This is a genomic window from Paenarthrobacter sp. CC6 (assembly GCF_040560085.1).
GTDB classification, from domain to species: domain Bacteria; phylum Actinomycetota; class Actinomycetes; order Actinomycetales; family Micrococcaceae; genus Arthrobacter; species Arthrobacter nicotinovorans.
This window is the reverse complement of the sequence record NZ_JARDAN010000016.1, coordinates 56944-111611: the sequence shown is the minus strand read 5'-3', so window position 1 is coordinate 111611 and position 54668 is coordinate 56944. Positions and strand designations below refer to the sequence as shown.

The 54668-nt window shown below is 63.2% G+C and carries 63 protein-coding genes (2 of these 63 only partly in view); 33 read left to right on the top strand and 30 right to left on the bottom strand.

What is annotated here, in order from left to right:
• Positions 1 to 937, bottom strand: partial view of a DUF6297 family protein gene (locus PV760_RS16020; RefSeq protein ID WP_354628235.1) — the 5' portion only. 653 nt of this gene lie to the left of the window's left edge; only the first 937 of its 1590 coding nucleotides appear in the window; its start codon is at positions 935 to 937; its stop codon lies off the left edge, out of view.
• Complete coding sequence (locus tag PV760_RS16015) at positions 882 to 1559, bottom strand: ABC transporter ATP-binding protein (protein ID WP_018779439.1); 678 nt, start codon at positions 1557 to 1559, stop codon at positions 882 to 884. Before PV760_RS16015 ends, PV760_RS16020 begins: the two co-directional genes overlap by 56 nt.
• 121 nt (positions 1560 to 1680) lie before the next feature.
• On the opposite strand from PV760_RS16015, the gene PV760_RS16010 reads away from it, so the two are divergent.
• Positions 1681 to 2460, top strand: coding sequence for a class I SAM-dependent methyltransferase (locus PV760_RS16010; RefSeq protein WP_354628234.1), 780 nt, complete (start codon positions 1681 to 1683; stop codon positions 2458 to 2460).
• Here the strand turns inward: PV760_RS16010 and PV760_RS16005 are convergent.
• A complete protein-coding gene (locus PV760_RS16005) occupies positions 2457 to 2663 on the bottom strand; it encodes a hypothetical protein (RefSeq protein ID WP_035734196.1) in 207 nt (68 codons plus the stop codon). The genes PV760_RS16010 and PV760_RS16005 overlap by 4 nt on opposite strands.
• A 173-nt stretch (positions 2664 to 2836) precedes the next feature.
• Here PV760_RS16005 and PV760_RS16000 point away from each other — a divergent pair, with 173 nt between their 5' ends.
• Entirely contained in the window at positions 2837 to 3754 is a 918-nt protein-coding gene (locus PV760_RS16000; protein WP_227453614.1) for a diacylglycerol/lipid kinase family protein, read from the top strand.
• A gap of 5 nt (positions 3755 to 3759) precedes the next feature.
• Here the strand turns inward: PV760_RS16000 and PV760_RS15995 are convergent, their stop codons facing one another.
• Positions 3760 to 4653 (bottom strand): hypothetical protein, encoded by an 894-nt coding sequence (locus PV760_RS15995; protein WP_354628233.1) that lies wholly within the window; start codon positions 4651 to 4653, stop codon positions 3760 to 3762.
• A 95-nt stretch (positions 4654 to 4748) separates the two neighbouring features.
• Here PV760_RS15995 and PV760_RS15990 point away from each other — a divergent pair, with 95 nt between their 5' ends.
• Positions 4749 to 5042 (top strand): DUF4287 domain-containing protein, encoded by a 294-nt coding sequence (locus PV760_RS15990; protein ID WP_018779434.1) that lies wholly within the window; start codon positions 4749 to 4751, stop codon positions 5040 to 5042.
• Positions 5043 to 5127: 85 nt separating this feature from the next.
• The gene (locus tag PV760_RS15985) at positions 5128 to 5577 is read left to right on the top strand and encodes an SRPBCC family protein (RefSeq protein ID WP_055974117.1); all 450 of its coding nucleotides are present in this window, start codon (positions 5128 to 5130) and stop codon (positions 5575 to 5577) included.
• Here PV760_RS15985 and PV760_RS15980 read toward each other — a convergent pair.
• Both PV760_RS15980 and PV760_RS15975 read right to left on the bottom strand, forming a co-directional pair.
• Positions 5574 to 6524 (bottom strand): hydroxymethylglutaryl-CoA lyase-like TIM-barrel protein, encoded by a 951-nt coding sequence (locus tag PV760_RS15980; protein ID WP_189076612.1) that lies wholly within the window; start codon positions 6522 to 6524, stop codon positions 5574 to 5576. The genes PV760_RS15985 and PV760_RS15980 overlap by 4 nt on opposite strands.
• A complete protein-coding gene (locus PV760_RS15975; RefSeq protein ID WP_354628232.1) occupies positions 6521 to 7771 on the bottom strand; it encodes a CaiB/BaiF CoA transferase family protein in 1251 nt (416 codons plus the stop codon). Before PV760_RS15975 ends, PV760_RS15980 begins: the two co-directional genes overlap by 4 nt.
• 128 nt (positions 7772 to 7899) lie before the next feature.
• On the opposite strand from PV760_RS15975, the gene PV760_RS15970 reads away from it, so the two are divergent.
• The 5 genes from PV760_RS15970 (at position 7900) to PV760_RS15950 (ending at position 11680) form a co-directional block, all read left to right on the top strand.
• Positions 7900 to 8412 (top strand): GNAT family N-acetyltransferase, encoded by a 513-nt coding sequence (locus PV760_RS15970; protein ID WP_018779430.1) that lies wholly within the window; start codon positions 7900 to 7902, stop codon positions 8410 to 8412.
• A 117-nt stretch (positions 8413 to 8529) separates the two neighbouring features.
• Positions 8530 to 9558: an alpha/beta hydrolase gene (locus PV760_RS15965; RefSeq protein ID WP_354628231.1), complete on the top strand. Its 1029-nt coding sequence runs from the start codon at positions 8530 to 8532 to the stop codon at positions 9556 to 9558.
• An 18-nt stretch (positions 9559 to 9576) separates the two neighbouring features.
• On the top strand, positions 9577 to 10536 hold the full coding sequence (locus tag PV760_RS15960) for an alpha/beta hydrolase (protein ID WP_354628230.1): 960 nt from the start codon (positions 9577 to 9579) through the stop codon (positions 10534 to 10536).
• A 90-nt stretch (positions 10537 to 10626) separates the two neighbouring features.
• On the top strand, positions 10627 to 11253 hold the full coding sequence (locus PV760_RS15955; protein WP_039243524.1) for an FMN reductase: 627 nt from the start codon (positions 10627 to 10629) through the stop codon (positions 11251 to 11253).
• Between the two features lie 49 nt (positions 11254 to 11302).
• Positions 11303 to 11680 carry a TFIIB-type zinc ribbon-containing protein gene (locus PV760_RS15950; RefSeq protein ID WP_018779426.1) on the top strand — a complete coding sequence of 126 codons (378 nt, stop codon included), beginning with the start codon at positions 11303 to 11305 and terminating at the stop codon, positions 11678 to 11680.
• Here the strand turns inward: PV760_RS15950 and PV760_RS15945 are convergent, their stop codons facing one another.
• Entirely contained in the window at positions 11681 to 12256 is a 576-nt protein-coding gene (locus PV760_RS15945) for a hypothetical protein (protein WP_039243491.1), read from the bottom strand.
• A gap of 7 nt (positions 12257 to 12263) precedes the next feature.
• Entirely contained in the window at positions 12264 to 12737 is a 474-nt protein-coding gene (locus tag PV760_RS15940) for a hypothetical protein (protein ID WP_039243490.1), read from the bottom strand.
• 592 nt (positions 12738 to 13329) lie between these two features.
• On the opposite strand from PV760_RS15940, the gene dnaB reads away from it, so the two are divergent.
• Positions 13330 to 14715 carry a replicative DNA helicase gene (gene dnaB / locus PV760_RS15935; protein ID WP_018779423.1) on the top strand — a complete coding sequence of 462 codons (1386 nt, stop codon included), beginning with the start codon at positions 13330 to 13332 and terminating at the stop codon, positions 14713 to 14715.
• Between the two features lie 94 nt (positions 14716 to 14809).
• Complete coding sequence (locus tag PV760_RS15930) at positions 14810 to 15541, top strand: hypothetical protein (protein ID WP_018779422.1); 732 nt, start codon at positions 14810 to 14812, stop codon at positions 15539 to 15541.
• A 73-nt stretch (positions 15542 to 15614) separates the two neighbouring features.
• Here PV760_RS15930 and PV760_RS15925 read toward each other — a convergent pair whose 3' ends face one another.
• From PV760_RS15925 to PV760_RS15905, 5 genes are all read right to left on the bottom strand, one after another.
• On the bottom strand, positions 15615 to 16076 hold the full coding sequence (locus PV760_RS15925) for a DUF8821 family protein (RefSeq protein ID WP_018779421.1): 462 nt from the start codon (positions 16074 to 16076) through the stop codon (positions 15615 to 15617).
• 79 nt (positions 16077 to 16155) lie between these two features.
• Positions 16156 to 16614, bottom strand: a complete 459-nt coding sequence (locus PV760_RS15920; protein WP_018779420.1) for a ribose-5-phosphate isomerase — start codon at positions 16612 to 16614, stop codon at positions 16156 to 16158.
• A 9-nt stretch (positions 16615 to 16623) separates the two neighbouring features.
• Positions 16624 to 18360 carry a dihydroxyacetone kinase family protein gene (locus PV760_RS15915; protein WP_354628229.1) on the bottom strand — a complete coding sequence of 579 codons (1737 nt, stop codon included), beginning with the start codon at positions 18358 to 18360 and terminating at the stop codon, positions 16624 to 16626.
• A 33-nt stretch (positions 18361 to 18393) separates the two neighbouring features.
• Complete coding sequence (locus PV760_RS15910) at positions 18394 to 19167, bottom strand: SDR family NAD(P)-dependent oxidoreductase (protein ID WP_055974092.1); 774 nt, start codon at positions 19165 to 19167, stop codon at positions 18394 to 18396.
• A 29-nt stretch (positions 19168 to 19196) separates the two neighbouring features.
• Positions 19197 to 20039 carry a sugar phosphate isomerase/epimerase family protein gene (locus PV760_RS15905; protein ID WP_354628228.1) on the bottom strand — a complete coding sequence of 281 codons (843 nt, stop codon included), beginning with the start codon at positions 20037 to 20039 and terminating at the stop codon, positions 19197 to 19199.
• A gap of 205 nt (positions 20040 to 20244) precedes the next feature.
• On the opposite strand from PV760_RS15905, the gene PV760_RS15900 reads away from it, so the two are divergent.
• The 5 genes from PV760_RS15900 to PV760_RS15880 all read left to right on the top strand — a co-directional run bounded on the left by PV760_RS15900 (position 20245) and on the right by PV760_RS15880 (position 25122).
• On the top strand, positions 20245 to 21582 hold the full coding sequence (locus tag PV760_RS15900; protein ID WP_018779416.1) for an MFS transporter: 1338 nt from the start codon (positions 20245 to 20247) through the stop codon (positions 21580 to 21582).
• A 62-nt stretch (positions 21583 to 21644) separates the two neighbouring features.
• Entirely contained in the window at positions 21645 to 22553 is a 909-nt protein-coding gene (locus PV760_RS15895) for a transketolase (RefSeq protein ID WP_110504770.1), read from the top strand.
• Complete coding sequence (locus tag PV760_RS15890) at positions 22550 to 23548, top strand: transketolase family protein (protein ID WP_018779414.1); 999 nt, start codon at positions 22550 to 22552, stop codon at positions 23546 to 23548. Before PV760_RS15895 ends, PV760_RS15890 begins: the two co-directional genes overlap by 4 nt.
• A gap of 110 nt (positions 23549 to 23658) precedes the next feature.
• A complete protein-coding gene (locus PV760_RS15885) occupies positions 23659 to 24315 on the top strand; it encodes a GntR family transcriptional regulator (RefSeq protein WP_018779413.1) in 657 nt (218 codons plus the stop codon).
• A gap of 69 nt (positions 24316 to 24384) precedes the next feature.
• Positions 24385 to 25122 carry a VOC family protein gene (locus PV760_RS15880; RefSeq protein ID WP_354628227.1) on the top strand — a complete coding sequence of 246 codons (738 nt, stop codon included), beginning with the start codon at positions 24385 to 24387 and terminating at the stop codon, positions 25120 to 25122.
• A 16-nt stretch (positions 25123 to 25138) separates the two neighbouring features.
• Here PV760_RS15880 and PV760_RS15875 read toward each other — a convergent pair whose 3' ends face one another.
• The 4 genes from PV760_RS15875 to PV760_RS15860 are packed head-to-tail and all read right to left on the bottom strand — an operon-like array spanning position 25139 to position 27456.
• Entirely contained in the window at positions 25139 to 26113 is a 975-nt protein-coding gene (locus tag PV760_RS15875; protein ID WP_039243479.1) for an acyl-CoA thioesterase, read from the bottom strand.
• A 37-nt stretch (positions 26114 to 26150) separates the two neighbouring features.
• Entirely contained in the window at positions 26151 to 26720 is a 570-nt protein-coding gene (locus PV760_RS15870; protein ID WP_354628226.1) for a hypothetical protein, read from the bottom strand.
• A complete protein-coding gene (locus tag PV760_RS15865; RefSeq protein WP_039243477.1) occupies positions 26717 to 27055 on the bottom strand; it encodes a PEP-utilizing enzyme in 339 nt (112 codons plus the stop codon). The genes PV760_RS15870 and PV760_RS15865 overlap by 4 nt, the downstream gene beginning before the upstream one ends.
• Positions 27052 to 27456, bottom strand: coding sequence for a hypothetical protein (locus PV760_RS15860; RefSeq protein WP_039243523.1), 405 nt, complete (start codon positions 27454 to 27456; stop codon positions 27052 to 27054). The genes PV760_RS15865 and PV760_RS15860 overlap by 4 nt, the downstream gene beginning before the upstream one ends.
• Positions 27457 to 27552: 96 nt before the next feature.
• Between PV760_RS15860 and aztD the strand changes: the two genes are divergently transcribed.
• Entirely contained in the window at positions 27553 to 28866 is a 1314-nt protein-coding gene (aztD, locus tag PV760_RS15855) for a zinc metallochaperone AztD (protein WP_354628225.1), read from the top strand.
• Between the two features lie 213 nt (positions 28867 to 29079).
• Here aztD and PV760_RS15850 read toward each other — a convergent pair whose 3' ends face one another.
• Together PV760_RS15850 and PV760_RS15845 are read right to left on the bottom strand one after the other, a co-directional pair.
• Entirely contained in the window at positions 29080 to 29514 is a 435-nt protein-coding gene (locus tag PV760_RS15850; RefSeq protein ID WP_018779406.1) for a DoxX family protein, read from the bottom strand.
• A 68-nt stretch (positions 29515 to 29582) separates the two neighbouring features.
• Positions 29583 to 30149: an antibiotic biosynthesis monooxygenase gene (locus tag PV760_RS15845; protein ID WP_018779405.1), complete on the bottom strand. Its 567-nt coding sequence runs from the start codon at positions 30147 to 30149 to the stop codon at positions 29583 to 29585.
• A 41-nt stretch (positions 30150 to 30190) separates the two neighbouring features.
• Here PV760_RS15845 and PV760_RS15840 point away from each other — a divergent pair, with 41 nt between their 5' ends.
• The 3 genes from PV760_RS15840 to PV760_RS15830 all read left to right on the top strand — a co-directional run bounded on the left by PV760_RS15840 (position 30191) and on the right by PV760_RS15830 (position 32535).
• Entirely contained in the window at positions 30191 to 31531 is a 1341-nt protein-coding gene (locus PV760_RS15840) for an MATE family efflux transporter (protein ID WP_354628224.1), read from the top strand.
• Between the two features lie 9 nt (positions 31532 to 31540).
• Positions 31541 to 32119, top strand: a complete 579-nt coding sequence (locus tag PV760_RS15835; protein ID WP_018779403.1) for a DUF308 domain-containing protein — start codon at positions 31541 to 31543, stop codon at positions 32117 to 32119.
• Between the two features lie 74 nt (positions 32120 to 32193).
• Complete coding sequence (locus PV760_RS15830; RefSeq protein WP_181423304.1) at positions 32194 to 32535, top strand: hypothetical protein; 342 nt, start codon at positions 32194 to 32196, stop codon at positions 32533 to 32535.
• Here the strand turns inward: PV760_RS15830 and PV760_RS15825 are convergent.
• The 3 genes from PV760_RS15825 to PV760_RS15815 all read right to left on the bottom strand — a co-directional run bounded on the left by PV760_RS15825 (position 32532) and on the right by PV760_RS15815 (position 34186).
• Positions 32532 to 33092 (bottom strand): hypothetical protein, encoded by a 561-nt coding sequence (locus PV760_RS15825; RefSeq protein ID WP_079582272.1) that lies wholly within the window; start codon positions 33090 to 33092, stop codon positions 32532 to 32534. The two genes, PV760_RS15830 and PV760_RS15825, sit on opposite strands and share 4 nt — an antisense overlap.
• Positions 33089 to 33523: a hypothetical protein gene (locus PV760_RS15820; protein ID WP_354628223.1), complete on the bottom strand. Its 435-nt coding sequence runs from the start codon at positions 33521 to 33523 to the stop codon at positions 33089 to 33091. The genes PV760_RS15825 and PV760_RS15820 overlap by 4 nt, the downstream gene beginning before the upstream one ends.
• A gap of 114 nt (positions 33524 to 33637) precedes the next feature.
• Complete coding sequence (locus PV760_RS15815) at positions 33638 to 34186, bottom strand: CGNR zinc finger domain-containing protein (protein ID WP_018779399.1); 549 nt, start codon at positions 34184 to 34186, stop codon at positions 33638 to 33640.
• A 71-nt stretch (positions 34187 to 34257) separates the two neighbouring features.
• On the opposite strand from PV760_RS15815, the gene PV760_RS15810 reads away from it, so the two are divergent.
• Complete coding sequence (locus tag PV760_RS15810) at positions 34258 to 35283, top strand: EamA family transporter (RefSeq protein ID WP_354628222.1); 1026 nt, start codon at positions 34258 to 34260, stop codon at positions 35281 to 35283.
• A 127-nt stretch (positions 35284 to 35410) separates the two neighbouring features.
• Here the strand turns inward: PV760_RS15810 and PV760_RS15805 are convergent, their stop codons facing one another.
• Positions 35411 to 35674, bottom strand: a complete 264-nt coding sequence (locus PV760_RS15805; RefSeq protein WP_018779397.1) for a WXG100 family type VII secretion target — start codon at positions 35672 to 35674, stop codon at positions 35411 to 35413.
• A 158-nt stretch (positions 35675 to 35832) separates the two neighbouring features.
• Between PV760_RS15805 and PV760_RS15800 the strand changes: the two genes are divergently transcribed.
• The gene (locus PV760_RS15800) at positions 35833 to 36105 is read left to right on the top strand and encodes a DUF2277 domain-containing protein (RefSeq protein WP_018779396.1); all 273 of its coding nucleotides are present in this window, start codon (positions 35833 to 35835) and stop codon (positions 36103 to 36105) included.
• Between the two features lie 18 nt (positions 36106 to 36123).
• Here the strand turns inward: PV760_RS15800 and PV760_RS15795 are convergent, their stop codons facing one another.
• Genes PV760_RS15795 through PV760_RS15785 form a run of 3 tightly spaced genes read right to left on the bottom strand, consistent with a single transcriptional unit; the run spans position 36124 to position 39133 of the window.
• Positions 36124 to 38475 carry a heavy metal translocating P-type ATPase gene (locus tag PV760_RS15795; RefSeq protein ID WP_354628221.1) on the bottom strand — a complete coding sequence of 784 codons (2352 nt, stop codon included), beginning with the start codon at positions 38473 to 38475 and terminating at the stop codon, positions 36124 to 36126.
• Between the two features lie 9 nt (positions 38476 to 38484).
• Positions 38485 to 38718, bottom strand: coding sequence for a heavy-metal-associated domain-containing protein (locus PV760_RS15790; protein WP_039243520.1), 234 nt, complete (start codon positions 38716 to 38718; stop codon positions 38485 to 38487).
• 49 nt (positions 38719 to 38767) lie between these two features.
• Entirely contained in the window at positions 38768 to 39133 is a 366-nt protein-coding gene (locus tag PV760_RS15785; protein ID WP_018779393.1) for a metal-sensitive transcriptional regulator, read from the bottom strand.
• A gap of 94 nt (positions 39134 to 39227) precedes the next feature.
• Here PV760_RS15785 and PV760_RS15780 point away from each other — a divergent pair, with 94 nt between their 5' ends.
• From PV760_RS15780 to PV760_RS15770, 3 genes are all read left to right on the top strand, one after another.
• The gene (locus tag PV760_RS15780; RefSeq protein ID WP_227453612.1) at positions 39228 to 39665 is read left to right on the top strand and encodes a rhodanese-like domain-containing protein; all 438 of its coding nucleotides are present in this window, start codon (positions 39228 to 39230) and stop codon (positions 39663 to 39665) included.
• Positions 39666 to 39678: 13 nt separating this feature from the next.
• Positions 39679 to 40326 (top strand): alpha/beta fold hydrolase, encoded by a 648-nt coding sequence (locus PV760_RS15775; protein ID WP_220034257.1) that lies wholly within the window; start codon positions 39679 to 39681, stop codon positions 40324 to 40326.
• Between the two features lie 75 nt (positions 40327 to 40401).
• A complete protein-coding gene (locus tag PV760_RS15770; protein ID WP_039243472.1) occupies positions 40402 to 41412 on the top strand; it encodes a YdcF family protein in 1011 nt (336 codons plus the stop codon).
• A gap of 6 nt (positions 41413 to 41418) precedes the next feature.
• Here PV760_RS15770 and PV760_RS15765 read toward each other — a convergent pair whose 3' ends face one another.
• Positions 41419 to 43422: a glycoside hydrolase family 3 protein gene (locus PV760_RS15765; RefSeq protein WP_354628220.1), complete on the bottom strand. Its 2004-nt coding sequence runs from the start codon at positions 43420 to 43422 to the stop codon at positions 41419 to 41421.
• A gap of 81 nt (positions 43423 to 43503) precedes the next feature.
• Complete coding sequence (locus PV760_RS15760) at positions 43504 to 44796, bottom strand: exo-beta-N-acetylmuramidase NamZ family protein (RefSeq protein WP_354628219.1); 1293 nt, start codon at positions 44794 to 44796, stop codon at positions 43504 to 43506.
• A gap of 184 nt (positions 44797 to 44980) precedes the next feature.
• Here PV760_RS15760 and PV760_RS15755 point away from each other — a divergent pair, with 184 nt between their 5' ends.
• From PV760_RS15755 to PV760_RS15735, 5 genes are all read left to right on the top strand, one after another.
• Positions 44981 to 45907, top strand: a complete 927-nt coding sequence (locus PV760_RS15755) for a MurR/RpiR family transcriptional regulator (protein WP_354628218.1) — start codon at positions 44981 to 44983, stop codon at positions 45905 to 45907.
• A complete protein-coding gene (locus tag PV760_RS15750) occupies positions 45907 to 46461 on the top strand; it encodes a GNAT family N-acetyltransferase (RefSeq protein WP_354628217.1) in 555 nt (184 codons plus the stop codon). The genes PV760_RS15755 and PV760_RS15750 overlap by 1 nt, the downstream gene beginning before the upstream one ends.
• A gap of 36 nt (positions 46462 to 46497) precedes the next feature.
• Positions 46498 to 47433, top strand: coding sequence for a polyphosphate kinase 2 (gene ppk2 / locus PV760_RS15745; RefSeq protein WP_018779385.1), 936 nt, complete (start codon positions 46498 to 46500; stop codon positions 47431 to 47433).
• A 147-nt stretch (positions 47434 to 47580) separates the two neighbouring features.
• Positions 47581 to 48078, top strand: a complete 498-nt coding sequence (locus tag PV760_RS15740; RefSeq protein ID WP_354628216.1) for an RNA polymerase sigma factor — start codon at positions 47581 to 47583, stop codon at positions 48076 to 48078.
• Positions 48075 to 48776 (top strand): hypothetical protein, encoded by a 702-nt coding sequence (locus tag PV760_RS15735; protein WP_354628215.1) that lies wholly within the window; start codon positions 48075 to 48077, stop codon positions 48774 to 48776. Before PV760_RS15740 ends, PV760_RS15735 begins: the two co-directional genes overlap by 4 nt.
• Before the next feature lie 76 nt (positions 48777 to 48852).
• Here PV760_RS15735 and treS read toward each other — a convergent pair whose 3' ends face one another.
• Positions 48853 to 51138, bottom strand: coding sequence for a maltose alpha-D-glucosyltransferase (gene treS / locus PV760_RS15730; RefSeq protein ID WP_018779382.1), 2286 nt, complete (start codon positions 51136 to 51138; stop codon positions 48853 to 48855).
• A 180-nt stretch (positions 51139 to 51318) separates the two neighbouring features.
• Positions 51319 to 52119: an IclR family transcriptional regulator gene (locus tag PV760_RS15725; RefSeq protein WP_079582282.1), complete on the bottom strand. Its 801-nt coding sequence runs from the start codon at positions 52117 to 52119 to the stop codon at positions 51319 to 51321.
• A 138-nt stretch (positions 52120 to 52257) separates the two neighbouring features.
• Between PV760_RS15725 and PV760_RS15720 the strand changes: the two genes are divergently transcribed.
• From PV760_RS15720 to PV760_RS15710, 3 genes are all read left to right on the top strand, one after another.
• On the top strand, positions 52258 to 52761 hold the full coding sequence (locus PV760_RS15720; protein ID WP_354628213.1) for a tripartite tricarboxylate transporter TctB family protein: 504 nt from the start codon (positions 52258 to 52260) through the stop codon (positions 52759 to 52761).
• Positions 52762 to 52763: 2 nt separating this feature from the next.
• On the top strand, positions 52764 to 54266 hold the full coding sequence (locus PV760_RS15715; protein ID WP_110504756.1) for a tripartite tricarboxylate transporter permease: 1503 nt from the start codon (positions 52764 to 52766) through the stop codon (positions 54264 to 54266).
• Between the two features lie 88 nt (positions 54267 to 54354).
• Positions 54355 to 54668, top strand: partial view of a tripartite tricarboxylate transporter substrate binding protein gene (locus PV760_RS15710; RefSeq protein WP_179128445.1) — the 5' portion only. It continues 643 nt past the right edge of the window; the window shows 314 of its 957 coding nt (coding positions 1-314); its start codon is at positions 54355 to 54357; the stop codon falls past the right edge of the window.

The window sequence follows — 54668 nt, the reverse complement described above, 5'->3', positions numbered from 1 at the left end:
GGCGGGCGAAGAAGCCCGCTGCCCTGCCGCCGTCGACCGTTTTCCGACCGGCGCCCAGCGCACGCAGTACCTCGTTGGAATCCATCATGAACAGGGAAGCTCCGGCATGCCCGGCCACCGCCCCGCCGCGGATCAGCTCCTCGCTGCGCACCTCACCCGTGCGCGGATCCGCAAGGACCAGAAGTACGACGGCGGTGGCTCCGGCCAGCGCTGCCGGCCAGGGAGATTCAGGGAGCGCAGGAAGGACCGCGCAGGCAAGGAGCACGACCATGGTCATCGCGCGGCCAAGCCGGGGTCCGAGCATGCCGAGCTGCTGGAAGGCCGCTAACGCCACGGCGATGACCCCGGCCGCTGCAAAGGTGACTGATGCAAGAAGATGCCCGATCGGCGTGCGGTCAACAGCGGTGACCATGCTGAACGGCAGGAAAACAATGGCCAGGCCGGCCGAAGTGAGAACCACTTTGCGCAGGAATGGGGGCAGGACCATGGGGCGGCGGTCGATGGGGAGGGACAGCCACCAGGTGCTCTCAGGTCCACCCACCGTGACAGGACCGAGCTTCCGGGCGAGGTTGGCCACGATCAGCAGGAAGGCGTACGTCACGGTCGTCCACAGCACGGACTCGGGGAGGACAAGCCACTGTTCCCCGATGATGCTGCTGCCCGCGGAGCTGCGGTCGGCGATCTCGTTGCGGAGGGCCAGTACGAACGAGGCCGCGATGGTCAGCGAAACGGCAATGCCAAGTCCCCAGCTGTACGCGTCGACGAAGCGTTCACTCAACGAAATCCGGCTGCGCTTGTAACGCCGGGTGGTGCTGCGGGTGAAACGGACGATCTCCGCGGCGAGGTGACGGTCCGCCGTCGAACCATCAACTGTCAGCAACTCAGGACCCGGCAATGATCGACGCTCCCCGCTCGGGCTCCAGCTCGCGGACTTCATGGTCGATGACCAGGCAGGAAGAGGCCGTGGCGAGCAACAGCTCCGGATCGTGGGTCACCAGCACCACGGCACCGCCGTTCCGGGCGTGTTCAGCGATGCGCACCCCGAGTGCCACCCGCATCATCGGATCGAGGCGCTGTTCCGGCTCGTCAAGGATCAGCAGCGAGGATGGACGGATCAGGCCTGCTGCGAGGAGGAGCCTGCGTCGTTGCCCGGAAGAGAGGGCATCCGGGATCGCGTCGGCTCTGCCAAGGAGTCCGAAGAACCCGAGTTCTTCTTCCACTCGCCCTTCAGGGTCGGCTACGGAATGGCCGCGGGCAACGAGGAGCAGGTGCTCCCTGACCGTGAGCGAGGGGAAGAACAGGTCGTCGTCGAAAACGGCCGCTACCTGCCGACGGAACGGCACCGCGTCGGGATCGATGAGGAGGCCGTGGACTCTCACGTCTCCGGCCAGGGGAGCCTGGCGACCTGCGATGGTCCTGGCTACCGTCGACTTCCCGGCACCGTTCACCCCCACGATTCCGAGGACTTCGCCGGCAGCCACCGAAGCGGATACCTCTCCACACACTGGAGCTCCGGCATATCCCACAAGCAAGCCTTCGGCTTCCAGTACTGACCCCATGGTGCAACCCTACCGGCGGAACGGGCGCCGGCTCCCGGTAGCGTTGGGCATGGGGCCCGCGGAACCCGGGCGAAATGGACGAATGCGGGAGTGCCGGCTTGCCGGCGGAGTTGGAGAAATGATGAGGGACTTCGAAACCCTGATTGCGGAGGCCACGGAAGCCGACGTGGATGGCTGGGGGTTCGGATGGCTGGATAAGCGCGCCACTGAAGAGCGCCCGCCCTGGGGGTTCGCCGCGTTGCAGGCAGACCGCCTGGCCCAGGTCCGAAGCGCCCTGGACCTGGACACCGGTGGCGGAGAAGTGTTGTCAGAGGCCCGCAGCTTTCCCGAAAGGATGACAGCCACAGAGGCATGGCCACCCAACGCCGCCCGCGCCCGGGCCTTGTTGGGACCGCGGGGCGTGCAGATCGTGGAGCCAACCGCCGGCGATGCGCTGCCTTTCCCTGACGGGTCGTTCGAACTGGTCACTGCCCGGCACCCCGTCAGCCCGGACTGGAATGAAATCCACCGCGTCCTGGTCCCCGGCGGCCACTATTTCGCCCAGCACGTTGGGCCGGCGTCAGCCTTTGAACTCATCGAATATTTCCTGGGACCGCTGCCCGAGCAGCGGAAGGGCCGCGACCCGCAGGCCGAGGTTGCAGCAGCAGAAGCCGCCGGGCTTACCGTGACGGACCTCAGGACGGCCCGGTGCCGCATGGAGTTCTTTGACGTGGGTGCGGTGGTGTGGATCCTGCGCAAATGCGTGTGGTGGATCCCCGGGTTCACGCCGGAACGGTACCTCGACCAGCTCAAGGAACTGGATGGCCGGATGAGATCCGGACATCCCTTTGTTGCGCACTCCACCCGGCACCTGATCGAAGCGCAGCGGAAAGCGGGAGCAACACAGTCTGAGGACAGTTAGAGGAGTGAGCGGGCTTCCAGGTCTTCCATGGCCCAGCTGAGGATTCTGAGGTCGAAGGGATCGCGTTCCAGGATCCCGAAAAGGTAGGCGTCAAAGTCCCAAAGCATGGCATTCCCGCCATTTGCCCAGTACCAAGCCCATAAATCGTCAAGGGTGATCTCATGCTCAAGGACGAGTAGTCGTGCTGTCTGGCGTGAGTCCATGGGATTTCCCCGCTGCTGCCGCAGCACCACGCCGCATCCAGCTGATCGACAAAGGTTCACATCTGGGAACCCATTTTCATGGTTTCACGTTCGCTGTATATCCGAAACCCCCACGGGTTGCGAATACTATGGGAACCTCCGAGGATACAACCGCCTGAATAAGGGACCTCGCAATGAATCAGGAGTACATCGTGGATTCTGCCCGGACCTTTGAGTCGATCGTTATCATTTTCAATCCCAACAGCACGGGGGATGCGCCGGAGCTCGCGCAGCAGTTGCAGAAGAAGCTGAAGGAACTCCTCACCTATCAGCCCGAGATCACCCTCCAGCCGACGGAGCACGCCGGCCACGCCGTGGATCTGGCGCGGGAAGCGGCAGCCAAGGGCGGGGACGTCCTTGTGGTCTCGGTGAGCGGCGACGGCGGCTACAACGAGGTCGTCAATGGCGTCATGCAGGCTGGTAACCCCAAGGCAGTATGTGCTGTCCGGGCGGCAGGCAACGCGAATGACCACAGCCGGATCATGGCCACCAAGCCCTTGGAAGAGGCCATTGCCGAGGGGCATGTCCACAACATCGACCTTCTCCGCATCCACACAGGGCAAAAAGGTGACGAACCGCTTGAATATGCGCATTCGTACATCGGCTTCGGTTTGACCCCGGTGGTTGCCACGGAACTGGAAAAGGGCAGCAAAGGCGCACTCAAGGAAATGGTCACTGTCATACAGACCTTCTCCAAATTCGAGCCGTTCGCCATCCGTTTGGCCGATGGAAAACGCCGCAAGTTCGACAGCCTGGTCTTTGCGAACATCCACGAGATGGCCAAATACGCCACGTTGAGTGAAGCCGACGGGCACCCGTCGGACGGCAAGTTCGAGGTCATCACCTTCCCGCACATGGCCAAGTGGCGCGTGCTCCTGACTGCCTTGAAGGCCACCACCCAGGGCCTGGGGGACCAGCCCAGCGTGAGCAACTACGAATTCACCACCCTCAAGCCGCTTCCTTACCAAATGGATGGCGAGGTGAAGAGCGTGGAGGCCAACGTCAAGGTCACGGTGGAGTGCGCTCCCCGCGCCCTCGCAACACTCGGATAAGGCTCTTAGCCTGCAGGCGCGCAGGCGGCGGTGACAAAGTCGTAGATGCGACCACGCAGGTCATTTGATGCCGGGACCTTTATCAGGCCCTGCCGTCCTCCGAGCCTGATCCTGAGTGGCAGGAGCGTGCCCACCTTGTCTTCGGCGACGGCATGGGGGTCGCAGCGTGCCGGGCGGATGGTCAGGGGCAGTTCCTGTTTGTCCGTGCCCACGGTGACGTTCGTGGGCCAGGGGTTACCGGGGGACTGCGCCAGCAACGTAGTCTCGTCGATCGATTCGATGGTGAGGCTTTGCGGCCCCCCGCCCTGCGTGGCCGGGGTGATGATGAGTCGCACGACGGCGGTCCGTCCGTCCGTTGCCACCTTCAGTTCGGGGTCCAGCGCCAGGGCGGCGACGGCGGCAGCTTCAGTTGCGATGCAGAGTTCGGTTGCGTTTCTGGTCAGCACCCCGAAGGGGTCGGTGGCCTCAGTGGTTTCCTTCGTGGCTTCCTTGCCGGGTTCGGAGTACTCCAAGGTTGCTCCGGTCGGCGGCTCGGAGGTGTCTTGTGCTGCTCCGCAGGCCGCCGCAGGCAGTGCTGTAGGCACAGCTTTGGGCTGTCCCGGGGGCAGTTCGAGGCCGCTTTCGGGTCGCTGCCAGAGAATCTCTTCCTCATAGAGGGGCGAACGAAGCCGGGCAGAGGTCACTGTCAGGGGCGTGGCCGTGGTGTTGGTGAACTGGATTTGGATGGCTTGCTTGCCGTATTGGTCACGGGACTGGTTGACTTCCACGGCGATGGCTCCGGCGCTGGTGCTCGCCGAGGGCTGCGGGGAGGCGGCACCGGAGTCGCAGGCGGACAGGGCAGGCATCATCGCCGCCAGGACCAGAAACCCGGCAAGGACACGCCCTTTTCGGCACACCATGCGATCAGTGTAGGTGTCGCTGGGGGCGCGGGTACGATGTCGCTGACGCACAGCTTTCAACTCCGCCCAAGGAGTTGCCATGAAAGGCGGTATCCATGTCATTCCAGGCTTACCTCGACGCCATTGAGGACAAAACAGGCCTCACGCCGCGGCAATTGGTCGAGATCGCGGAAACCAAAGGCTTCAGCGACCCCTCGGTGAAGGCGGGCACCATCCTTGAATGGCTTAAGGCGGACTACGGCCTCGGCCGCGGCCACGGAATGGCCTTGGTGCATGTCATCAAGAAGGGAGCGCAGATCGACAGCCGGCACGTGGGATCCGAGGGAAGCCACCGGGACGAGTCGGACATGCTCTGGTTGGACGGCAAGGCCAGCAAGCCGTCATCGTGACCGCTGGAGGTCACTGGCCATAAAACACTAAGCATGCTTAGCTTAGTGTCCACTGCACCATCCGTACGCGCGCAGAAAGGTTCACATGTCTACCGTGACGCAGCTGTTCAAAACCCCTGCCGCAGATGTTTGGAAGGTTGTCCAGGAGGGCTGGCTGTATTCCGGGTGGGTGGTTGGCGCCTCAAGAATCCGTTCCGTTGACGACCATTGGCCGGAGAAGGGGTCCGGGCTTCGTCACTCCGTGGGCTCCTGGCCGTTCCTCATCGACGACAGCACCCGCGTGACCGCCGTCGAACCCGGGCGGATGCTGGAGCTTCTCGCGAGGGGCTGGCCCCTGGGCGAAGCCACAGTGCGCATCACCTTGGAAGACGTTGGAGACTCGCAATGCAGGGTTTCCATTGCCGAGGATGCCGTGCGCGGACCGGGCAAGATGGTGCCCAAGAAGCTGCGTGATCCCGTTATCGCAGTTCGGAACCGCGAAACCCTCAGGCGGCTGGAACTCATGGCCCTGGGCGGGGCCGGGCGGCACAGCTAGGAGCGCACCACCCAGTCGAAAGCGTCGGCCTTGGATCGTGCCCCCTGCGCTGACTTGGAGCGGTTCGGCTCATCAAGCTCCGCCAGCAACGTCTCCGACAGCACCACGAGTTCGCCAAAGACCCCCGGGGTCAGCCAGTCCGGGCGGGTCGCGAACAGGATGTCCTCGCTGGAAGTGTTGCCGCTGGCACCCGGGGCAAAGGGGCAGCCGCCAAGACCCCCCAAAGCGCCGTCCACCATGGCAGCTCCTGCCTGGATGGCTGCGAGGGTATTTGCCACGCCCAAACCCCAGGTGTCATGGCCGTGATAGACGATCCGGCGGGCAGGGGATTCGTCCCGCACACGTGCCACCAGTCCGGCAACCTGGGCAGGAACCGCCTGGCCCAAGGTATCGCAGATGACAATGTCCGTGGTGCCCTCGGCGCGGGGATCATTGGCAATCGAGAGTATGCGTTCTTCGGAAATGTTGCCCTCAAACGGGCAGGTAAAAGATGTTGCAATGCACAGCTGGATCTGCCCGTTCACGGCGCGTGCGTATTCGACGGCCTCGGGCAGGGCCGCCAGGCTCTGATCCGTGGTGCGGCCGATGTTCGCCTTGTTGTGGGAATCTGAGGCGGACAGGCAGTACTGGAAGTTCCGCGCCCCCGCAGCCGCTGCCTTCGCCACGTGGCCGGGGGTGGCTACCCAGATCCAGCACTTCTCCAGTTCCTCCGGCGTAAGCGCCTGGACGACTTCCAAGGTGTTGGCCATGGTGGGAACCAGGTCGGCGCGGGCCATGGAGCCGAGTTCAATGGCGGGCACGCCCAGGCGCAGCAGCTCCCGGACGGTTTCGATCTTCTGCTCAGCCGTCAGGAGCTTGCCCGTGAGTTGCAGGCCGTCGCGCAGAGTGACGTCCCGAAGGATGGCTTGGCCCAGTGTTCCGGCCAGGGGGTTCTCAACGTGGTTCATGAGCGGACTGCTTCCTCACGGCCGGCCGCGGCATCGATTTCGTCGGCACTCATCCCCAGCAGGCCACCGAGGATCTCCTGGGTGTTCTCACCGAGGTCCGGCCCGAGGTTGCGGATAGGCAGGGATTGGCCGCCGATGACGGGCACAATCCCCGGGAACCCAACGCCGGGGATGGTCTCCTCGCCCGTGGAAACATCGAATTTCTGGATCATGTTCCGTGCCGCGTACTGGCTGTCGTCGCTGATGTCCGCCGCTGTGTAGATGGGTCCCGCGGGGACGCCGGCGGCTTCCAGCACGGCTAGGGCTTCGGCGGCAGGCAGCGTGGCCGTCCATTCGCCAATTGCCTGATCGAGCTCTTCACGCCGGGTCCAGCGCCCGGCATTGCCCTGCAAATCCGGGCGTTCGGCCAGGTCCGGGCGTCCGATGGTCTGCATGTACCGCTGGAAGATCGAATCACCGTTGCCGGCCACCACGATGCTCGCGCCGTCCCCGCACACGTACGCGTTGGAGGGGGCAATGCCTTCCATCCGCCCACCCACGCGCTGACGGTCCACACCGTAGGCCTGGTAATCCGGAATCAGTGATTCCATCATCGAAAACATGGCCTCATGCAGGGCAACGTCAATGACGCGTTCGGTGAGGGGAACGCCGGAACCCGGGTCCCGGCGTCGTGCTTCGCGTTGGAAGAGGCTCATGACGGAGCCGAAGGCGGCGTACAGTCCCGCGATCGAGTCTCCAATGGAGACGCCGACGCGCACCGGTGCGCGGTCCGGGTCGCCCACCAGGTTGCGGAACCCGCCGTAGGCTTCGGCGACGGCGGCAAAACCGGGCCGTCCGGACAGTGGCCCCGTCTGCCCGAAGGCGGAAATACGGGTGACGATGAGCTCGGGGTTGGCCTCATTCAGGACTTCCGGGCCGAGGCCCCACTTTTCCAAGGTGCCGGGACGGAAGTTTTCCAACAGGATGTCGCACTTCGCCACAAGCTCCAGGACCGCCTGTTTGCCGGCATCCGTGCGGAGATCGAGGACCACTGACTTCTTGTTCCGGTTCAGCGTCCGGTAGAGCATGGAGGTGGTGCCCTTGTGGAGCCGCCAGTTGCGCAATTCGTCACCGGTTCCCGGACGTTCCACCTTGATGACTTCGGCGCCGAAGTCGGCAAGGAGCCGGCCCGCGGTAGGAGCCGCGATGTAGTTGCCGAGCTCCAGGACCCGGACGCCGTCCAGCGGGGCGATTGTTTGCTCTGTCATGGTCTTCTTTCGTGCGTGGCTGGCGAGGGCAGCAGTGGGAACCCCTTACACTCTGGCACGGTATGGCCGGCTCCACCATCGTCACGGCCGTTGGCGGGCATTGTCGGTGGCGGAAGTAGACTCACGCTATGGGTTTCCTGATCCGGACCGCCACAGAGGTGGACGTTCCCGGCATCGTCGCGGTGGAGCTGGCCGCTGGCCGGACCGCGCCCGCCGCCGCCCGGGCGTTCGGGCTGAGGATCGGCAGCGCCATCGCTGATCCCGGGCGTTTGGTTCTTGTGGCCGGGATGCCTCCGGACGTACCGGCGGGCGGAGGCTCCGCCGTCGTGGGTTGGGCCAAAACGCACCAATGGGATTTCCCGGACGGATCGGCGCCCGCCGGTCATTATCTGGCCGGCATCACCGTGCTGCCGGATTTCCGACGACGAGGGCTGGCCCAGGAGCTTACCGAAGCAAGGCTCCAATGGATTTGGCAGCAGGCCGGCGACGCTTGGTACGTAGTGAACGCCCGCAACCAGGCCTCGTTGGCACTGCACCGGAAATGGGGGTTTCGGGAGGTCGCGCGTGGCCCGGGTTTTCATACGGTGACGTTCGACGGCGGTGAGGGCGTCCTGCTCTCGGCGGCACGGCCGCTGTCCTGATCCCATCCAACGGCTCCCCGCCTTAGCATGGGTCCAGGGATGCGCCGACTGGGGGAGTGTGTGATGGGGCCTTTGGATTCGATTCAAGCCAGTGCAGGGAAAGCCGAAACGGCTCAAGTGCCACCGCGACCGAAGGTTCCACGACGTCGCACCTCACGGCTGCGGAAGCTCGAGCTGGCCATCCTGGTGGTGTTGGTCCTGGCCCTGGCTCTTTCCGCTACCCCCTGGCCGTCCGCATTGCTCATCCGCAGTGTTTTTGAACGGGGAGCCCAGGCCACCATCGATGAGATGACGCCCTACGTTCCCGACACGCCCCTGGACACCCAGGCCGGTGTTGTCTACAAGCCAGGCTCCACGTTTGACGTTTTCAGCCCGCAAGGCACGGCGGCTCCCCTTCCTACGGTCGTGTGGATTCATGGGGGCGCCTGGATTTCCGGGGCGCAACGCGACGTCAATCCCTATCTGCAGATTCTGGCGGCCAAGGGCTACACCACGATTGGGATGAGCTATCCGATCGCGCCGGAGGCCACGTACCCGACCGCTGTGCGGGACATCAATGAAGCCCTGGCGTATATCAAGGCGCACGCCGCCGAGCTCAATGTGGACACCAGCCGCATCGTCCTCGCAGGGGACTCCGCCGGCGCCCAGCTGGCCAGCCAGATGACCACGCTCACGGTGAACCCGGAGTATGCCAATCTCATGGGAATCCAGCCGGCCCTCCGGAAATCGGAGCTTGCTGCCACCATCCTGCATTGCGGTGTCTACGATCTTCGCGCCATGGCTGACTTGAACGGCATCGTGGCGTGGGGTTTCAAGACTTCCCTTTGGGCCTACACCGGCACCAAGGATTGGTCTGCCACGTATGCCGGGGCCACCATGTCTACCATCGACTTTGTCACCCCCGGTTTCCCGCCGACGTTCATCAGCGGCGGCAACGGCGATGGCCTCACCTGGCTCCAATCTGTTCCGTACAGCAACCGACTGAAGGACGCCGGGGTGCCGGTGACGGAGCTGTTCTGGCCGGCCAATCATGAGCCCGAGCTGCCGCACGAATACCAGTTCCACTTGAATTTCAGCGAGGCACAGGAGGCCCGGGACAGGACGTTCGACTTCCTGGCGCGGTATACCGCCAAAGTATCTCCATGATGGAACTATTATGGGGGAATGGCTGATTCCCCTGAACGTCGGATAACCCGCACTCCCCTCCTCTTCTGGGCTTCTGTTGTCTGTGCCGCGGTACTGGTCCTGGTGCCGGCATGGATGCTTGCGGGGAACCCGGCCGTACTGCGGGGCCACCCCTTGCTTCCGTCGCTTTTGGTGACTGCCGCCGTCGTCGGGCTCTTGTGGGGCTTGCTGCTGTGGCGGCGTCGACGCGCACTACGGCCGCGTTCTGTCGTGCGGACGGTCGGGGCCTGGCTTGGGCGCGTGGCGGTGCTGGCGCTTGTGGCAATGCTCTTCTGGCTCAATCCATTCGCGTACCAGCCAGCTGCTGACCAGGCCTCAGGCCCGGCGTCCAGCTTTTCGATCACCGAGGACCCGACGTCGATCGTGCTGACTCCCGAGGCTAGTGAGGTCAGTACAGGCTTGGTGTTCTATCCGGGCGCCCGGGTTGAAGCCCGCGCCTATATGGACCTGCTCAAGCCCGCCGCCGATGCCGGGTTCCTGGTGATCATTCTGAAAGAGCCCCTGAACCTCAGCTTGCTGGACGGAGACCAGGCCCGCAGCGCCATGGCCGCCCACCCCGCCATCACCACGTGGGCAGTGGGAGGCCACTCGCTCGGCGGGGTGAGTGCCAGTTCCTTCGCGCTTGGCAACGCCGATGTGGACGGGCTGCTTCTGTACGCCTCCTACCCTTTGGAATCCCTCCGGGAGCGTGCGGGGCTGATGGTCGAGTCCATTTCCGGAACAGAAGATGGCCTCAGCACTCCGGCGAAGATCGAGGCCTCCCGCGACTTGCTGCCGGGTGACACCAGGTTTGTCGCGGTCCAAGGCGGGAACCATGCCTTCTTTGGAAATTACGGAGCGCAGCCCGGAGACGGTCAGCCGGGCGTGGACAGGTCCGTGGCGCAGGCGCAGATCGCCGCGGCTTCTGTGGAGTTCCTGCAGCAACTCAAGGCTCCGTAGGCCAGGGGGGAATACTTCCGGAAGGGCCCCTGTTCTTAGATTTAGATGCAAATGCATGTAAGCTGGATGAACAAGCAACAGGAGAATGCCATGGAAACCCGCCGCATCACCGTACTTTCCGCCGGACTCGGCGTACCGTCGTCGAGCCGCTTGCTGGCGGACCAGCTGGCAGCTTCTGCCGAGCGGCAGCTGCGCGGAGCCGGCTATGAGGCGAAGATCGACATCGTTGAGCTGCGCGACCTCGCGGTGGACATCGCCAACAACTTCGTTACCGGCTACGCCGCACCGCGCCTCGCGGAGGTGATTGCCGGCGTCGAGGATTCCGACGCCATCATCGCCGTCAGCCCCGTCTTCAGCGCCTCTTACAGCGGTCTGTTCAAGTCCTTCATCGACGTCCTCGATCCCAAGTCGCTGGACGGCAAGGCCGTACTGCTGGGCGCGACGGGCGGCACCGACCGCCACCAGATGGTCCTCGACTACGCCATGCGGCCCCTGTTCAGCTACCTGCGCACCAGGATCGCGGCTACGGGCGTCTTCGCGGGGCCGCAGGACTGGGGAAACACCGACGACGGCGCCTCGCCACTTTCGTCGCGGGTGGACCGGGCCGCGGGTGAACTCGTGCAACTGCTCAGCGGCCCGCAGCCGCACCGCAAGGACAACGCCCTCGAGTCGTTACCGTTCGAGCAGCTGCTGGCCGGAATCTCAGCCGGCAGGTAGGCCGAACTTTTAGCGCGTGCCGGTCGTTGGGGCAAGCATGAAGTGTCCTGTGGATTCCATTGACCTGGTGATGAGCGAACGAAGCGGCGTGGAGATCGACTACTGCCCACAATGCAGGGGAGTGTGGCTGGACCGCGGTGAGCTGGACAAGATTATTGACCGCGTAGCAGCTGAGACCGGCCCGGCCGTCAGTCGGCAGGCGCCACCACAACCGCCGATCGCCCCGCCGCCCCTCTACAACCCGTTTGAATCCCGTCCGCAGGAACCGCGGTACGACGACAGGGACCGCCGCGACCGGCACGATCATGACCGCGACCATCATGACCGTGACCGTCGGGACTACGACCGGCGGGATGGTGGCCGCGACCAGTACGGCCGCAAACGGAAGAAGAAGGAAGGCTTCCTGGGCGACCTCTTTGACTTCTAGCTAGTCGTCCAGAAGCTCGATGAATTCACGGGCCTGCTTGATGTTGATGTCCGAATGGCGGGTCAGGGCCAAGGCCGCGCCTTCCACGTCACCGCTCTTGGCCAACGTGCGGATCCGTCCGTAGATTTCGTCGTTGAGCATATTGCTGCTCACTTCGCGGGTGACGTCACCCTTGCTGACGATTGCCCTGTAGCGGTAGGGAAAACGCTCCGGTTCATCGTCGTCATCCGCGAGCAGGTCTTTGGCCGGGGCTTCCGGCGTGAATGGTTGTGGGTGTGCCGCCAAAGCGCCCACGGCGTTGCGCGAGGCCCGCAGCCCCTCACCCGTGGCCTGCAGATACAGCTTGATCGCCGCCATGCCCTGGCCCTGGGCTATGAGCGAGTACAGCTGGCGGTGCTGTTCCTGGTTGAGCTTGGCCGCAGACTCCTTGGCCAGATCCACGGGGTCCATGGGCGCATTTGCTGCGTCGTTGCCCGCCTTTGTTTCAGCAGAGCGCTTGGTGAAGGAATGAATGAGCAGGAGCACTCCCGCCACCACCGCAATGAGGATCAGGAGCGGAATGAGGATGGAATCCATGGCGTTGTCAGAGCCGATCTACGTAGTTCTTGGCGGTAAGCAAATCTGAGTGGGTGGCTTGGCGAAGAACTTTGATGGCTTCAATCTTTTTGCCGCTTCGGACCAGGTTCTGCAGCTCGAAGGCGAGCTGGGGGTTGAGCTGGCCGTTGGGAAGCACAGCGGGTTGGTGGCCCTGCTGGCCGGCGGCCTGCGAACGGGCGGCCTGCGCCTGGACTGCCGTGCGGTTCTGCTCGGTCTGCTGGCTGTGTTGGGCTTCGTTTTGGCTCGGCTTGGTGGTGGCCTCGATGCGGGCTCGAAGGGCCAGCGCCTCTTGGACCTGGGAAGCCTGGTGCGCGGCGGAGCGGGCTGCCAGTTCCCGCTGGTATCTCTCAGCATCCGACACCCCGGTGTCCCGTGGTTTGAAGGCCGCAGTCAAGGCCCACAACAGGCCCAGGAGGACAAGAAGCGGAAGGGCAATCGTCAACACGTCACCAAAGTTCATCCCCATGCTTAGAGCTTATGCCAGAACTGCGTTATCCACAGCACATTCCACGGTGGGCATAGGCTTCTGAGAGGATAGTGTCAAATTCAGCCACGAAAAGTAAGATGCATCACATTTGGGGTATGTTTATGGTGCTTTTAGCCACTCCGGGCCTCCTTGGAACCCTTGGGGCTGTGGATGATTTTCCGCTGAATCTTTCTTTAGTCCACAGCTTGTGAGAAGCGTTTCCGCAGGTCAGAGTGTTGATTCCGTCAAAAGAATTTCTCTATCCACAGAGTAGTGCACAGTCTGTGCACAACGTGGAGGTGGTATTCCACAGCTTATCCACAGGGGTCTTCGGGCACCTGCTGTAACGTGTCTGAAGTGTCCATTTTGGGCACGGATATCCCCGAGTCGAGTTTCCTTGGTCGCAAAAAGCCGCTTACGGTGACGATCTCAGGGAAGCGGCTGTGGATAACTTGTGGATACCGCTATTTTGTCGGAGCTGCCTGACATTCTGGGAGCAACCCCGGCGGACGGTTTAGCCACACACTGCGCTGTACAGGCCGCCAGGGAGTTCAGCCCTGCAGCGGTACAAAAATGGAGGACGGCTTTGTCAGTTACGCACTTGGACTCAATCGAGGGCACTCGCGCTTCGGACTCGAGCCGGAAGCCTCCCCAGGACATTCCTGCCGAACAGTCAGTACTGGGCGGCATGATGCTGTCCAAGGATGCGATCGCCGACGTCGTCGAAATCGTCCGCGGACATGACTTCTACCGGCCGGCGCACGAGACCATCTATGAATCCATCATTGACCTCTACGGCCGTGGTGAACCTGCTGATGCCGTGACGGTATCGGACGAGCTGACCAAGCGCGGCGAGATCAACCGGATCGGCGGCCCCGCCTACCTCCACGAGCTCATCCAGACTGTTCCCACCGCCGCAAACGCCGGGTACTACGCGGAGATCGTGGCCGAACGAGCGGTCCTCCGCCGCTTGGTCAATGCCGGCACCAAGATTGTGCAGATGGGCTACGGCCAGGACGGCGAGGTGGAGGACCTCGTCAACCAAGCACAGGCCGAGGTCTACGCGGTGGCTGAAAAACGCACCGCCGAGGACTACGTGGCGTTGAAGGACGTCATGGAGTCCACTGTGGACGAGATCGAAGCTTCGGGCCACCGCGGCGAAGGCATGACCGGTGTTCCCACAGGATTCTACGAGCTCGACGAACTGACGCACGGCCTCCACCCGGGCCAGATGATCGTTATCGCAGCCCGCCCGGCTGTTGGTAAGTCCACTTTCGCGTTGGACTTCGCCCGCTCGGCTGCCATCAAGAACAACCTGGCCACTGTCATGTTCTCCTTGGAAATGGGCCGGAACGAGATCGCCATGCGTCTGCTCTCCGCAGAAGCCACCATTGGCCTCCAGGATCTCCGCAAGGGAACCATCAAGGACGAGCAATGGTCCAAGATTGCCACCACCATGGGCCGCATGAACGATGCTCCCCTGTTCATTGATGACAGCCCCAACATGTCCCTCATGGAGATCCGGGCGAAATGCCGCCGCCTGAAGCAGCAGCATGACCTCAAGCTCGTGATCCTTGACTACCTCCAGCTCATGAGCTCGGGCAAGAAAGTTGAGTCCCGACAGCAGGAAGTCTCCGAGTTCTCGCGTGCACTCAAGCTGCTCGCCAAGGAGCTCCAGGTTCCCGTCATCGCGCTGTCACAGCTGAACCGTGGTTCCGAGCAGCGACAAGACAAGCGCCCGATGGTTTCCGACCTCCGTGAATCAGGCTCGATCGAGCAGGACGCCGACATGGTCATCCTGCTTCACCGTGAAGACGTTTACGACAAGGAATCGCCGCGTGCGGGTGAAGCGGACATCCTGATCGCCAAGCACCGTAACGGCCCCACCAAGGACATCGTGGTCGCCTTCCAAGGCCACTATTCGCGCTTCGCCAACATGGCCGGCGATACCGGCGGTGGCGGCGGGTTCTAATCTTCTTGTGGCCCTCCCCTGACAACGTGACCGGGCCAGTAGTGTTGACTCGGTCCGCGTCCGCGGGTTTATCAATGACTTATTGGGGAATCATATGAAGAAGAACTTGCTGCTCGGACTTGGGGCATCAGCAATCGTTGCGATGACTCTTACGGCATGCGGCGGCACTACGCCGGCATCGCAGGACTCGACGGCGGCTGCGGCCAGCGAAACGGCCTCCAGCACACCGTCCCCGGCAAAGCAGTACACCGACGAAGAACTCGTCGCTTTGGTCGGGCAAATCAAGGCCTCTGATGGCAGCAGTCCCGCCGTACTTTCCGGTGAGGAGCTCTTGGGCCAGTACGCCTCACTGCTGGACGGCTTCGGCAAGGCCACCATTGAACCGGAAAGCTGCAAGGACCTGCGCACTCTTGGAGTTCCGCACGATATCTCCGGTTCGAGCATCGCGGGGACGGCCCGGGCCAAGGTGGGCGACTTCATCAGCAACGTATCGCTGACGTCCGGAGTCGACTCTGCCGTGCTGCAGGAGAGCGTGGAGTCAAGCAAGTCCCTGGCAGAAACGTGCCGGAAAATGACGTTCTCCGCGGAGGGAGAGGCAATAACAACCTCCACCGAAAAGATCGAAGGTGTTGGCGGCGTGCCCGGCACGGTGGCGCTGAAGACGCTCATGGTGATGCCTGACGGGAAAACGGGAGCGATCTACACGGCGCACGCCGTCAAGGACGGTGTCCTGATCTCGGCCACGGCCTCAGGTACCGAAGCTGCGGCCGGTGGGCCGGAAGCAGCAGGCGCGCTCATGGACCAGGCCGCCGCGCTCATCAAATAGTTCCGTGAAGGCCGTGCGGGCGGGTTCGTCCGCACGTACGGCCTTCATCGGCTTAAAGCTGCCCTGAGCAGGGTCAGTATTCGCCCTTGATGACGAAGTAGGACCCGCGGATGGTGCCGGCCAATTTGGATTTCTGGCGGGCAAACTTGAACTTTGATTCCAGTTCTTCAGGGACTTCCATGCCGTCGGAGAGCTTGAACCCGACGGCCCTTTTTCCCTCGCCAACGCTGTACATGACGTTGATGGACAGCCCGGACTCGTAGAAAACGTAGGCCATCTGAAGGTCCTCCACCTGAAAAGACGTGGCTTCCAGTGGCCGCGACTTGATCACGATGTCGCGTTCTTCCTTGAGGATCCGGCTCACCCTGTCCACCACGTCGGGGAGCTCGTCGGCGGGGCTGACCGTGAATTCATGGTCGTACTTGTTCTTGTAGTAGCGGGCTTCGTTGGCCCGTAGTCCTGCGGCGGCTTCCGCTACGGGGGAGGATTCGAGTCCCACAGTGGAAACGTTCTTGAAGTCAACGATGTAGGGCATCAGCTCTCCTGCTCGGGCCTGTTTGGACCAATGCTACTGGTGAGGCGGGCAGGAATGACTGTGCAGCCGTTGTGGAGGCTTAGCAGCCCTCGAAGTCGCTCAGCACCTTCACCTTCGCGGCTGAGCCGGAGGATGGATCGAACGCGTAGCCGATCCACTCCTTGGCCAGGCGACGGGCAAGCTCCACGCCCACGACGCGCTGACCCATGGTGAGGACCTGGCAGTCGTTGGACAGGACTGAGCGTTCGACGGAGAACGAATCGTGTGCTGCCGTGGCCCGGATGCCGGGTACTTTGTTGGCCGCGATGGCCACGCCGATTCCCGTGCCGCAGAACAGGATGGCCCGGTCGGCCTTGCCGTCGCGGATCATCTCTCCGGCAGCGATTCCAACGTATGGGTAGGGGCGGGTAAAGTCTTCATCCGCGTGGTTGACTCCGATGTCGATCACTTCAGTAATCCGGGAGTCGGCCTTGAGGTCGGCCATGATCCGGTCTTTGTAATCAACGCCGGCTTCGTCGGCGCCCACGATAATGCGCATGGAATTCTCCTAGTTGGTAACGGCAGCTACGGGAACTGCGGTGAAATGGGGTCCGACGGCGGTGAACACCATGGCGAGCGACGTCGCCCCGGGATCCGGCGTACCGAGGCTCTTCTCGGCCAGTGGCCTGGCTCGGCCTTTGAGGGGGCGGAGGTCAGCGGTGGACGCGGCAGCGGCCGAAGCGTCAGTCGCAGCAACTGCCCAAGCCTCTTCGACAGGGATGCCGGAAGCGATGCGTTCCTCCAGCGACGCAGCGAACGGAAGCAGGGCATCCATCATTGTTTTGTCGCCCATCTCGGCCTTCCCAAGGCCCGCGATGCGGTCCGCGAAGGCGCGAACAGACTCGGCGAGGACGTCCGGCGTCGGGGTCTCTGCATCACCCAACCGCTCGCCGAAGGCGCGCAGCCCGGCACCCCAAAGAACGCCCGAGGTACCTCCGGCCTTGTCTGCCCAGGCGTCGCCGGCCGCGATCAGGACCGAACCGGCCCCCGCACCCCGCTCGAACGCGGTTGCTGCGGCCTCGTTGGCAGCTGCGGATCCGCGCACCATGCCGCGGCCGTGGTCGCCGTCGCCTGCTATCGCGTCCATGTCCCCCAGCATCGATTCGGAAGCCCGCAGCAGCGATGCGGTAGTGTCCAGGGCCGAGAGGCACTGTGCTGCATACGCGCGGGACTCAGCTGTGGAGGAGTAGTCGGCAGCTTCGGTCGCGGAATCCTCGTGGGCGACCTCGGAAACACCGGCATCGAAGCCAACAGAGCCACGGCGATAGGCCGGAGTCAGGGCAGGTGCGGTCCAGTACTGCTCCAGCTCATCGTCCAACCAGGTCAGCGTCAGCGACGCACCGGCCATATCCAGCGAGGTCACCAGTTCACCCACCTCCGGCATCACCAGCGTGTAACCGGCTTCGCGCAGCAGGGGAGCGACGGTGCGCCAGAGGACGAAAAGCTCCTCATGCTTGGTGGAACCCAGGCCATTGAGGATCACAGCGAGTCTCCGGGAAGCGCCCGCCGGAGTTTCGTCCAGGACCCGGCGCACCAGTTCGCGGCCAAGTTCGACGGCGGACGGCAGCTCGGTATCGAACAGTCCCGGCTCGCCGTGGATACCCAGCCCAAGGCCCATCTGTCCCTCGGGAAGGCGGAACAACGGCTGGTCGGCGCCTGGGAAAGTGCAACCGCCAAACGCGGTGCCAATGGTTCGCGTCAACCCATTCGCCTTGCTTCCCAGACGAACCACTGCGTCGAGGTCAAGTCCTGCTTCGGCAGCAGCACCCATGACCTTGAAGACGACGAAATCCCCGGCAATGCCGCGCCGCTTCCCGATCTCCCCGGGTGAGGCGCTGGCAATGTCATCGGTGACCAGAACGTTCTCTGCCCGGATGCCCTCGGCGTTCAGGCGTTCGCTGGCCATGCCGAAGTTCATGACATCGCCGGCGTAGTTGCCATAGGTGAAGACGACGCCGGCCCCGGAGTCGGCGGCCTTGGCCACGGAGTAGGCCTGCTGAGATGACGGGGAGGTGAAGATGTTTCCCACCACTGCACCGTCAGCAAAGCCCGGCCCGATGATGCCGGCGAAGGCCGGGTAGTGCCCTGAACCGCCGCCGGTGATGACAGCGACCTTCGGCGAGGCCGGGCGGTTGCGACGGACGGCGCCGCCTTCCACCTGCCGGACGAGGTCCGAGTGGGCGTCGCAGAAACCGGCAAGGGCTTCATCGGCGAAGTCGGCGGGGTCGTTGAAGATTTTGGTCATGGTGGGTCCTGGGTTTCCTTCGAGCAGCCCGAATCAGTGGATGTGGCTGCCGCCGTTGATGTCGATGGTGGTGCCGGTGAGGTAGGCGGAGTCCTCGGAGGAGAGGAACGTGATCACAGCGGCGACTTCCTCCGTGGTGGCGTTGCGGCCCAAGGGGATTCCGGCGTTGATGGCGGCTTCCTGCTCTTCGGTGCTGCCGACCCGGATGTTGGTGTCCACAGCGCCGGGGGTGATGGCATTGACGGTCACTCCGGTGTCGCCGATTTCGCGGGCGAGTGCCTTGGTGAAGCCGAGAATGGCGGCCTTGGCTGCGGAGTAGGGAACCTTGCCAAAGACGCCGCCGCCGCGCTGTGCGGAGACCGAGGACATGTTGACGATGCGGCCCCAACCGTTGGCGATCATGTCCGGCAGGAACGCCTTGGTGACCAGGTAGGTGCCGGTGGCGTTGACGTCCATGACCTTGTGCCACAGCTCGAGCGTGGTTTCCAGGAACGGGACGGGTGAGGTGATGCCGGCGATGTTCGCCAGTGCTCCGACGGGCGGGAGGTTTCCGGCGGTGACTTCTGCAGCGACGGCGGCCTGCGCTGCGGTGACTGAAGCTTCATTGGCAACGTCGATTTCGTAGCCGAAGGCGGGAACGTTGAATTCGTTGGCGATCTCGGCGGCGACCTTGGCGGACTTCTCGCCGTCGAGGTCCAGGATCACAATGCCCCAGCCCTGGCTGGCATAACGACGGGCAGTGGTGAGGCCGATGCCGCGGTCGGATGTAGCTCCGGTGAGGACGGCGGTGCGCTGGATGGTGGTCATGGTGCTCCTTGAATATGAGGTAACGCGGTTTAGATGAGGTCTGAGATGTAGCTGGCCGCTTTGGCTGCAGCCGCGGGGCGTTCGTCGTGGGTGACGTCCCGGGTTTCGAGTTCCAGGGAGAAGTGGCCGGTATAGCCAACGTCCCCCAAGGCCGAAAGGCCGGCAGCGAAGTCTGCTTGTCCGTTGCCGATGCTGAGGTTGATGTTCCCGGGCTCGTTTGCGGTCGCTGGAACCGCGTCACGCAGGTGGACGTGCTTTATCCGTGCGGAGAAGCGGTCCACGAAATCCGCGGGGTCGCCTCCGGACGCGACGATGTGGCTGAAGTCCATGACGATCCCGACGTCGGAACCGGCAAGGCGGTCGGCGAGCAGCTGCGCGCGTTCGGTGTTCCAGCACAGCCGGTAGTAGTGCAGGGATTCGGTCCACAGCTCGACGCCGAACTCCTTGGCGCGGGCAGAGGCGTGAATAAGTTGAGCTGCGACAGCGTCGATGTCTTCTTCCAGGCCCCGCAAAGGATCGTGGTCGATCGCACCGCACGGCAGGACAAGTGCTTTCGCGCCGGTCTTGGCCGCCAGGGTGAGCAGCATCCCGAGGTGTCGTTCGCGCGCTTCCCGGGTGCCGGCGTCGAGCGTTGCGTTCAGGTCGCCGACGTCGCCGTTGACCGAGCGGACGCGCAGTCCCGAGCTGTTGACGACGGCGGCAACCGCCTCCACTGCCTCGGCGTCCAGTACGTAAGGCACATGGTCACAGACGCCGGGGAGCGCGCCGAGGTCGATTTCCTCGAAGCCGAGCCCACGCATGGTGTGCAGGGCCGTGGCCAGGTCCTGGTGGCGGAAGCTGATCGATGAACAGCCAAGTCGTTGATGAAACATCGTCGTTTGATCCTCGTGTCGAGCCCCTCGACGGAGAGGGGCCTTAGTGATGGAGACCACGTTAGCTAGGTTGACTGTCAACAGTCAACCTCCTAAGTTGACTGTTGACATTGCTGGTGGTGTCGGTCACAGTTGACGTATTATGTTGACTGTCGACAGTGGGGTTGCCGAAGACGCACCGCACTCTTGAAAGGGAAAGACACACATGAGCAATGAAGCTCTGACCATGCGTGGTCCGGTTCATGGAACCAAGGAAGCAAAGCGCGTCGCCGTCGGTTCCGGCGTTGGCGCAGTCATCGAAACCTACGACTTCATCGGTTTCGGCACAGCCGCAGCACTGTACTTCGGTACGGCGTTCTTCCCGGGCGCTGACCCGGTAACCGGCACCCTGGCCTCCTTCGCGACCCTCGGCGTCGGCTTCGCTGCCCGTCCACTGGGTGGCATCATCGGCGGCCATCTCGGCGACAAGCTCGGCCGCAAGCCGGTGCTGGTGGCCTCCCTCATCCTTATGGGTCTGGCGACGTTCGCGATCGGCCTCCTGCCCACCTACCAGCAGGTTGGCCTGCTGGCTCCGGCTCTCCTGGTCCTCGTCCGCGTCATCCAAGGCCTGGCCTTCGGCGCTGAATGGGGCGGCGCCATCCTGATGAGCTACGAGCACGCACCCTGGCGGAAGAAGGGCCAGTTCACGGGAATCGTGCAGGCCGGCTTCCCCGTCGGCCTGCTCCTCGCCAACCTGGTGTTCCTGAGCAGCGTGGGCCTGGGATCCGAGTGGGCATGGCGTGTACCGTTCCTGGCCAGCATCGTGCTGGTTGCCGTCGGTCTCATCATCCGTTCAAAGGTTCCCGAGTCCCCGGTCTTCGAAGACGTCAAGAAGTCGGGCGACATCGTGAAGTCCCCCATTGTCGAGGTCATCAAGACCGATTGGCGCAACATCGTGCGGGGCATCGGCCTCCGCATCGCTGAGACAGCCGGCTACGCCGTGTCGGTGACCTACATGATTTCCTACCTGCACACCAACAAGCTGGCTGACAAGACCGAAACCCTGGTGGCGCTCTGTGTCGCCGCAGGAATCGGAATTTTCGCCACGTACTTCTGGGGCAAACTGACAGACAAGGTTGGCCGCCGCCCCGTCTACGTGTGGTCCACGGCCTTCGCAGTGGTGTTCGGTATCCCCATGTTCATGCTGGTCAACACTGGCCTGTTCTTCCTGATCATCGCCACTATCGTGGTGGCCTACGCGGTTTGCCAGAACTCCCTCGCCGGCGCCCAGGGTGCATGGTTCCCCGAGTTGTTCCAGGCCAAGACCCGCTCCTCCGGGGCGTCGCTGTCCTACCAGATCTCGGCCATGGTCTCCGGGTTCACCCCCTTTATCACCACCCTGCTGTTCGTCAGCATGGGATGGATGGGGCCGGCGCTTCTCTTCAGCGTCTATGGAGCCATCGGTCTCTGGGCAGCCCTGATCACCAAGGAAACCTGGGGCAAGCGTGAGCGTCAGCTCGCCGAAGAAGCCGCCAGCAAAACTCCCCAGACGGTAAACGCCTAAGCAACCATCGACGTCGGGCACGTTCTCTCCATTGGTACGCGCCCGACTCCGGAAGGAATCCAGTGACTATCTCATCCGTCGAAACGGCCGCCGTTTCCGCCCCCACGCCGGAGCGCATAGAGCGCATCCGCGCCGCCGCATTCCGTATCCGACACCACGCACTCAACATGGGCGAGGTCCAAGGCCAGGGCTATGTGGGCCAGGCGCTCGGTGCGGCAGACATGTTTGCCGCTGTCTACGCAGACCAGCTCAACTACCGCGCCGAGGACCCCCATTGGGCAGACCGGGACCGGTTCCTGCTCTCCACCGGGCACTACGCAATCGGCCACTACGCCGCCCTGGCCGAGGCCGGAATCGTCCCGGTGTCCGAACTTGAAACCTACGGCTCGGACGATTCCCGGCTACCTATGTCCGGCATGTCCACCTACACGCCGGGCATGGAAATCTCCGGCGGTTCGCTCGGACACGGACTCACGATCGCGGTCGGCATGGCGCTGGGCCTGCGGGCGCAGAACTCGACCAACCGTGTCATCAACTTCCTCTCCGACGGCGAACTCGACGAAGGTTCCACCTGGGAGGCCGCCATGGGCGCCCACCACCACCAACTTGGCAACCTCATCGCCATGGTGGACATCAATGCGCTCCAGGCCGACGGTGCCACCAACACGGTGCTCCGCACCGAACCGGTCACCGAAAAGTGGGAATCGTTCGGCTGGTACACCCAACGGGTGGACGGGAACGACGTCGGCGCGCTGCTGGCCGCGTTCGACAACATCGCCACCCGCAGGGCGGCTGCGGGATCCTCTGCATCCGGACAGCCGTCGGTGATTCTCTGCGACACCAAAGTTGGCCGCGGCGTTCCACTGCTGGAGACCCGCGAGAAGGCGCACTTCATGCGCATTGATGAAAACGAATGGCAGATCTGCCGCGATCAATTGACTGCAGGATACGAAGGGGCGGCTTCAGCATGAGCACCACCACAACAGCAAAGCCGAAGCTCAAGACCTCGGCGATGATCGCGTCCTTCGCTGATCCCGGCCAGAAGACCACGTCAGCTCCGTTCGGGCACGCGCTGGTTAAGGCCGCTGAGGCGGACTCCCGGATTGTCGGGCTCACCGCTGACCTGGGCAAGTACACGGACATGCACATTTTCGCCAAGGCGTTTCCTGAGCGCTTCTTCCAGATGGGCATGGCTGAGCAGCTCCTCTTCGGCGCAGCCGCGGGCATGGCCGAAACGGGACTGGTCCCGTTCGCATCCACCTACTCGGTGTTCGCTGCCCGGCGTGCATATGACTTCCTGTGCCTGGACATCGCGGAACCAAACCTGAACGTAAACATTGTGGGCGGCCTCCCCGGCCTGACCACCGGCTACGGACCCAGCCACCAGGCCACCGAGGACATGGCGATCTTCCGCGGCATGCCCAACCTGACCATCGTGGACCCCTGCGACTCCGTTGACATCGAACAGGCGGTTCCGCAGCTCGCTGCCTCGGACGGGCCCACGTACCTGCGGCTCCTGCGCGGCAATGTGCCCACCGTCCTGGACGAGTACGACTATAAGTTTGAGCTCGGTAAAGCCAAGGTTTTGCGCGGCGGGAACGACGTCGTCTTCGTGTCTTCCGGTCTGATGACCATGCGTGCCCTGCAGGCGGCGGACGCGTTGGCGAAGCACAACGTGGACGTGGCCGTAGTGCACACGCCCACCATCAAGCCCTTCGATTCCGCCACCGTGCTGGCTGAGCTGAACACGGACCGGCTGGCCGTCACCCTGGAGAACCACACGGTTGTTGGCGGTTTGTTCGAAACCGTTGCCTCCGCCGTCGTCACCGCCGGGCTCGGCAAGCGCGTGGTTCCCATCGCGCTGCCCGACCAATTCCTCGACGCCGGTGCGCTGCCCACACTGCACGAACGCTACGGTCTGTCCGTGGACCGGATCGTGGCCAAGGTCCTGTCCGAACTCGGCTGAGTTTCCCGGCAGTGCGGGACGGATATGACTGCCCGTCCCGCACTTCTGCCCGTAGTATCGACAGTTAACACCTGACTGTCAGCAGTTGCCCATAGAACCGAGGACACACCATGGCCGCCACAGCCTCCCTGCTGGGACTGGAGAAGAAGAGCCTCCGCGAACAGGCGCTCGCAGCCCTGCGGACCGCGATCACCAGTGGCGAGCTTGAGCCCGGACGGCACCTTGTGGAAACCGAACTGTCCGAAATGCTGCAGATCAGCCGCGGTACCCTCCGCGAAGCGCTGCGGCAACTGGAACAGGAAGGTCTCATCTCCGCCGGACCACGCGGCCGGATGTCCGTCAGGCACCTGGACGTCAAGGAAATCCGTGACATCTTCGCGGTCCGGGGTGTGCTGGAATCCTTGGCCGCCCGGACGCTCAGCGACATGCCCGATAAGGAGGGTGCGCTCGCAGAGTTACGTGCCGCCGTCGACAATATGGAGAAGGCCGCGAAATCCTCATTGGAGGAACGGATCGAATCCGACCTCGAGTTCCACCGCACCCTCTGCCGCTTGTCCGGAAACGAGACATTGCTGCACTCCTGGGAATCCCTGGAAGGCTCCATCCGGATGTCCATCATGTTCGCCGGGCTGGAACGCGCAACCCGAAACATGAGCGTCGGCCGGCACCACGACATTGTTGCCGCCATTGAGACCGGAAATGCCGCCAAGGCACGGGAAACGATCATTGAACACATGAATGGTGCGGCGGAGAATCTGGTGGGTTAGGCAAATAACCGGGCCGTGTTGGCTATCGGGCAGGTTGCCGGGCTCCAGCCGGGCATAGCATTGTGAACCATGGCACTGCGACTGGTTCAAGTGAATTTCAAGGCCGGGGACGACTCAGCCCTCGGGCAGTTTTGGGCGGATGCTCTCGGCTGGGGTGTTTCCAGCGAAGGACCGGGGGTCACCAACGTGGAACCCCTTGATTTTACGTGGCCGGACCCTGCGGCTGTATGCGTGGACGTGGTCAGTGTTCCGGACCCCGAGTCAGTGAAGTACCGTGTCCATCTGGACCTTGCCACCACGTCCGCTGATCATCAGAGGGAACTCGTACAGCGGCTCAAGGAGCTTGGTGCTTCGCCTGCGGATATTGGCCAGGGAGAGGTGCCGTGGGTGGTGATGGCTGATCCTGAGGGCAACTTGTTCTGCGTACTCGAACCTCGTGCGATCTATCAGGACACCGGCCCCATAGCCACCGTGGTGGTCAACTGCGAAGATCCCCGGGCCATGGCCGATTTCTGGGGCCGGGCAACGGACTGGACCGTGCATGAGGTGACTGATGAGCATGCGAGGTTGCGCTCGTCCAAGGGGGTTGGTCCCTACCTTGAGCTTCTTCGTACCCCCGAACCGGACGCCCTGCCCAACCGTATTCATCTGGATCTCAAGCCATATCCCGGCGACGATCGAGCCGCTGAGGTCGCCAGGCTCCACAGCCTGGGTGCCCGCGATGCCGACCTCGGCCAAGGCGATGTGTCCTGGAAGTGCCTGACCGACCCCGAGGGAAACGACTTCTGCGTATTGAGTCCAGGGTGATCATCCCTGAACGCGGCTAGTTCTGCGCGGCCTTCAGCAGGTGGTCCGGCAGCCGGTTTCCCGGGGCGCGGCCACGGATTTCGAGAAGTTCGCGCGCGTGCGCATGCAGTTTCTTGTCCTCCTCGGACACTGGGACCCATTGGGGAATCGGCACGGCCGTCCCCGTTTCGTCGCGGGCCACCATCACCGTCAGGCAGTACGTGGTGAGGTTCATTTCCCGGGTCTTGGGATCGCCCGAGCGGACGTGGACCGCGATGTGCATGCCCTTGGCGCCGGTGTAGACCAGCCGGGCTTCGACTTCCACCACATGGCCGATCAGCAGCGGCCGGTAAAAACGGACACCACCGGAGAAGACGGCCACAGTGTCCTTGCCGCAGTAACGGGACGCGCAAACGTACGCAGCCTCATCGATCCACTTCATCACGATGCCACCGTGGACTTTGCCGCCCCAGTTCACATCGGTGGGGGACGCCATGAACCGCAGCGTGACGCGCTCGGCGGTTCCGGCGTCGGTGTATTCCTGGGCGTTCATCGCATTGACGATCTGCTCACGGACTTCGATGCGGGCCAGCGCGTGGTCCCGCTGCTCGATCTCGGCAGGCGTTGAGGGTTGGAACTGGGGAACGGGAATCGGCTTGCCGTCCGGACCCACAGCTACGAAAATCACCATGCATTGGCTGTGCATTGTCTCCGGCCCGCCCTTGGGATCCCGGGAACTGACCACGGTGTGGATGTGCATGGAGGACCGGCCGGTGTAAACGATCGTTGAGGTCACTTCAACCATATCGCCGCTGTTCACGGGGTCGGTGAAGTGGATGTTGCCCACATAGGCGGTGACGCAATAGGACTTGGCCCATCCCACCGCCGCTGCGTAAGCCGCTTTGTCCACCCATTCAAGGACGGTCCCGGCATCAACGGATCCGCTGTGCCCAACGTCCGTGGGGGCTGCCAGGAAGCGGAGGGTCACAGAGTTGCCGGCGTCTTCGCTCATGCTCGAAGTTTACTGGTGCCATGTTTCTGTTACGTGACTAAGACTGCGCCCGCTGGATGCCCAGGGTGGCAATGAGGTCCTCATGGATTTCGAACCAGACGCGGTGGAAAGAGTCGCGGTCTGTACCCGTCAGCCAGGAGGCGTCCTCGGTTGAGAACTTGAGGGCCCGCAGGAGCCGGTCCGAATAGCCGCCGAACCGCGGAAGGCTTCGCATGAGCTGCGCTTCCAGGGGGCGCCACGCCGCCAAGGCTCCAATCAGCACATCCGTGGCTTCCTGATTGGAGGAAATCCCCAGCTGAAGAGTGCCGCAGGCGTTGACGACTCCATCATTGAACTCCGTAAAGTCCTCGTGCACCGCCAGGACCCGGGGTCGTGCACCGGCCAGGTCCAGCTCCTCGGCGAGCAGCCGTTCGTTCTCCGCCCGGCCGGCCCCGGAGAGCAACCAACCGCTGGTACCGGCGAAGGTGCTGCGCGAAACAAAGCCGTTCACACCGGCGTCGATGAGGGCGGACTCCACCACGCTTGGGTCCTGGGCAAAGCGCGCCGCTACGGCTTCTGTGTCAGCGAATCCCAACAGGCGCACGGCGTGCAAGATGAGGAGGCTCATTGCATGCCCGCCAAGGTGACCGTCCCGGTCGAACCATCAACAGTCACAACGCTGCCGTCAGGCACAAGCTCCAACGCAGCGTGCACACCCAGGACGGCCGGAATGCCGTATTCCCTCGCGACGATCGCGGCATGGGACAGCATTCCTCCTGTTTCGGTGACCACTGCCGAAGCCATCCCGAACAGAGGGGTCCATGCTGGATCAGTGGTGCGGCAAACCAGTACGTCTCCGGTCCGGAAACGGGCGAAATCATCGGGCCCCTGGATCAGGCTGGCCATCCCCCTGGCACTGCCGGCGCTCGCTGCGGTTCCGTTCAGGACTACCGCCCTTGTCACTTGGCGGCACCTGTTCCTGGGCGGTCGGACAGCCGGTCCAGCCGCTGCTGCGCGGCCTGCGCGGAACGGAGCCCAAGGCTCTCCGCGATCTGCGGCCAGGTCAGCCCTTCCGCCCGGGCCAGGAACAGGAGTGCAGTTTCGACGGCGTCCATCTCACCTCGGGCGGCGGGTATCAGTGCGAGGGCCGCGCGGAGATCGGAGGAATCCGGCGCTGGATCACCCTCCTGGCTCCGGAAACGCCACAGCACGTGCTGGATGAGGTCCATGGCGGTCGGTGGCTGTTTTTCGTGGAGCCAGGGACGCTGGGGCAGTGCGGCGGCGCCCCGGTCCAGGAGCAGCCGGGTCGCGTCCGTCTGCAACTGCGCGTCTTTCCCGTCTTGGGGTGTGGTGGAGGCGTTCATGCGAGCGAGCATCCCTCATCAACATCATGTTGTCAATATTTTGTTGATATCTGGGATTGATTTGCTCTATAAATGAGAATCAATATCATTTAACTCATGTCACATCACTCACACCCCACCCTTCCTGCCGTGCGCGGCCGGAAACGCCACTTGCCCACGGGCGCGGTCGCCGTCGTCGGGCTTTCCGCCCTTCTTCTTACTGGCTGCGCGACTCCCGGCGGCTCCGCTGGCAGCACAGCCGACGCCTCGCCGTCGTCGTCCGCAAAGCCCAGCCCCAAAGAAGCCGGTGCCCCGACCCCTCGCCTGGTCTACACGTACGACGGCGGCATGGGAGTTCTGGACGCCGCCTCCCTGGAGAAGGTGGGGAGTGCGGACCTGGGTGGTTTCAACCGGCTGAATCCCGCAGGCGACGGCAGGCATGTTTTCGTGTCCACCGGTGACGCCTTCCGCCTTTTCGACGCCGGCGCCTGGACCGAGCCGCACGGCGACCACAGCCATCACTACGTCAGCGAACCCAAGCTGACCGATCTGGCGTTCGAGGCGAATAAAGCCGGTCACGTGGTGCTGCACGCCGGCAAAACCGTGCTGTTCAGCGACGGGTCGGGCAAGGTGGAGAGCTTCAAGAGCTCTGCGCTGGGGGCTGCTGTGGAGGACGGAAAACTGCCCGCCGCCGACGTTTACACAACGCCTGAAGCGCACCATGGAGTCGCCGTCGAACTCGAGGACGGCAAGCTGCTGGTGACCCTCGGCAATGAGGAAAGCAGGTCCGGGATCGCAATACTCTCCGCCGGCAAGGGGCAGGACCGTAAGGAAATCGTCCGCAACGAGGACTGCCCGGGCGTGCATGGTGAGGCCGTGGCTGCCGGAGAAGCAGTAGTGGTCGGATGCGAAAACGGCATGTTGATCTACAAGGACGGGGCCATCACCAAGGTGGCGAGCCCTGATGCTTACGGCCGCTTGGGCAATCAGGCGGGATCGGAAAAATCCCCGGTGATCCTGGGCGACTACAAGGTGGACAAGGCCGCCAAGCCGGAACGTCCCACCCGGATTTCGCTGGTCAACACCGAAACCGCAGCCATGCAGCTCGTGGACATCGGCACCAGCTACTCGTTCCGCTCACTGGGCCGCGGCCCGGCGGGTGAAGCCTTGGTTCTGGGAACTGATGGCGGCCTGCGCGTGATCGACCCACTCTCCGGTGCCGTCACCTCAACCATCCCTGTGGTTGCCGCATGGGAGGAGTCGGCCACCTGGCAGGACCCGCGGCCCACCCTTTTTGTCCAGGGCTCGACGGCGTACGTCACCGAACCTGCGACGCAGTCACTTCACGCTGTGGACCTGAAGGCGGGCAAGGTGGCGAAGTCGGTGAAGCTTGATCAGACCCCGAACGAGCTCACCGGCGTCACGGGCTAGTCCAATCCTTGGGTCCCGCGTCGTGGAAGTCGGACGCTCGCTCACGTCCCACGCCTTAAGCGCCGACGCTCGCTCACGTCCCATGCCTTAAGCGCGGACGCTCGCTCACGTCCCATGCCTTAAACGCGGACGCTCGCTCACTTTCCTCGAGAAAGTGAGCGAGCGACCGCGTGAAAGTGTTGTGATGTGAGGGGGCGTCCGGGGGAGTGTCGCTTAGGCCAGTGCGCGGAGCTTCGAGCCGGAGCGGCCGAAGAGTGCGGCGTCGGCCGAGATCCTGCCGGCGCCCGCCAGTGCGAGGGCCAGCGCGGCACCTGCGAAGAGCAGTACGAGTTCGTACCCTCCGTTGGCCACAAAGATGCCGGCCGGAGCGTGCACCAGGAAGAGGGCCCCCAGCATGTCGATGGCCAGGAGTGCTGCGAAGACGCGGGTCAGGAGGCCGAGGATCAGTGCGATGCCGCCGACGAGCTCCAGTGTTGCCACGATGGGGGCCACGACGGATGCGCCCGGGACGCCCATCTGGGTGAAGGAAGCCTGGGTTCCGGCGATGGTGAATTCGTTGAACTTCTGCCAACCGTGCGCGGCGAAGAGAAATCCTGCAATGACGCGCAGGATGGTCAGGGCTGTGGTGGTCAAGCTGGACTTGTTCATGCTTCAACCCTTGCAGCCAATTTATTGAAGTGTCAACTAAATAAGGCGCACTGTCACCGAATTCCCAGCTAGTTACGAGGCTTCGCCTGAAGCCAGGGCTGCAGGAGCCGGGTGGTGATCGGCAGGAAAATGTACGTCATCAGAGGCGTCAGGATCACGATGTTCAGCAAAACGGCAAACACCAGCGGCCAATCCTGCGTCAACGGGTGCAGCAGGAAATTTGCCAGCAGGCTGAGCGGGAAGAACGGGAGGAAGATGCTGATGGCCTGCTTCCAGCGCGGTGGCACCACAGTTTCGGGCACGACTACCGAGACATCGCCAGGCCGCGAGAACCAACCCTCAATCCCCGTATGACGTTCCACGCGGGTGGTCTCCATCATGTCCCTGGCACTGTCGATCCACCAGCGCCTCTCCTCGGAGTCCTCCCACGCCTGCAGCGATTCGGCGTCGGCGAAACGATAGAGCATGTGCCACTCGGTGGAATCCACTCCGTTGCGCACCCATCCAGATCCCAGGTAACCCGGCCACTCGCGGGCAAGTTCCTGCCCGGCATGTGCCCACGCGTTGGCTTGGCGGGTGTAGCCCGGAAGAATGGTGCGGGCTACGGAAACGGTGACGGGATGCTCATATGACACGGCCCAAATGTACCCGTCCCCCAGCAGACTAGGCTTGTTTAGTGCCTCAAACCACAATCGCCCCCGCCCGCTCCACCGCGCGCGACATCCTGCGCCTGGCCGTCCCCGCGTTCGGTGCGCTGATTGCCGAGCCACTGTTCCTCCTGGCCGACTCTGCGATCGTGGGGCATTTAGGGGTCGACCAGCTGGCCGGCGTCGGACTGGCGTCAACCATCCTGCACACTGCGGTGGGACTCATGGTCTTCCTGGCATATTCGACGACGCTGGCGGTCGCCCGCGCGATCGGCGACGGAAAGTTGGGGAAGGCTCTGGCCGCAGGGCGCGACGGCGTCTGGCTGGCCCTGCTGCTGGGGCTGGTGCTCGCTGTGGTGGGCTTCGTAGCAGCCGAGCCCTTGGTCGGTTTCATGGGTGCATCGGGCGATGTGCAGGGATTCGCCGTGGACTACCTCCGGTGGTCCATGCCCGGGCTGGCGGCAATGCTCCTGATTTTCGCCGGCACCGGTGTCCTTCGTGGTTTACAGGACACCCGGACGCCGCTGGTGGTGGCGACGGCCGGATTCGCGGTCAACATAGCCCTCAATGTGTTCCTGGTCTACGGGTTGAACATGTCCGTGACGGGTTCGGCGATCGGTACCAGCATTGCGCAGTGGGCCATGGCCGCCGTCTACCTGGTGATGGTGGGCCGTAATGCGCGGCAGCATGGTGTGTCCCTGCGGCCCGACTGGCACGGCATCCGGGCCATGACCAAGGTGGGCTCGTGGCTTATGCTCCGCACGTTGAGTCTTCGCTTGGCCATCCTCGCCACGGTCCTGGTGGTGACGGCCCAGGGTGCCGTCAATCTGGCAGCGCATCAGTTGGCCATGACAATTTTCTCCTTCCTTGCCTTTGCCTTGGATGCGCTGGCGATTGCGGCGCAGGCCCTGATCGGCAAGGAACTCGGAGCCCGGAACGCAGCCAGGGCCCGTGAACTGACCCGCACGATGATCCGCTGGGGTACGGGCTTTGGCGTGGTCACCGGCATACTGCTGGCAGTGGCGGCTCCGTGGGTGGGATACATCTTCACGTCCGATTCCGGCGTTCGATCGGCACTGACGGTTGCGCTCTGGGTGCTCGCGCTCGGTCAGCCGCTGGCCGGGTACGTCTTCGTCTTGGACGGTGTCCTCATTGGCGCCGGCGACGCGCGCTATCTGGCGATTGCCGGCGTCGTAAATCTTGCGGTCTATTTGCCGCTGCTGGTGGCGGTCCACCAGCTGAAGCCCGGCGGCGAGGCGGGTCTTCTGTGGCTGTGGGCGGCGTTTGCGCTGGGTTACATGTTGGCCCGTGCGGTGACGTTGGGGCTGCGCGCGCGGACCGATCGGTGGATGGTGTTGGGTTCGCACTAAACTGGACGGGTGACTCTTCCATCGACTCCTGCCCAGACTCCTGCTGCCCCGCCGGCCGGACTGTGGAAACCCATCCTGATCCGCGCAACGGTCGCAGTGTTGTTTGGTTTGGTGACCATCTTCTGGAGTTCGCCGTCAGTGGAGGTCCTGGCGTGGGCCGTGGGCCTGTATCTGCTAGGAACGGCAGCGGCCGTGTGGATGTCCCGCGTTTTGCCAGTAGCTGTAGCAGTGGTGGTAGCCGCGGGCGGCCTCGCCGCATTGGTGACGCAGTCGGATCAAGGCGTGGCTCTTTCTGCCATGCTGGCTCTGCTGGTTCTTGGGCTTCTTGAGTTCATGCAGGGCCTGAAGAAGCGCGATACCGTAGCCCGCGACTGGCTCATCTCGGGCATTATTTCGGTGGGTACGGGCATTCTGCTGCCATTCTTTACTTCGCTGGGGGCGCACGCGCTGCTGGGGGTTGCAGGTGGGGGCGCCATTCTCTCGGGCGTCTTGTGGATGCTTTCCGGTCTGTCGCTGCGCCATGATGCCCGCACCGGTACGAGGACGCAGGCCTCTGCGCCCGGAGCCTCGCCGGAGGCCGTAAACTAGTAGTTGGACGTTCTACTCGTTGTAGAACTTTTGCAGACCGGCGGGCATGTACCGCCATCATTGGAGGAAAGACCGTGGCAGACCAGACACCAGGAGAACCGCGCAAGATGCGGACTTCGGTCAAGGGACCCCTCATGTTCTCCGCCTTCTTCGCCGTGCTGGCCTTCGTGGCCGTGCTGATCTTCGCTTCCGGCGGCAGCGCGCGTGTTCCGCGGTTCGACCTCGCGTTCACCGGCGCAGGCATCGCGTTCATTGTGAGCCTCGTTGTGGCCGCCATGCTGTCCATGAGCTACAAGGAGAACGCCGACCACCTCGGCAAGGGTTCCGGGGTCAACCTCAGTTCCAAGCGTCCGCACGGCGGGTCGCCGGCTGCGGACTCCTCCGGCGGGACTGAAACGCCCGACGCCGGCCACTAACCTTCCAGCGCTTCCCCACTGTTGTTGGGGGAGCGCTTTTTGGTGGGTTTGGCTGGGCTGGCGTTAGTGGGCCAGCGAAGCGGCAGTGATGCGTTCACCAGAAGAAATGCGAGAACGCACCAGCCGCCCATGAGCAGGCCGCCGTCCGGTGCCGAAGGAATGTAGTCGATCCCGTTGGGCCTTAAGGTCTCAGGCGTGGCTTTCAGGTACCCGGAAGCAATAAGGGCCAGGCCAGCGGCGGCCACGAGTACGTAGATTCGACCGTTGCCCGCCCACCAGCGGTTGATCGGGGGAATGAGGCGCAGGGGCAGACCCACCATGACTGCGAGGGAGATGGTTGCTGCCGGCACGAGAATGCCGCCCAGTACAAGGCCGATTATCACTCCGATGCCGTCGTAGTCCACCATGGTTGCCACCTGCAACATGATCCACGATGGGGCCAGGAAGGCGAAGGCCAGGGCGAGTTGGCCGAACCTGGTCATTCCTGGGCTGCCGTAGCGTTCACGTGGCAAATCGCGCAGTGTGGGGACTGGGCGATCCGCGGAGGGGTGGGTCACTTGGCCATCCTTCCAATGCGTGGTCGTTTTCGGAACCGGAGCGGGAACGATGCACTAACGACGAGGAAGTTGATGATAAGGCAGCCGCCCATGAGCATTCCGCCATGGCTCGTGACGACGTCGAAGTGGTAACCACCGATGTCGCCTATGTGGCGCTCGGGCGTGTTGAACCCGGAAATGATGAGAGTCACGCCGGCGACCGCCAGAAGAATGTACATGGGGGCATTCCCCAGCCACCAGCGGCTTAGCCGCCGGTTGAGACGCAAAGGCAGTCCGACGGCCACTGCAACGCCCATCAGGAAGGGTGGCCCTATCAGCAGGAAGAGGAGAGTTCCCAGGAACTCATACCCCGGACTTGCTGCCATCACGCATACGAACCACATTGTCGCCATGAAGGGGTATGCGATGGCCAATTGGGCAATCGGGGCCATGTCCGGTTTATCGGGGGGCCGGACCCAGGCGGTATTCGGAATCGGCGTCCGTCCAGCCGGAAAGTCGTAAGCGCCTGTATTCGGCTGTTCCCCCATGCCGCAATTATGTCTGGGTTATTCGCTTTCGGCGGCCTTCCGTGCGCGGTATGCCGCCACGTGGGCCCGGTTGGCGCAGTTGCCTGTGTCGCAGTAAAGCTTGGAGCGGTTGCGGCTGAGGTCCAGCACCACGGCATCACAATCCTCTGCGGCGCAAATGCGCATCCGGTCCATTTCCCTGCTGCGGATCACGTCGACGATGGCCATCGCGGCCTCGGTGCCCATCCTGTCAGCCAGGGGCGCTTCCGGTGTGGTGGCGTGCAGGTGCCAGTCCCAGTGGTCATGCTTGACCAGCTGTGGGAGGGCTTTTGCGTCCGCGAGCAGCTTGTTGACGGTCTTGGCTGCAGTGTCTTCATCGGAGGTCCAGAGTGCTGCGAGTTCGCTGCGCAGGCGCTTGATGCTGGTCAATTCATCGGCCGAATTGGCGCGCGAGCCCGTGAACTCCTCGGCGTTCAGGAACGAGTTGAGTTCCTCCACGGTGGCCAGCAGTTCTTCACCGTTGGCGGCAGTGTTGATCAGGTTGACGACGCTGCGTAAGGCAACTTCGGTGTCAGGCGCAAATAGCACTTTGACTCCTTACATATTTCGGGAGTACTGTCATGACCATAAGCCCACTTTACTCCTGACAGGAGGCTGCTGTGTCAGCTCCAACGACGAAGGCTGATGCAAAGAGTTTCTTGGCATCGGGACTCGGGATTGCCCTTTTCTCTTCAGCTGTCTTCGGAACCTCCGGCTCTTTCGCCAAGTCGATGTTGGAGACCGGCTGGTCCCCGGGCGCCGCTGTTACCGTGCGCCTCACGGGAGCGGCGCTGATCCTGGCGATTCCCGCCGTCATGGCTCTCCGGGGCCGTTGGCATCAGCTCAAGGAAAACTGGCTCACCATCCTGCTGTTCGGCCTCATCGGAGTAGCCGGCTGCCAGCTTTTCTACTTCAACGCGGTAGCCCGGCTGTCCGTTGGCGTTGCACTGCTACTCGAATACCTGGCCCCGGTGATGATTGTGCTGTGGCTGTGGATCTCCAGCCGACGCAAACCGCGCGCACTCACCGCTGCCGGCGCGCTGCTGTCCCTGGGTGGACTGGTGCTGGTTCTTGACCTGACCGGCGCTGTGAAGGTGGACTTCGTTGGCGTCCTGTGGGGCATGGCGGCTGCCGTGTGCCTGGTGATCTACTTCTTCATCACCGCAAAGGAAAACGACACCCTCCCCCCACTGGTGCTCGCCTCAGGCGGTCTGCTGGTAGGTGCACTGGTGATGTGGCTGGTGGGCCTTTTGGGGCTTCTTCCCATGACGTTCAGCACCGCAGACACAACGCTGGGACCCTGGACCGTGCCCTGGTGGGTGTCCGTCGTCGGCTTGATCATCCTGGCAACGGTCCTGGCGTACGTTTCCGGAATCATGGCGGCCCGGAGCCTGGGATCGAAGGTGGCCTCGTTCGTGTCCCTGACGGAAGTGCTGTTCGCCGTGATCTGGGCTTGGCTCCTGTTGGGCGAACTCCCCGGCCCAATCCAACTGCTGGGCGGTCTCCTGATTGTGGGCGGCGTGGTCCTGGTCCGTGTGGACGAACTGCGCGGGGACCGTCGTGCCGTTGTCGCCCACGCGTTGGATCACCCGAACGACGTCGAGCCTGTACCTTCGGGGCCTGTCGCCGGAGCTTCCCGGGACTGAAGCACGGCCCCGCGGCCGTGTCGGGTCGCCTTGCCGTGCATTGAAGGCAAACGCGGATAACTGCGGGTTCTGCTGTGAACACAAAAATGCCCGGACGCTTGTGCGTCCGGGCATTTTCCCAACTGTCTTAGTTGGAAGCCTGCTGCTGCTGCTCAGCGTTCTTCTGAGCGCGATCGCCGGCTTCGCGAAGAGCATCGGCAACCTTCTTCAGGTTGGAAGCGTGCTGGCTGTCCCACTCGCCGCGGAACTTGTCAGCGTCCGGACCCTTCCAGTCGGTGCCGTCGAGTGCACCCTTCAGCTGTGAACGCTGCTGCTCGATGTGCTCGGCACCTGCCTTCAGCTTGTTACCGAGCTGACGAAGCTGATCAACATCTGCACCCCAAATAGCCATGAGATTCTCCTTCATTTGTTCGGACCCGAGCTCTTCGGCATCCCCAGCGGCCTCCGGCTCATCCGGAAGATCCAATAGCTAAAACCTATCCCGGGAATCGCGAACCCGTCGATGGGCACCCCTCCCCATGCAGCACTGCCCATGGTTAGCATGGGGTTATGTGCCGGAATATCAGGACTCTGCATAACTTCGAACCGCATGCCACCAGCGAGGAAGTGGAGGCCGCTGCCCTCCAATACGTGCGAAAGATCAGCGGATCCACCAAGCCCTCCAAGGCCAACGAGGAAGCCTTTGCCGAGGCTGTCCACGAAATCGCACACATTACGCAACATCTTCTGGACTCGTTGGTGAGCCACGCGCCGGCCAAGAACCGGGACGAGGAAGCGGCCAAGGCAAAGGCCCGGGCTGCGGTCCGCTTCGGAACCGCGTAGCCCAGGCCTTCCACGAAGCTATTTGCCGAACGAGCGCAGCCTAAGCGAGTTGGCCACCACCAGGACCGAGCTGGCCGCCATCGCTGCCCCCGCGATCATCGGATTCAGCAGCCCCAACGCGGCTACGGGAATGCCGATCGCGTTGTAGAAGAACGCCCAGAACAAGTTGGTCTTGATCGTGGAGAGGGTCTTCCGGGACAGTTCGATTGCCTGGACGAGCTGACCCAGGTCGCTGCCCATGACCGTCAGATCCGAGGCTTCGATGGCGACATCTGTGCCGGACCCCATCGCGATCCCCAGATCCGATTGCGCCAGGGCCGCGGCGTCGTTGACACCATCTCCGGCCATGGCGACTGTCGCCCCGGAGGCCTGAAGCTTCCGAACTGCCTCCACTTTTCCTTCCGGCAGCACCCCGGCGAATACGTCCTCCGGGGATATTCCGACGGCGGCAGCCACTTGGGCGGCCACGGCAGCGTTGTCTCCGGTCAGCAGTATCGGACGGATGCCCAGATCCTTCAGCTTCTGGATCGCTGCCGCCGAGCCGGGCTTGATGGTGTCGCTCAGGCTCACAATTCCAGCCGGTACTCCGTCGACGGCGACCCAGATGGCGGTGGCGCCCCCGTTCTCCTCGGCTGCCAGCATTTCCCGATGGCCCGCTTCGAGGGAGATACCGTTTTCTTCAAGCCAACCCGAGCGACCTACGACCACAGCCTTCGGGCTGCCGTCCAGCACAACCCGGCCCCGCACTCCGCCGCCGGGAGCGGAACTGAAGCCGTCCACGGCAGGCAGGGCTCCGGCGTCGGGCATTGCGTCTTTTGCCGCGGCGGCAATCGCGTGGGCGATCGGGTGCTCCGACGCTGACTCGACGGCACCCGCCAGGGTGAGCACTGCGGCGGGGGAATGCCCGTTCAGGGCTACGGTGTGGTCCACGGCCAGCTTGCCGCTGGTAACGGTACCGGTCTTGTCCAACAGGATGGTGTCAACGTGCCGGGTGTCCTCGAGAACCTGCGGACCCTTGATGAGGATGCCCAATTGGGCTCCACGACCCGTTCCGGTCAGCAGGCCAACCGGCGTCGCCAGACCCAAGGCGCAGGGGCAAGCGATCACCAGGACAGCAACGGCGGCGGTGAATGCGGCATTCAGGTCGCCGGAGATGAACAGCCAGAGCACGAACGTTGCCAGCGCGATGACCAGCACGATCGGGACGAAGACCGAGCTGATCCTGTCCGCGAGCCGCGCAATCGGCGCTTTGCCCGTTTGGGCCTGGCTGACCAGCCGCCCCATCTGGGCGAGCGTGGTGTCGGAGCCAACGCGCGTGGCCCGGACCAACAGGCGCCCGGAGGTATTGATCGTAGCCCCGGTCACCGTGCTGCCCGGCCCCACTTCAACCGGCACCGATTCGCCGGTAACCAAGGAAGCGTCGACGGCGGAAGCGCCGTCCGTGACAACGCCGTCCGTCGCGATCTTCTCGCCGGGGCGGACAACGAACACATCATCCACGAGGAGCTGATCCGCAGGGATCTTCCGCTCAATGCCCCGTTCGAGGATGGTTGCATCCTTCGCGCCCAGGTTCAGGAGGGCCTTGAGGGCATTGCCCGCTTTGGCCTTCGCGTTCGCTTCCAGGTAACGGCCCAGGAGGAGGAACGTGGTGACAACAGCCGCGACCTCGAAGTACAGCCCCCCGCCGGACATGCTTTCCATGCCGGGGTGTTCGGTCATTCGCGGGTCGGCGAACAGCTGCCAGGCCGAGTACACGTAGGCCGCGATCACACCAATGGAAACAAGGGTGTCCATGGTGGACGCAAGATGCCGCGCATTGATGGCAGCAGCCCTGTGGAAGGGCCAAGCTGCCCAACTCACCACCGGCAGCGCCAGGGCGCCCACAACCCAGCCCCAGTTGGCGAACTGCAGGGCGGGAATCATGGAGATCGCAAACACAGGAACGGTCAGGACGGCAGCCAGGATCAGGCGCGGCCGGAGTGTCGATGCCGACGGACCGTGATCCATATGGTTTTCGTGCCCGGAATGCTCGTCGTGCATGGGCTCGGCGTCGTGATGATGATTGTGATGCTCATGCCCGGGACTGTTTGCCGTGTCACCGGCGGCCGGGCGGGTATGCGGCGCGGGTGCCTGGCGCAGGGTGGCTTTGTACCCCGTCGCATTGACCGTGTCCACGATCTGCTGGTCCGTCACGGTGGCGGGGACGGTGACATGGGCTGATTCGAGGGGCAGGTTGACGCTCGCCTCGACGCCTTCGAGCTTGCCCAGTTTCCGTTCCACCCGATTGACGCATGAGGCGCAGGTCATGCCCTCAATGTCCAGCTCGATCACCCGTTGTGCGGGTTGGTTGAAGGTTTCCTGGTTACTCAAGGGAGCCCCCTAGGCTTCGTTGGCTACCACCAGGTAGCCGGCTTCTGCCACGGCCTCGCCAATTTCTGACGGCGAGAGTTCATGGATGGATGTGATGGTGACGGTGGACAGACCGCCGGGGTTGAGGTCGACAGCGACATTCTGGACGCCGCTAAGAGATTCGAGTTCTTCGCTCACGCTGGAAACACAGTGGCCGCAGGTCATGCCGGAAACGTTCACGTTGGTCTGGATGGTCTGGCTCATGGAGTGCTCCTTGGTGCTGAGTTGGATGGTGTGGTGAGTGGTAGCGGGGTTACCGCAGCAGGCGCCCGATGGCATCGGTGGCCTCCTTGACTTTCGCGTCGATTTGTTCGGCGCGGGCTTCGGGGTCGGGCTCGGAGGCAGCGCCAACGACGCAGTGGCCGATGTGCTCCTCAACGAGGCCCAGGCTCACTGCGTGGAGGGCTTTGGTGGCAGCTGCGACCTGCGTGAGGATGTCGATGCAGTATTTGTCGTCTTCCACCATGCGCGCGATCCCGCGGACTTGGCCTTCGATTCGTTTCAACCTCTTGAGGTACGCGTCCTTATTGCTGGTGTAGCCGTGGTGCGCGGAGGGTTCCAGGTCCACCTCGATGACTGGCGCATCCGGGTGGCTCAGTTTCAGGTCTGGTGAATTCATGTCCTCAACCTATACCCCAAGGGGGTATGCGTCAAGTACCCCCAGGGGGTATGGTGAGGAGGTGAAAGAACCCTCAATAAGGCAAGGTGACTGAATGGCGTCCGACGATCAAGCCGGGAGTTTTGGAATGAAGCTCGATCCCGCCGACTATTTCCGGGCCAAGCTTCAGTGCGAGATTGATGTCATGGAGGTGGCCGAGGCGGACCCGGAAACGCTGTTTATCGTGGACACCCGACGCCGGTCTTCCTGGGACCACGGACATATTCCTCAAGCCGTACATATACCTACGGCGCTGATCCCATCCCAGGCTCCGGACCTTGTCCCCGCTGGCTCACAGGTAGTGGTGTATTCCTGGGGCCCGGGCTGCAACGGCAGCACCTTTGCTGCGCTCGCGTTCGCGGAACTCGGCTACTCCGTGAAGGAGTTGATAGGAGGCATCGAATATTGGATCAGGAACGGGCTGCCCGTTGAAACTGACGCGGGTATCGTTCAGAGAGCGCCCGATGTATTGGTGACAGCGCACACGGCCTGACGTGAAACGGGGCATGATGACGACTTTCGTACTGGTCCACGGCGGTGGTTCCACGGCGTGGGACTGGCATTTGGTTGGCCCGCTTCTTGAAGCGGCCGGGCATGACGTGGTGGCCGTCGACCTGCCCATCGAAGACGTTGATGCCCGGCTTGAAGACTACGCCCGCGCAGCGACGGCCGCCGTTGGCAAAGCCCCGCACACCATCGTGGTGGGGCACTCGCTGGGCGGTTTCACGGCACCGTTGGTTTGCGAAAAGCTCCATTCCAACGGCCTTGTGTACCTCTCGGCAATGATTCCGATGCCGGGGGAGACCTTCGGCGAGTGGTGGACCAAGACAGGCCATGACCGCGAGACCATCCCCGACGAACCATATTTCAATCTTGTCCCCGCGGAATTGGTGCAACAGGCCACCGACAGGGAGCGTGACCAGCAAGGTGCATGGATGTCAGACCCCTGGCCGGGAAAGCATCCGAGCGTGCCAACCCTGGGGATTTTGTGCCGCGACGATTTGCTCTTCCCTGCGTCGTTCATGAGTCGCCAGATACGCGACCGGCTGGGCATCGAACCAGTGGAGATCCCGGGCGGTCACTACGCCACGCTGAGTCACCCGGGCGCTGTAGCTGGAGCTCTTGTCGACTTTGCCGGAAAGATTGGCCTCTGACTTCACGGAGCCTCCCTCATCCCAAAGCCTCCACGAGACACCGCGAGTGGTAACTGCACCGCATAGGCTTGGATCATGCTGACCCTGGTCCTAGGACTTCTCTTTGCGGGCCTTTTCCTTGCCTCATTCCAGTCGGACCGGCGCCGGCTAAGGAATGGCGTCTTCCTTCTGGTTGCGGCCTGGTTTCTACTGCAGGCCCTCCTGGATTTCCTGATTGACCTGAATCCATGGTTCGAATGGCTGAACCTCGTAATTGTCGTAGTGCCCGTGATCAGCATTTTCGTCTTCGCCGGCTTCTTGCTCGCGAACGGCGTCACCATGGTCCGCAGGGAAGGCCCAAGCATCACCAGCTTTTTGCCCATGGCAGTGGGAATGGCTGTTTTCCTGGCACCGGTGGTGGCCTTCCTCTTCGTGCTGAGCGGGCAGCCCGTACTGGCCGGCATCGCAGCCCTTGCGTTCTTCCTCTGCGCCTACCTCGGCTGCGCATTCGTGGTGTTCCTGGGCTATGCCGTGGTGTACTCCAAGATGCGCTTCAGCCCGAACCCGGCGGCGGTCATCGTCCTGGGTTCAGGGCTCATTGACGGCAAGGTTCCGCCGCTGCTCGCCGCACGCCTGAACAAGGCTCTGGAAATTTACGACGCCGTCACCCCGGTCAGGCCAGTTTTGGTACCTTCCGGGGGCCAAGGCCCCGATGAACCCCGGCCCGAGTCCTCGGCGATGAAGGACTACCTGGTGACCAAGGGTGCCGCTCCCGGCGATGTGGTGGAGGAGAACAAAGCCACCACCACCCGCGAGAACCTTGCCTACTCCGTCGCACTGCTGGCTGACAGGGGAATCCAGGGGCCGCTGCTGGTGTGCACCAACAACTACCACGTACTCCGCGCCGCCCTCCTGTCCCGTCGGCAGAAGATCAACGCAGAGGTGGTGGGTGCTCCGACCGCCAGGTACTTTGTGCCCAGCGCGTTCCTTCGGGAGTTCGTGGCCGTGATGAGGGACAACCGCCTGACCAACGCAGTTCTCTGCCTGCCGATGTTCGGGATTGCCCTGCTCATCACGGTCGCACTGATGAACTCTCCGGTGGTGTAGCTCTTCCTATGGGTTGGGGAGCCCTGTGGTGAAGGTGTGGCTCCACTCGGTGACGGCGCCGTCCGTGAAGACGTACCCCTTGTCCGGTGCAGCGGTGACTGTCACGGTGCCCGCCGGCTTCCGGTAGGACCCAGCTGCAACCTCCTTGCCGTCAACGAGGTACGTCACGCCCTGAACTGCGGGGATGGTGTACGAATCCTGCCCCTTGCCCGGCCGGTCCGTGAAGGTGACGGCTGCCGGCGTCGCGGTGTCATAGCTGAGGCCGAAACCGAGCGGCAGAAGGACGCCGTCGCCGTCGGCCTTCGGGACGTTCACCGGCAGTTTGCCGCTGGGGTTGACCGCGCCGGCAATGGCGCGGACGGCGCCATGGAAGTTGACCTCCTTGACCCCGTAACTGTTGAGAACGGCGTCGGCGCCCGGGAAGACGTTGATGTCGTAAGGGTTGCGCGTGGCAATGACGATCACCGGCGTTCCGGTCGCCGCGAGCTCAGCCACCATCTGCTGTTGCGCAGCGTTGCCGGTGGCGTTGTAGGAAGCGAAGACGACCGCATCCACTCCTCGGGCAGCGGCCACCGCCCGGGCCCGGTAGGCCGCGGAGGGCGATGCGCCATTCTCGTAATCTTCAGTGACCGCGAATCCTTGCTCTTTGAGCATGGGACCTGCCAGTTCCGGCCACGCTGAACCGGAACCAACCATGAGCACCGAGCTCTTGGACGGGAGCGGCAGGACGCGGTCCTCATTGCGGACCAACGTGACGGCGCGGTCGGAGATCAGATTGGCCGTGCCGAGGTTTTCGGCAGTGCCAACAAGCGTGTCCACGGCGCCGGGATCGGTCATGGGCTGGTCGAAGACGCCGCGCTTGACCTTCCATTCGAGGATCCGTCGGACGGACTCGTCCAGGCGGGCTTCAGTGATCTCTCCGGACCCGACGGCGGCACGCACCCCGGCGAACGACGCCTCCACGTCGGGGGAGTTGAGGAGGATGTCGGACCCGGCCTGGATGGCCTTGACCGCGATTTCTTCCTGGGGCCATTCGGCGGCCATCGCGGCCATGTCCAAAGCGTCGGTGGTGACGAGCCCCTTGAAGCCGAGCTCATCACGGAGCAGGCCGGTGAGCACCTTGTGGGACAGGGTTCCCGGCATGTCCGGATCGATGGCCTCGACAATGATGTGTGCGGTCATGACCATGTCCACGCCGGCATCGATCGCGGCTTTGAACGGCTGGAGGTGCTTGTTCAGGGTCGCGCGGTCGTAGGTGACCGTTGGCAGTCCGTAATGGGAGTCCACTGAAGTGTCGCCGTGGCCGGGGAAGTGCTTGGCCGCAGCCCCCACGTTATGTGCCTGCAGGCCGTCGATCTGGGCGACGCCAAGTTTGCTGACCAGTGCGGGGTCTTCACTCATGGAACGGATTCCGATGACAGGGTTGTCCGGGTTGGAGTTGAGGTCCAATACCGGGGCGAAGTCCACGTTGATGCCCATGGCGCGCATCTCCGACCCCAGGATTCCGCCCTGGGCCCGTGCAAGCTCCTCATCTCCGGTGGCACCCAGTGCCATGTTGCCCGGGAGTACAGTGGCGGGCGGCCCGATCCGGGCCACAAGGCCACCTTCCTGGTCGATGGTCACGGCCAGCGGAATGCCTTTTCCGTCTGCGCCCACGGCCGCCTTCTGCAGGCCGTTCGAAAGGCCTGCAACCTGCCCGGGGTTGGCCGTGTTGCCGGACCAAGCGAAGTAGAGGACGCCGCCCAGGTTGTACTTCTCCACCACCTCGGCTGGCGTATTGACGCCGTACCGCTCCTGGTTGCTTGACGCCATGGACGTGTCATCCGCGGACGAACCATAAACATGGGTCCACGTCATCTGACCGATCTTTTCGTCCAGAGTCATGCCCGCAATCATTGCGTCGATGTCCGGTGAGGGGGAGGCCGCCGTCGTCATTACCGTGCTGGTGGGCACGGCGGCAACTGCAGTGCCCGCGCCGGTCATGAGCAGCGCCGTGGCGGCCGCCGTCATGAGGGTAGTTCCTTTTCTGTACATGTGGATCCCAATCCCATCGTCCTTGTTTGTTGGTTGAGGCGGGGTGTTTCTGCGCGCTTAGCGTGGCCCGTTGTAGAGGAGGTACGGGCGGGTATCGCGAACGAACTGACCCAGTTCCTGCCGCCAGCTGTCCATGATCGTCCTGGCGTCAGCGCCGGCGTCGAGCTGTTCGGCGAAGCGGGCCGAACCGCTCAGTAGGCCCATCCAACGGCCGCCGTCGCCGCGCCAGTCGAAGCCCGGGTACAGACGCTTGGCTTCGACCAGCATGTGGGTGCCCACCTCAAGCGCTTCAACGCGGGTGGCGTCGGTGATGTGGACCTGGACGCCCCCACAGATGAGGCCTTGGTTTTTCGACAGCGTGGGCTGGAAGTAAGCCTCACGAAAGGTGACGCCGTTGAGACCCTTGCCGTTCAACGCTTCGGCCCATCGGTAGTCCACATAAGGCGCGCCGATGATTTCGAAAGGCCGGGTGGTTCCGCGGCCTTCGGACATGTTGGTCGCCTCGAACAAGGCTGTACCGGGATACAAGGTGGCTGTTTCCGGCGTGGGCATGTTGGGACTCGGGAGAATCCAGGCAGCCCTGTTATCCGGTCCGGTCATCTCGCGGCGCCATCCCTGAACCTGCACCACGTGAAGGTCCTTGATGGGCGTGAGACCGGCGGCCGGGAGGTGGACGGCGTTGAAGCAGGTGGCGAGCTCGCCCACAGTCATGCCGTGTTGCAGGGCTATGCCCAACCGTCCCACTCCGGACTCGAAGCCGGGTTGGAGGACCGGTCCGCGCGCCTGGCCGCCGATGGGATTGGGGCGGTCCAGGACCACAAACTTGGCGCCGGTCCGGGACGCCGCCTGCATGGCGCCCCACATGGTCCAGATGTAGGTATAGAACCGGGCTCCGACGTCCTGGATGTCGAAGCAGATGGTGTCCACGCCGGATGCTTCGTAAAAGCCCACGTAGTCGGCAACTTCGGCGCCGTAGGAGTCATAGACGGTGATGCCGGTCCGCGGGTCCACCGAGGTGCCTTCGCTGCCGCCGTCCTGGGCGGTTCCGCGGAAGCCGTGCTCGGGTCCGAAGACGGCCCCGACGTCGACGCCCTTGTCCGCCATGTCGTCCACGATGGAGCGGAAGTTGGCCAGGACGCCGGTGGGATTGGTGATGACACCTACCTTGCGACCGGCGAAGATGCTCCAGTTATCGGCGGCGGCGAGGTCGGCTCCGTTGACGGCGGCTCCCGGCTTTCCGGGTCGCGTGCCCGGCGGCTGCGCGACGGCGGCAGGCGTGAAGGGTGCGACGACGGCGGCCGCTGCGGCCAGCCCCGAGGCATGGATCAGTCTTCTGCGGTTGAGGTTCATGGGGTGCCTTTCGGAAAGGTGCTGCCGTGCTCAGGTGGGGATTCCTTGACAACATTTGTGATTTTCCTTACATCGACCGTATTCCCCTCGTGGAGATGCGTCAATGACTTACCTTCGTATCCACGTTTAGGTAACTTATTTACAAGCGCGTACTTTTGGACCCAGCCGTTGGAAGGAGTCCGCCGTGGACCAGGAGCTGAACACGCAGGCATCGCGTACTGTTTTGGTCCGGATCAGATCTGCCCTTCCGGCCCTTCGCCCGTCCGAGCGCTCTGTTGCCGAGCTTGTCCTGGTGGACCCATCACGGGCCGCGACTTTGTCCATCGGCGACCTCGCCGAGCACTGCGGAACGTCCACCACGTCAGTTGTCCGCTTCTACAAAAAGGTGGGCTACCGCGGGTACTCCGAGCTGCGCCTCGACCTCGCCAGGGAAGCTGCCAGGGAGAGTTCAGCCAACCCCGTGCCCGCTACGGTTTACGACGACGTGAACCCGTCGGATTCGCTTCCCGACATCATTTCCAAGATCGCTTTCAACGAAACGATGTCCATCGCTGACACCGCCCAGGTGCTCGACGTTCACGAACTGGCCACAGCCATCGAGGTCATCACCCGCTCGCGGAAGATCGACATCTTTGGTGTGGGCGCCGGAGGGTTGGTCGGCCACGACCTGCAGCAGAAACTGCACCGGATAGGCCTGACGTCCTTCAACTGGCCCGAAGTTCATGTCGCGTTGACGTCCGCAGCGCTTTTGGACGAGAACGGTGTGGCGGTGGGCATCTCACACTCGGGCACCACCGCGGATACGATCGATTTCCTCAGGGCGGCCAAGGATACCGGGGCCACTACGATCGCCATCACCAACCATGCTGACTCGCCGTTGGGCCGTGCCGCCGACATTGTGCTCAGCACCGCAGCGCGTGAGACACCCTTCAGACCAGGCGCGATGGGGAGCCGGATCGCCCAGATGATGGTGGTTGATTGCCTTTTCGTGGGGGTCGCCCAGCATTCGTACGACGCTTCCATCTCAGCGCTGCGCAAGACGCACGCGGCCGTCCAAGGCAGGAAAGTGCCGCGCGGGCATACACCGCCCCAGCCGAATATAGTCGTGTGATGTTCACCCTCGTTGCTCCGGATGCTTCCTTTTATCAGTCGTTTACCGAGTCCCACAGCGAGTGGGACGGTGCCCACCAGGACGGTGCCGGGCTGTTCCCGGGGGATGACGTCACCAGTCAAAAGGGCTTTGAGCGCTGGGTCCGCAAGCTCCTGGATGCTGAACGGGCCGTCGAAAAGGACGGTATTGTTCCCTGCACGTTCCGGTGGATAACTGAGGGCCCGCGGTATGTGGGCTCCATTGCGTTCCGCCACTATCTCACTCCAGCCCTCCTGAACTCCGGCGGGCATATCGGCTACGGCGTAAGGCCATCCGATCGTGGACGGGGGGCGGCATCCTGGGCCCTCCAGGAACTGTGCGCTCACCTGGCTGCACGAGGAGAGCCTGATCGGGTTCTCTTGACCTGCGATGACTCCAATGCCGCGTCCGCCAAGACCATTGAACGCGCGGGCGGGCTCCTTGAGGATGCGCGAACCGACGCCGATGGGCGGCCCTTCCGCCGCTATTGGATCGACCTGCAGGCTGTTCATGTTCCCGTCACCAAGCCTTGCTAGCCTGCCGTGCACCACACGGCTTAGCAGGAGGACCGCATGACGGACGCAAACCCACTCGCCACATCGCTGGACAACTGGTGGGTCAGGGACAACCTGCGCGAGACCATCGACCATCTGGTGGAGCTGGGATACACCATCAGCGGAGGCCAAGGGGAAGACCCTGAGCTCATCGATCCCGGCGGATCGGCCGTGGAAACATGGAGCGACGAATACCCCTACCCGGAGCGGATGACCCGCGACGAGTACGAGATCGAGAAGTACCACCTGCAGATCGAGCTGTTGAAGTTCCAATACTGGGGCCAGGATCTGGGCCTGAAGCATGTGATCGTGTTCGAAGGAAGGGACGCCGCAGGCAAGGGCGGAACCATCAAGCGTTTCACCGAGCACCTGGATCCCCGCTCGGCCCGGACCGTGGCGCTCGCCAAGCCCTCCGACCGCGAGCAGGGCCAGTGGTATTTCCAGCGCTACATCCAGCACCTGCCCACTGCCGGGGAGATCGTCATGTTCGACAGGTCCTGGTACAACCGGGCCAACGTGGAACGCGTCATGGGGTTCTGCACCGACGAGGAATACGACACCTTCATGGGCCAGGCGCCCGTCTTTGAAAAAATGCTGGTGGACGCCGGAATCCACGTCACCAAGTTCTGGTTCTCCGTGACCCGGCAAGAGCAGCGCACCCGTTTCGCGATCCGCCAGATCGACCCCGTGCGGCGCTGGAAACTCTCACCAATGGACCTAGCCTCACTGGGCCGCTGGGATGAATACACCGAGGCCAAAGAGCAGACCTTCCTCCACACGGACTCCGACCACGCGCCGTGGATCACCATCAAGTCCAACGACAAGAAGCGTGCCAGGATCAACGCCATGCGCTTCTTCCTCAACCAATTCGACTACGAGGACAAGGACACCTCGGTGGTCTTCCCGGCGGATCCGCTGATCGTCCGCCGCGGCCGCGACGCCGTAGGCGACTAGTCGCTCTACGCGCAAAACCCGGCAAACCGCGACGTCGGCACTTACCGTAAGTGCCGACGTCGCGCTTTTCCTGAAAAGTTCCGTTACATTCTTCTGACTGCCGGACATTAACCGGGTATGAGCGTGCAGACGGACCAAGGAGATCGCGTGGAGCCGGCCAGACAGGAACACTTCCTGGCAGCCCACTCGGCCTGCCATGACAAGGTCTATCGCTATTTCCGGCGGCGCGCCGGGGACCCGTCCGCTGCCGAGGACCTATGCGCCGAAGTCTTCCGCATCGCCTGGGAGAAGTGCCGTCAGGACCAGGAATTGTCCGTGCTGATCGTGTTCGGTATTGCCCGGAATGTTCTCCGCAACCACAACCGTTCCGCCGTCCGCTCGATGAACCTCGCGCAGCAACTGGAACGGCAGCAGACCAGGGAACCGGTTAGCGACGACGGCGAGGTGCGGGACGCGCTGGACCGGCTCAAGCCCGAGGACCGTGAGGTCCTCCTCCTGACGTACTGGGACGGCTTCACCTCGGCCGAAGTTGCCGAACTGCTCGATGTCTCGGCCACCGCTGTCAGGATGCGGCTGCACCGGGCTCGAAGACATCTCAGCCAACTACTTCGGGCAGAGCGAGAGACAGAGGATGTGCAGCGATGAGGCATGAGGAAACGGCCGCTGTGGAACGATTGACGGGCGCCGATCCGGGCGTGGCCGTCACGGAAGAGGAACTGGCCCGGAGCCGGGAGAAAAGCCTTGCTGTCAGGTTCACTGACTCGGAGCAACTCGTACCTGGCGGCTCCATCGACGACTTCCATCAGCGACGCCCGCGTCGACGTTTCCGGCTGGCTGCGGGGGCCGGGTTGGCGGCAGCGGCAGTCCTCGCCGGTGTTTTCGTGGCGTCGTCCCTGTCCGCGCCGCTCAGTGAGCAGGCGGGTCCAGCCGCCACCCCCTCTGCTGCCGCACCGGAAGCAGATTCGTCCGCGTCTCCATCATTGCCCGAAATTATTGGCGCCAAGGCGGCGACGGGCGCTGCCGAAATCGTCGTCGGAGGCAACGGCAACAAGGCCGCCGTCTCTACGGATCAAGGCGTCAACGTCTTCATGGAGGCTCTCAACTCAGGCAGGCTCGGCCTGAACAGCGGAGGGTGCTTCGCCGAAATCCGCCCGGACGGAACATCGACGGGCCTCATCTTCCCCTTCGGAACCCAGGTCACCGGGACGGGAGTCATTTTGCCCGACGGAACTGCAGTCAATGTGGGCGACGACTTTGCGTTCGGAGGAGGACTCGCGCCCGGTACCAGGGACCCCGGCGTGTGCTCTCCGACCGGTGCAGCGTTCCTGGTCCAGAGTTGGTGAGCCCGCGAGTTGGCATTTAATGCCCATGTTTTGGGGGCAAAGTCATTAGGTGCCAACTCGCGGAACGTCGGGCTTCCTATTCGGTAGCTTCGTCCTCGGCGACCGGATCCTTCAACAGGAGTGCCGTGCCCTGGAAGGGCCGCAGTTCCAGGAAGAAGCTGCCCAGGTCATCCACCTGGCCCACGTCTTCGCCGCTGAACAGATCGTGGACCGTCGCGCCAGGCACCAGATGCGAGGACTGGATGCTGCCTGCGATGTCCTGGTCGGAGAAGTTCAGGACCGTCACTTGCACCGCTCCGTCAGCGAGCTGGTTGACCATCACCAACAGTCCACGGTTGGACACGTCCGGGACATCCAGGAGCGTACTGGTTGCGATCCCGGACTCTTCCCGCACCGTGAGGATCTTCTGGAGCCGCCGCGCATAGGACGCCGGATCCTTGAGTTGCTCGGGCAGCGGGCCGTAGAGGCTCCGTGCCCGGGCCATGCCCGCCAAGGAGGTCGTTGCGTCCGGGCTGGTCCCCATGAGGTCGTGGGCTCCGCGGTTGATCCAGCGGGTGTCGCCCTGGGACGTCAACTCGCGGACAGTTTCACGGTCCAGGGCAGTGATGCCGGTGAGGTCCCAACCGGACAGTGCGAAGACGCCCGGCTGCAAAGCGTTGTACATGGACAGCAGGACGTGGGCATCCAGTACTTGGGCTTCCTGTTCCGCCGTGATGGCGTCCGGGTCCTTGATCCCCAAAGTGGCCATGATGAAGCTGACGGTGGTGCAGGCGATGCCGTTGGTGGTGAAGACGGCGTTGTAAGGGCCGTTCTCACCTGTGAGGCGCTCCCGCAGGGTGTCCTGGACTTTCTCGGCCACCTCCGCCCCCGTCAGTTCTTCCCCGCCGAGCTCGAAAATGTCGTCCCTGTGGCCGGCCGCGAAGTGCAGCAGTTCGTAGGTCAGTTCGTCGTGGTTCTGGAGTGCGTGGACCAAGGACGCCTGGTCGACGCCGATTTCCATGGCGAGCTTCAAGGTCAGGCGCAGGAACTCGGTATCGCCGGTCACCAGGGCGTAGTGGTAGGCGGGCCTGGTGACGAAGTCGTAGGACAGGTCCGGACCCGACTCGGACTGGGCCTTGATGTCATCAATGGTGAGGTTGAGTTCCTGGAAGGAGAAGCCACCAACTTTGCGGATCATCGAGCCGATCAGCTGGTTCGCTGCCTCGGACAACGGGTGGCCTTCGGACCAGCCCGGCTCCTCCTCGGCGCTTTTCTCAACACCCAGGAAGCCGTTGGCGTCCAGGCGCAATGCGCCCGTTCCAAGGTCCAGCAGGGAATGCAGGGCATCGCCCACCACCAGGCGCATGCCGGCAAAGGTGGGGTCCAGCCAGTTAATGGACGGCTGCCCGGCCTTGAAATAGTGGAGGTACACCCAGCGGCGTTTCTTGCCGGTGGTGTCGACGATTGCCTTGGTCGCGCTCCAGTTGGTTTCCTTCACGCCCGGCTCGTAGAAGATGACCCGCTGCAGGCGGCCGATGATGTAGCCGGCCTGCTGGAGGGCCTTCTCCGTCTCGGGGCTTATGTTGACGGAGTCCTCGTTCTCGGGAACGTCCGGCAGCAGGTGCCAGTCCTCTTCCGGGATGTCCACCATGTGATAGATGCCGGGGTAGTCCCGGAAGTTCATTTCAGCAAGCCGGAAGTCAGCCCCCTTGCCCGTGTGCCCGGGAACAATGTCGTCGATGATCGTGCCGCCGTGCTCGACGGCGACCTCGCACATCTGCCGGAATTCTTCCTCGGTGCCGAACGCAGGGTCGATCGCCATGCTGATGCGGTCGAAGTGTCCGTCGACGCTGGGTGTCTGCGACCATCCGCGGATGCCGCCGGCAAGCTTGACCGGCCCAGTGTGCAGCCCCCGGATGCCGATCTGGCTGAACGCATCCCACAGTGCAGGGTCACCGAGCGCAGAAAGGAACGACTGGCCGTCCTTGGTGATGAAGGACAGTGGGTAGGCCGTGAACCAGACAGGTGCGCGCTCCACTGCCGAGCGCGGGTTCGGCCTGGCGTAGGAGTTCTGCCACATGCTGGCTTGCCCCGAAAGCTGCCGGGCCATGGTGTTGGCGTCGCCGAGCATGGACTGGTTGCGCAGCCAATCGACGTACGTGGAGTTCAGTCCGTCGAACTCCAGGGACGGTCGGGCTGCAAAGAACTGACGACGGCGGGCAATCGGCCTCAGCGCTTTGGGCCGCGCAGGGTAGAACTGCTCGTCGAACGTGATTTCCGGTGACTCTGTTGCGGTTTCCTCAGTTACCTGCGGTTCTTCCTGTGATTCAGATGGATCAGCGCTGACTTCTGCCGCGCTCTCGTTGACTACAGGCTCCCGCACAGCATTCTCCTTTACGTGGCCGGCGCTGGCGCCGACCTTCCGAGGGGGTCGTTCAAGAGTTCACGTACCCGGGCTTACCCAGAGTATTCATGCTAGGCACGACCGCATGCGGTTTGTCGAACTTGGGAGAAGTGAGTCGTCAGGTTGCTGGCTAATGTCCGCCCGAAGACTGTTGCTGCGCTAGTAGACGGACCCTTCCAGCAGCTCCGAAAGCCGGCCCGCTGCACGCCTTAGTTCCGGTACGCCGGCCCTCAACGCTTTGTCGGTGACGGACTCCACTGGGCTGGTGAGGGAGATGGATTCGCTTGGGCGTCCGGTGCGATGCGGAACGGCGACGGCCACTGAGAGCACGCCCGTTGCACGTTCGTCTTCTGAGTAGGCGTAATCGGCACCCTCTTCCGGCAGTCGGCTCCGGAGTTCGTCAGTGGTGAAGGTGTCCTTTTCATGTCCCGCAGCTATCGCAGCGGCCGTCACTTGGTCCAGTTCGGCGTCGGAGAGTGAGGCGAGGAGGATTTTTCCTGCGGCGCCCACGGTCAGTGGCAGGCGCTTGCCTAGGGGGAGGTCGTAACGCAAGGGGGATTCACCGTCCACCCTGGCCACGAGGATGCGTTCGAAGCCCAGCCGCGTGTAAAGCGAGGCCGTGAGCCCCGTTTGGGAAGCTACCTGCTGCAGGATGGGGCGCGCTGCGACCACCAGCGGGTCATTTTCCAGGTAGCTCCGGGCTGCCGGCAGGACGGCCGGACCCACGCGGTACGACTTGTCGGTCTGGCTGACCATCCCGAAGTCCTGCAGGACCCTCAGAATGCGCAGCGTGGTGGGAAGGCTCATACCGCAGGTCCGCGCAAGATCGCTGAGCCGTTGAGGGCGTTCCGCGCGCTGCAGCTCGGCGAATACCTCCATGGCCCTGGAAAGGGAGCGCATGTTGCCGGCCTTGGGTCCGTCCTCGGCTGCATGGGCGGAGTGCGTGGAGTTCACGGTCATTCTTTCATTGTATGTAAGTTCGTTGCGCTTGACAGGCCATGTGTCGCCTGTCACTATTTCTCCATACGCAATGTTCTTTCATTCTATGAAATGCGAATCCGCAGAATGTAAGGAACCATCGAACGTAAGAAGGAAACCATGACAACGGAGTCACTTATGGCCGAGCCTCGGCTCAAGGGGCGGATCGCGAAATCAGTACTCGCGGGCATCAGCGTTTTCGTCGTAGTCGGCGTCTACGTCCTGGTGAGCTCAATCGATTTGGGTCTCTGGACGTCGCTTGGTCCCGGACCGGGAATGTTCCCCTTCGCCATGGGGGTCCTGCTGGTCGCCATGTCCGTCGTGTGGCTGTTCCAGGAACTGCGCAACCCCAGCGAAACGCCCGGGGGAGTGGACGGGCGGCTGGTGATTGCCGTCGTCGTGAGCCTCGCGGTCCTGGCCGCAGTGCTTGACCTGCTCGGCTTCCAACTGAGCATGTTCGCCTTCCTGCTGTACCACCTCAAAGTACGCGGACGAAGGGGCTGGCTTTCGTCGCTGATCATCGCGCTCGCTGGCACCGTTGGAGCGTTCTACGCCTTCAACTACGGGCTCAATGTCTCCCTGCCGACGGCGGGCATTCCCCTCTTGAACTCGATCGGACTCTAGCCGTGGAAACACTCAACGAACTGATGGGCGGCTTCGCTGCCGCCATGACGTGGCAGAACCTGCTTTTTGCCTTCCTCGGATGCCTCCTGGGCACCATCATCGGCGTGCTGCCCGGAATCGGCCCGGTTGCCGGCGTCGCCCTCCTCATCCCGCTCACCATGAACCTGGACGCGACCGGGGCCATCATCATGCTGTGTGCCATCTTCTACGGCACGGCTTATGGCGGAACGATCACCAGCGTTCTGTTGAACACGCCCGGGGAAGCGGCCTCGGCAATCACCACCATCGACGGTTACGCCATGACCAAGATCGGCAAAGCCGGTGCGGCGCTGACCATCGCGGCTGTCGGGTCCTTTGTTGGAGGCACCATAGCGACGCTTGGGCTCGTGGCAGCGGCCAAACCTCTCGGGGAGATGGGACTGCTGGTCGGTCCGCCCGAGTTCTTTGCGCTCATGGTTGTCGGCATCTCGCTGCTCGTGGCGCTGGCCGGGAAGTCGATGGTCAAAGCATTGATTTCCGGCGCCCTGGGCCTGCTGATCTCCATGGTGGGCATTGATCCTGTTGCAGGTGCGCCACGGTTCACCTTCGGCTCCGACAACCTGCTGGACGGCGTCAGCTTCGTGGCCGTGATTGTGGGCGTCTTCGGGCTCTCCGAGATCCTGTCGTACCGCAAGGACACCAGTGCATCCATGGTGCAGGCTCCTGGACTGAGGTCGCTGCTGCCGAACCGGACCGAGTGGCGCCGGAGCGCTCCGGCAATGGCGCGCGGCACGGGCATTGGCTTCGGCTTGGGCCTCATCCCGGGTATGACCGGCTCGGTGTCCTCCCTGCTGGCCTACGGTGCCGAGAAAAAGTTCTCCAAGCACCGCAGCGAACTGGGCAAGGGTGCGATCGAGGGGGTTGCGGGACCTGAAACGGCCAACAACGCCCACGCCAACGCAGCCCTCATTCCCTTGTTCACCCTGGGCATTCCGGCGTCACCCACCATTGCCGTGCTGATGGGCGCCTTCCTGCAGCAAGGCCTGACCCCGGGACCTACGCTGTTCACCGAGCACTCGGAAATTGCCTGGGCCATCATCGCCAGCCTGTTCATCGGCAACGTGTTGTTGCTGCTGCTGAACGTTCCCCTGGTGGGCCTGTGGACCTCGATCCTCCGCGTCCCGGCATCCATCCTGACCGCCCTGATCCTGCTGTTCATGGTGATAGGCGCCTACACCATCAACTTCAACGTCTTTGATGTCTTCGTCATGATCGCCTTCGGATTGCTTGGCCTCGGCTTGCGGCATCTCGATATTCCGCTGGCGCCCATGGTCCTGACGCTCGTGCTCGGCCCCCTCATGGAGCGGTCGCTTCGCGAGTCCCTCGAGATCTCCCAAGGTGACTTCGGAATCTTCGTCAACAGGCCCATATCCGTGGTGTTGATCGGGCTGGGACTCCTCATTGTCCTCAGCCCCCTCCTGAAACTCCGTAAGCCCAAAGCGCTCAACGAAGACCCCGAAACCTAAACCGCTCCAAGACCCCTGAACCAACCTTCAAAGGAGAAGACCCGTGCCTCGTACACGCATCATCGCTGCCTTCGCTGCAGTGACCCTCATGGCCCTCACCGGCTGCGGAGCCAATGCCGGAGCCGCAAACACAGCCGGCGACGACTTTCCCAAGAAGGGCAAATCGATCGACCTGATTGTGTCCTTCTCATCAGGCGGCGCCGTAGATACCGCAGCCCGGCTGGTCCAGCCGATCCTGGAAAAGGAACTCGGCACCAACGTCGAGGTCATCAACAAGCCAGGTGCCGGCGGCCAGATCGGCTACACCCAGCTGACCAGCGCCAAACCTGATGGCTACACCATCGGAGCCACCGGTTCCCCGTCCGTCGTCGTATCTCCCCTGGATCCGGCGCGCGGAGCCAA

Excerpts from the sequence above, each read along its gene's own strand:
- PV760_RS16015 (WP_018779439.1), bottom strand. The coding sequence starts at position 1,559 with ATGGGGTCAGTACTGGAAGCCGAAGGCTTGCTTGTGGGATATGCCGGA.
- PV760_RS16010 (WP_354628234.1), top strand. The coding sequence starts at position 1,681 with ATGAGGGACTTCGAAACCCTGATTGCGGAGGCCACGGAAGCCGACGTG.
- PV760_RS16005 (WP_035734196.1), bottom strand. The coding sequence starts at position 2,663 with ATGGACTCACGCCAGACAGCACGACTACTCGTCCTTGAGCATGAGATC.
- PV760_RS16000 (WP_227453614.1), top strand. The coding sequence starts at position 2,837 with ATGAATCAGGAGTACATCGTGGATTCTGCCCGGACCTTTGAGTCGATC.
- PV760_RS15995 (WP_354628233.1), bottom strand. The coding sequence starts at position 4,653 with ATGGTGTGCCGAAAAGGGCGTGTCCTTGCCGGGTTTCTGGTCCTGGCG.
- PV760_RS15990 (WP_018779434.1), top strand. The coding sequence starts at position 4,749 with ATGTCATTCCAGGCTTACCTCGACGCCATTGAGGACAAAACAGGCCTC.
- PV760_RS15985 (WP_055974117.1), top strand. The coding sequence starts at position 5,128 with ATGTCTACCGTGACGCAGCTGTTCAAAACCCCTGCCGCAGATGTTTGG.
- PV760_RS15980 (WP_189076612.1), bottom strand. The coding sequence starts at position 6,524 with ATGAACCACGTTGAGAACCCCCTGGCCGGAACACTGGGCCAAGCCATC.
- PV760_RS15975 (WP_354628232.1), bottom strand. The coding sequence starts at position 7,771 with ATGACAGAGCAAACAATCGCCCCGCTGGACGGCGTCCGGGTCCTGGAG.
- PV760_RS15970 (WP_018779430.1), top strand. The coding sequence starts at position 7,900 with ATGGGTTTCCTGATCCGGACCGCCACAGAGGTGGACGTTCCCGGCATC.
- PV760_RS15960 (WP_354628230.1), top strand. The coding sequence starts at position 9,577 with ATGGCTGATTCCCCTGAACGTCGGATAACCCGCACTCCCCTCCTCTTC.
- PV760_RS15955 (WP_039243524.1), top strand. The coding sequence starts at position 10,627 with ATGGAAACCCGCCGCATCACCGTACTTTCCGCCGGACTCGGCGTACCG.
- PV760_RS15945 (WP_039243491.1), bottom strand. The coding sequence starts at position 12,256 with ATGGATTCCATCCTCATTCCGCTCCTGATCCTCATTGCGGTGGTGGCG.
- PV760_RS15940 (WP_039243490.1), bottom strand. The coding sequence starts at position 12,737 with ATGAACTTTGGTGACGTGTTGACGATTGCCCTTCCGCTTCTTGTCCTC.
- PV760_RS15930 (WP_018779422.1), top strand. The coding sequence starts at position 14,810 with ATGAAGAAGAACTTGCTGCTCGGACTTGGGGCATCAGCAATCGTTGCG.
- PV760_RS15925 (WP_018779421.1), bottom strand. The coding sequence starts at position 16,076 with ATGCCCTACATCGTTGACTTCAAGAACGTTTCCACTGTGGGACTCGAA.
- PV760_RS15920 (WP_018779420.1), bottom strand. The coding sequence starts at position 16,614 with ATGCGCATTATCGTGGGCGCCGACGAAGCCGGCGTTGATTACAAAGAC.
- PV760_RS15915 (WP_354628229.1), bottom strand. The coding sequence starts at position 18,360 with ATGACCAAAATCTTCAACGACCCCGCCGACTTCGCCGATGAAGCCCTT.
- PV760_RS15910 (WP_055974092.1), bottom strand. The coding sequence starts at position 19,167 with ATGACCACCATCCAGCGCACCGCCGTCCTCACCGGAGCTACATCCGAC.
- PV760_RS15905 (WP_354628228.1), bottom strand. The coding sequence starts at position 20,039 with ATGTTTCATCAACGACTTGGCTGTTCATCGATCAGCTTCCGCCACCAG.
- PV760_RS15900 (WP_018779416.1), top strand. The coding sequence starts at position 20,245 with ATGAGCAATGAAGCTCTGACCATGCGTGGTCCGGTTCATGGAACCAAG.
- PV760_RS15890 (WP_018779414.1), top strand. The coding sequence starts at position 22,550 with ATGAGCACCACCACAACAGCAAAGCCGAAGCTCAAGACCTCGGCGATG.
- PV760_RS15885 (WP_018779413.1), top strand. The coding sequence starts at position 23,659 with ATGGCCGCCACAGCCTCCCTGCTGGGACTGGAGAAGAAGAGCCTCCGC.
- PV760_RS15880 (WP_354628227.1), top strand. The coding sequence starts at position 24,385 with ATGGCACTGCGACTGGTTCAAGTGAATTTCAAGGCCGGGGACGACTCA.
- PV760_RS15875 (WP_039243479.1), bottom strand. The coding sequence starts at position 26,113 with ATGAGCGAAGACGCCGGCAACTCTGTGACCCTCCGCTTCCTGGCAGCC.
- PV760_RS15870 (WP_354628226.1), bottom strand. The coding sequence starts at position 26,720 with ATGAGCCTCCTCATCTTGCACGCCGTGCGCCTGTTGGGATTCGCTGAC.
- PV760_RS15860 (WP_039243523.1), bottom strand. The coding sequence starts at position 27,456 with ATGAACGCCTCCACCACACCCCAAGACGGGAAAGACGCGCAGTTGCAG.
- aztD (WP_354628225.1), top strand. The coding sequence starts at position 27,553 with ATGTCACATCACTCACACCCCACCCTTCCTGCCGTGCGCGGCCGGAAA.
- PV760_RS15850 (WP_018779406.1), bottom strand. The coding sequence starts at position 29,514 with ATGAACAAGTCCAGCTTGACCACCACAGCCCTGACCATCCTGCGCGTC.
- PV760_RS15820 (WP_354628223.1), bottom strand. The coding sequence starts at position 33,523 with ATGGCCCCGATTGCCCAATTGGCCATCGCATACCCCTTCATGGCGACA.
- PV760_RS15805 (WP_018779397.1), bottom strand. The coding sequence starts at position 35,674 with ATGGCTATTTGGGGTGCAGATGTTGATCAGCTTCGTCAGCTCGGTAAC.
- PV760_RS15800 (WP_018779396.1), top strand. The coding sequence starts at position 35,833 with ATGTGCCGGAATATCAGGACTCTGCATAACTTCGAACCGCATGCCACC.
- PV760_RS15790 (WP_039243520.1), bottom strand. The coding sequence starts at position 38,718 with ATGAGCCAGACCATCCAGACCAACGTGAACGTTTCCGGCATGACCTGC.
- PV760_RS15785 (WP_018779393.1), bottom strand. The coding sequence starts at position 39,133 with ATGAATTCACCAGACCTGAAACTGAGCCACCCGGATGCGCCAGTCATC.
- PV760_RS15780 (WP_227453612.1), top strand. The coding sequence starts at position 39,228 with ATGGCGTCCGACGATCAAGCCGGGAGTTTTGGAATGAAGCTCGATCCC.
- PV760_RS15775 (WP_220034257.1), top strand. The coding sequence starts at position 39,679 with ATGATGACGACTTTCGTACTGGTCCACGGCGGTGGTTCCACGGCGTGG.
- PV760_RS15770 (WP_039243472.1), top strand. The coding sequence starts at position 40,402 with ATGCTGACCCTGGTCCTAGGACTTCTCTTTGCGGGCCTTTTCCTTGCC.
- PV760_RS15765 (WP_354628220.1), bottom strand. The coding sequence starts at position 43,422 with ATGACGGCGGCCGCCACGGCGCTGCTCATGACCGGCGCGGGCACTGCA.
- PV760_RS15760 (WP_354628219.1), bottom strand. The coding sequence starts at position 44,796 with ATGAACCTCAACCGCAGAAGACTGATCCATGCCTCGGGGCTGGCCGCA.
- PV760_RS15750 (WP_354628217.1), top strand. The coding sequence starts at position 45,907 with ATGTTCACCCTCGTTGCTCCGGATGCTTCCTTTTATCAGTCGTTTACC.
- ppk2 (WP_018779385.1), top strand. The coding sequence starts at position 46,498 with ATGACGGACGCAAACCCACTCGCCACATCGCTGGACAACTGGTGGGTC.
- PV760_RS15735 (WP_354628215.1), top strand. The coding sequence starts at position 48,075 with ATGAGGCATGAGGAAACGGCCGCTGTGGAACGATTGACGGGCGCCGAT.
- PV760_RS15725 (WP_079582282.1), bottom strand. The coding sequence starts at position 52,119 with ATGACCGTGAACTCCACGCACTCCGCCCATGCAGCCGAGGACGGACCC.
- PV760_RS15720 (WP_354628213.1), top strand. The coding sequence starts at position 52,258 with ATGACAACGGAGTCACTTATGGCCGAGCCTCGGCTCAAGGGGCGGATC.